51 protein-coding genes and 2 tRNA genes (2 of these 53 running past the window's edge) are annotated in these 57,671 nt (G+C 46.4%); 32 read left to right on the top strand and 21 right to left on the bottom strand.

Annotated features, from left to right (window positions below; all coding sequences use genetic code 11):
- Positions 1–143 carry the start of a protein kinase domain-containing protein gene (locus tag UM402_RS10755; protein WP_058577035.1) on the bottom strand. The gene continues 1,174 nt to the left of window position 1, outside the view, so only the first 143 of its 1,317 coding nucleotides appear in the window; the start codon lies at positions 141–143; the stop codon falls past the left edge of the window.
- 202 nt (positions 144–345) lie between these two features.
- On the opposite strand from UM402_RS10755, the gene UM402_RS10750 reads away from it, so the two are divergent.
- The 7 genes from UM402_RS10750 to UM402_RS10720 all read left to right on the top strand — a co-directional run bounded on the left by UM402_RS10750 (position 346) and on the right by UM402_RS10720 (position 7,558).
- Positions 346–1,080: a PilZ domain-containing protein gene (locus tag UM402_RS10750; RefSeq protein WP_058577034.1), complete on the top strand. Its 735-nt coding sequence runs from the start codon at positions 346–348 to the stop codon at positions 1,078–1,080.
- Positions 1,081–1,160: 80 nt separating this feature from the next.
- Positions 1,161–1,376: a 30S ribosomal protein S21 gene (gene rpsU / locus UM402_RS10745; RefSeq protein WP_006954239.1), complete on the top strand. Its 216-nt coding sequence runs from the start codon at positions 1,161–1,163 to the stop codon at positions 1,374–1,376.
- A 114-nt stretch (positions 1,377–1,490) separates the two neighbouring features.
- Positions 1,491–3,254 (top strand): DNA primase, encoded by a 1,764-nt coding sequence (gene dnaG / locus UM402_RS10740; RefSeq protein WP_058577033.1) that lies wholly within the window; start codon positions 1,491–1,493, stop codon positions 3,252–3,254.
- Between the two features lie 100 nt (positions 3,255–3,354).
- A complete protein-coding gene (gene rpoD, locus UM402_RS10735; RefSeq protein ID WP_053953921.1) occupies positions 3,355–5,187 on the top strand; it encodes an RNA polymerase sigma factor RpoD in 1,833 nt (610 codons plus the stop codon).
- A 25-nt stretch (positions 5,188–5,212) separates the two neighbouring features.
- Positions 5,213–6,001, top strand: a complete 789-nt coding sequence (locus tag UM402_RS10730) for an amidohydrolase family protein (RefSeq protein ID WP_058577032.1) — start codon at positions 5,213–5,215, stop codon at positions 5,999–6,001.
- Between the two features lie 19 nt (positions 6,002–6,020).
- Positions 6,021–7,436 carry a HAMP domain-containing histidine kinase gene (locus UM402_RS10725; RefSeq protein ID WP_053953923.1) on the top strand — a complete coding sequence of 472 codons (1,416 nt, stop codon included), beginning with the start codon at positions 6,021–6,023 and terminating at the stop codon, positions 7,434–7,436.
- Positions 7,437–7,482: 46 nt separating this feature from the next.
- A tRNA-Ile gene (locus UM402_RS10720) sits at positions 7,483–7,558 on the top strand.
- A gap of 544 nt (positions 7,559–8,102) precedes the next feature.
- On the opposite strand, the gene UM402_RS10715 is transcribed toward UM402_RS10720, so the two are convergent.
- Positions 8,103–8,639 carry a hypothetical protein gene (locus tag UM402_RS10715; protein ID WP_322295312.1) on the bottom strand — a complete coding sequence of 179 codons (537 nt, stop codon included), beginning with the start codon at positions 8,637–8,639 and terminating at the stop codon, positions 8,103–8,105.
- Positions 8,640–8,910: 271 nt separating this feature from the next.
- Between UM402_RS10715 and istA the strand changes: the two genes are divergently transcribed.
- Together istA and istB are read left to right on the top strand one after the other, a co-directional pair.
- Positions 8,911–10,404, top strand: coding sequence for an IS21 family transposase (gene istA, locus UM402_RS10710; RefSeq protein ID WP_322295311.1), 1,494 nt, complete (start codon positions 8,911–8,913; stop codon positions 10,402–10,404).
- 22 nt (positions 10,405–10,426) lie between these two features.
- Positions 10,427–11,149: an IS21-like element helper ATPase IstB gene (gene istB / locus UM402_RS10705; RefSeq protein ID WP_416182886.1), complete on the top strand. Its 723-nt coding sequence runs from the start codon at positions 10,427–10,429 to the stop codon at positions 11,147–11,149.
- A 56-nt stretch (positions 11,150–11,205) separates the two neighbouring features.
- Here istB and UM402_RS10700 read toward each other — a convergent pair whose 3' ends face one another.
- Together UM402_RS10700 and UM402_RS10695 are read right to left on the bottom strand one after the other, a co-directional pair.
- Positions 11,206–11,820, bottom strand: coding sequence for a hypothetical protein (locus UM402_RS10700; RefSeq protein WP_322295309.1), 615 nt, complete (start codon positions 11,818–11,820; stop codon positions 11,206–11,208).
- 238 nt (positions 11,821–12,058) lie between these two features.
- A complete protein-coding gene (locus UM402_RS10695) occupies positions 12,059–13,531 on the bottom strand; it encodes a replication endonuclease (protein ID WP_058577028.1) in 1,473 nt (490 codons plus the stop codon).
- Positions 13,532–13,917: 386 nt separating this feature from the next.
- On the opposite strand from UM402_RS10695, the gene UM402_RS10690 reads away from it, so the two are divergent.
- Positions 13,918–14,993 (top strand): IS3-like element ISIba1 family transposase gene (locus UM402_RS10690; protein WP_322295294.1). Its coding sequence is split into 2 segments (ribosomal slippage): positions 13,918–14,167 and positions 14,167–14,993, totalling 1,077 coding nucleotides; the frame shifts between segments, so codons are not numbered across the junction.
- Between the two features lie 10 nt (positions 14,994–15,003).
- Here UM402_RS10690 and UM402_RS10685 read toward each other — a convergent pair.
- Positions 15,004–15,939, bottom strand: a complete 936-nt coding sequence (locus UM402_RS10685) for a tyrosine-type recombinase/integrase (RefSeq protein ID WP_058576163.1) — start codon at positions 15,937–15,939, stop codon at positions 15,004–15,006.
- A gap of 132 nt (positions 15,940–16,071) precedes the next feature.
- Here UM402_RS10685 and UM402_RS10680 point away from each other — a divergent pair.
- From UM402_RS10680 to UM402_RS10665, 4 genes are all read left to right on the top strand, one after another.
- A tRNA-OTHER gene (locus tag UM402_RS10680) sits at positions 16,072–16,145 on the top strand.
- Between the two features lie 82 nt (positions 16,146–16,227).
- Positions 16,228–17,403, top strand: a complete 1,176-nt coding sequence (locus tag UM402_RS10675; protein ID WP_058576164.1) for an APC family permease — start codon at positions 16,228–16,230, stop codon at positions 17,401–17,403.
- 117 nt (positions 17,404–17,520) lie between these two features.
- Positions 17,521–18,906 carry a serine hydrolase domain-containing protein gene (locus tag UM402_RS10670; RefSeq protein WP_058576165.1) on the top strand — a complete coding sequence of 462 codons (1,386 nt, stop codon included), beginning with the start codon at positions 17,521–17,523 and terminating at the stop codon, positions 18,904–18,906.
- 58 nt (positions 18,907–18,964) lie between these two features.
- Positions 18,965–21,013: a methyl-accepting chemotaxis protein gene (locus UM402_RS10665; protein WP_058576166.1), complete on the top strand. Its 2,049-nt coding sequence runs from the start codon at positions 18,965–18,967 to the stop codon at positions 21,011–21,013.
- Here UM402_RS10665 and UM402_RS10660 read toward each other — a convergent pair.
- The 7 genes from UM402_RS10660 to UM402_RS10630 form a co-directional block, all read right to left on the bottom strand.
- Entirely contained in the window at positions 21,006–23,192 is a 2,187-nt protein-coding gene (locus UM402_RS10660) for an OsmC domain/YcaO domain-containing protein (RefSeq protein ID WP_058576167.1), read from the bottom strand. The two genes, UM402_RS10665 and UM402_RS10660, sit on opposite strands and share 8 nt — an antisense overlap.
- A 64-nt stretch (positions 23,193–23,256) precedes the next feature.
- On the bottom strand, positions 23,257–23,802 hold the full coding sequence (locus UM402_RS10655) for a DUF3750 domain-containing protein (protein WP_058576168.1): 546 nt from the start codon (positions 23,800–23,802) through the stop codon (positions 23,257–23,259).
- A 14-nt stretch (positions 23,803–23,816) separates the two neighbouring features.
- Entirely contained in the window at positions 23,817–24,668 is an 852-nt protein-coding gene (gene yghU, locus UM402_RS10650) for a glutathione-dependent disulfide-bond oxidoreductase (RefSeq protein WP_053953673.1), read from the bottom strand.
- Between the two features lie 19 nt (positions 24,669–24,687).
- Positions 24,688–25,929, bottom strand: a complete 1,242-nt coding sequence (gene kynU / locus UM402_RS10645) for a kynureninase (protein WP_058576169.1) — start codon at positions 25,927–25,929, stop codon at positions 24,688–24,690.
- The gene (locus UM402_RS10640) at positions 25,926–26,759 is read right to left on the bottom strand and encodes an alpha/beta hydrolase (RefSeq protein WP_058576170.1); all 834 of its coding nucleotides are present in this window, start codon (positions 26,757–26,759) and stop codon (positions 25,926–25,928) included. Before UM402_RS10640 ends, kynU begins: the two co-directional genes overlap by 4 nt.
- A 284-nt stretch (positions 26,760–27,043) precedes the next feature.
- A complete protein-coding gene (locus UM402_RS10635; RefSeq protein WP_058576171.1) occupies positions 27,044–27,538 on the bottom strand; it encodes a DUF962 domain-containing protein in 495 nt (164 codons plus the stop codon).
- Positions 27,539–27,611: 73 nt separating this feature from the next.
- A complete protein-coding gene (locus UM402_RS10630; RefSeq protein ID WP_058576172.1) occupies positions 27,612–28,574 on the bottom strand; it encodes an HDOD domain-containing protein in 963 nt (320 codons plus the stop codon).
- Positions 28,575–28,718: 144 nt separating this feature from the next.
- Here UM402_RS10630 and UM402_RS10625 point away from each other — a divergent pair, with 144 nt between their 5' ends.
- From UM402_RS10625 to UM402_RS10605, 5 genes are all read left to right on the top strand, one after another.
- On the top strand, positions 28,719–29,270 hold the full coding sequence (locus tag UM402_RS10625) for a Tll0287-like domain-containing protein (RefSeq protein ID WP_058576173.1): 552 nt from the start codon (positions 28,719–28,721) through the stop codon (positions 29,268–29,270).
- 61 nt (positions 29,271–29,331) lie between these two features.
- Positions 29,332–30,714 (top strand): cytochrome ubiquinol oxidase subunit I, encoded by a 1,383-nt coding sequence (locus UM402_RS10620; protein WP_058576174.1) that lies wholly within the window; start codon positions 29,332–29,334, stop codon positions 30,712–30,714.
- An 11-nt stretch (positions 30,715–30,725) separates the two neighbouring features.
- Positions 30,726–31,733, top strand: coding sequence for a cytochrome d ubiquinol oxidase subunit II (gene cydB, locus UM402_RS10615; protein WP_058576175.1), 1,008 nt, complete (start codon positions 30,726–30,728; stop codon positions 31,731–31,733).
- Positions 31,734–31,742: 9 nt separating this feature from the next.
- Positions 31,743–33,389 (top strand): ABC transporter ATP-binding protein/permease, encoded by a 1,647-nt coding sequence (locus tag UM402_RS10610; RefSeq protein WP_058576176.1) that lies wholly within the window; start codon positions 31,743–31,745, stop codon positions 33,387–33,389.
- On the top strand, positions 33,386–35,023 hold the full coding sequence (locus tag UM402_RS10605; protein ID WP_058576177.1) for an amino acid ABC transporter ATP-binding/permease protein: 1,638 nt from the start codon (positions 33,386–33,388) through the stop codon (positions 35,021–35,023). Before UM402_RS10610 ends, UM402_RS10605 begins: the two co-directional genes overlap by 4 nt.
- A 56-nt stretch (positions 35,024–35,079) precedes the next feature.
- Here the strand turns inward: UM402_RS10605 and UM402_RS10600 are convergent, their stop codons facing one another.
- Both UM402_RS10600 and UM402_RS10595 read right to left on the bottom strand, forming a co-directional pair.
- Positions 35,080–36,822, bottom strand: coding sequence for a bifunctional protein tyrosine phosphatase family protein/NAD(P)/FAD-dependent oxidoreductase (locus UM402_RS10600; RefSeq protein WP_058576178.1), 1,743 nt, complete (start codon positions 36,820–36,822; stop codon positions 35,080–35,082).
- A gap of 13 nt (positions 36,823–36,835) precedes the next feature.
- On the bottom strand, positions 36,836–37,708 hold the full coding sequence (locus tag UM402_RS10595) for an MBL fold metallo-hydrolase (RefSeq protein WP_053953683.1): 873 nt from the start codon (positions 37,706–37,708) through the stop codon (positions 36,836–36,838).
- A 230-nt stretch (positions 37,709–37,938) separates the two neighbouring features.
- Here UM402_RS10595 and UM402_RS10590 point away from each other — a divergent pair, with 230 nt between their 5' ends.
- The 6 genes from UM402_RS10590 to UM402_RS10565 all read left to right on the top strand — a co-directional run bounded on the left by UM402_RS10590 (position 37,939) and on the right by UM402_RS10565 (position 44,015).
- A complete protein-coding gene (locus UM402_RS10590) occupies positions 37,939–38,835 on the top strand; it encodes an MBL fold metallo-hydrolase (RefSeq protein ID WP_053953684.1) in 897 nt (298 codons plus the stop codon).
- Between the two features lie 47 nt (positions 38,836–38,882).
- The gene (locus UM402_RS10585) at positions 38,883–39,512 is read left to right on the top strand and encodes a peroxiredoxin (RefSeq protein ID WP_058576179.1); all 630 of its coding nucleotides are present in this window, start codon (positions 38,883–38,885) and stop codon (positions 39,510–39,512) included.
- Positions 39,513–39,628: 116 nt separating this feature from the next.
- The gene (locus UM402_RS10580; protein ID WP_322295308.1) at positions 39,629–40,381 is read left to right on the top strand and encodes a sulfite exporter TauE/SafE family protein; all 753 of its coding nucleotides are present in this window, start codon (positions 39,629–39,631) and stop codon (positions 40,379–40,381) included.
- Between the two features lie 91 nt (positions 40,382–40,472).
- Positions 40,473–42,359 (top strand): hypothetical protein, encoded by a 1,887-nt coding sequence (locus UM402_RS10575; protein WP_058576180.1) that lies wholly within the window; start codon positions 40,473–40,475, stop codon positions 42,357–42,359.
- A 10-nt stretch (positions 42,360–42,369) separates the two neighbouring features.
- Positions 42,370–42,930 (top strand): gamma-glutamylcyclotransferase, encoded by a 561-nt coding sequence (locus UM402_RS10570; protein ID WP_053953687.1) that lies wholly within the window; start codon positions 42,370–42,372, stop codon positions 42,928–42,930.
- 11 nt (positions 42,931–42,941) lie between these two features.
- Complete coding sequence (locus UM402_RS10565; RefSeq protein ID WP_058576181.1) at positions 42,942–44,015, top strand: AI-2E family transporter; 1,074 nt, start codon at positions 42,942–42,944, stop codon at positions 44,013–44,015.
- Here UM402_RS10565 and cfa read toward each other — a convergent pair.
- The 3 genes from cfa to UM402_RS10550 form a co-directional block, all read right to left on the bottom strand.
- Positions 44,012–45,127 carry a cyclopropane fatty acyl phospholipid synthase gene (gene cfa / locus UM402_RS10560; RefSeq protein WP_058576182.1) on the bottom strand — a complete coding sequence of 372 codons (1,116 nt, stop codon included), beginning with the start codon at positions 45,125–45,127 and terminating at the stop codon, positions 44,012–44,014. The two genes, UM402_RS10565 and cfa, sit on opposite strands and share 4 nt — an antisense overlap.
- Before the next feature lie 71 nt (positions 45,128–45,198).
- A complete protein-coding gene (locus UM402_RS10555) occupies positions 45,199–46,386 on the bottom strand; it encodes an ammonium transporter (RefSeq protein ID WP_058576183.1) in 1,188 nt (395 codons plus the stop codon).
- An 11-nt stretch (positions 46,387–46,397) separates the two neighbouring features.
- Positions 46,398–46,736, bottom strand: coding sequence for a P-II family nitrogen regulator (locus UM402_RS10550; RefSeq protein ID WP_058576184.1), 339 nt, complete (start codon positions 46,734–46,736; stop codon positions 46,398–46,400).
- 216 nt (positions 46,737–46,952) lie between these two features.
- On the opposite strand from UM402_RS10550, the gene UM402_RS10545 reads away from it, so the two are divergent.
- Positions 46,953–48,005 carry a cysteine synthase A gene (locus UM402_RS10545; RefSeq protein ID WP_058576185.1) on the top strand — a complete coding sequence of 351 codons (1,053 nt, stop codon included), beginning with the start codon at positions 46,953–46,955 and terminating at the stop codon, positions 48,003–48,005.
- A complete protein-coding gene (gene glpQ / locus UM402_RS10540) occupies positions 47,998–49,017 on the top strand; it encodes a glycerophosphodiester phosphodiesterase (protein WP_058576186.1) in 1,020 nt (339 codons plus the stop codon). The genes UM402_RS10545 and glpQ overlap by 8 nt, the downstream gene beginning before the upstream one ends.
- On the opposite strand, the gene rimI is transcribed toward glpQ, so the two are convergent.
- Positions 48,992–49,453, bottom strand: a complete 462-nt coding sequence (rimI, locus tag UM402_RS10535; protein WP_058576187.1) for a ribosomal protein S18-alanine N-acetyltransferase — start codon at positions 49,451–49,453, stop codon at positions 48,992–48,994. The genes glpQ and rimI overlap by 26 nt on opposite strands.
- Before the next feature lie 16 nt (positions 49,454–49,469).
- On the bottom strand, positions 49,470–50,933 hold the full coding sequence (locus UM402_RS10530; protein WP_058576188.1) for a RimK family protein: 1,464 nt from the start codon (positions 50,931–50,933) through the stop codon (positions 49,470–49,472).
- A 131-nt stretch (positions 50,934–51,064) separates the two neighbouring features.
- Between UM402_RS10530 and UM402_RS10525 the strand changes: the two genes are divergently transcribed.
- Both UM402_RS10525 and UM402_RS10520 read left to right on the top strand, forming a co-directional pair.
- Positions 51,065–51,571, top strand: a complete 507-nt coding sequence (locus UM402_RS10525; protein ID WP_058576189.1) for a DUF2062 domain-containing protein — start codon at positions 51,065–51,067, stop codon at positions 51,569–51,571.
- Positions 51,572–51,573: 2 nt separating this feature from the next.
- Positions 51,574–53,325 (top strand): TIGR03545 family protein, encoded by a 1,752-nt coding sequence (locus tag UM402_RS10520; RefSeq protein WP_058576190.1) that lies wholly within the window; start codon positions 51,574–51,576, stop codon positions 53,323–53,325.
- Positions 53,326–53,337: 12 nt separating this feature from the next.
- Here UM402_RS10520 and UM402_RS10515 read toward each other — a convergent pair whose 3' ends face one another.
- Positions 53,338–54,630 carry a GntP family permease gene (locus tag UM402_RS10515; RefSeq protein ID WP_058576191.1) on the bottom strand — a complete coding sequence of 431 codons (1,293 nt, stop codon included), beginning with the start codon at positions 54,628–54,630 and terminating at the stop codon, positions 53,338–53,340.
- Between the two features lie 22 nt (positions 54,631–54,652).
- Positions 54,653–55,270, bottom strand: coding sequence for a trimeric intracellular cation channel family protein (locus UM402_RS10510; RefSeq protein ID WP_058576192.1), 618 nt, complete (start codon positions 55,268–55,270; stop codon positions 54,653–54,655).
- Between the two features lie 109 nt (positions 55,271–55,379).
- On the opposite strand from UM402_RS10510, the gene UM402_RS10505 reads away from it, so the two are divergent.
- The 3 genes from UM402_RS10505 to secD form a co-directional block, all read left to right on the top strand.
- Positions 55,380–56,894, top strand: coding sequence for a sigma-54-dependent transcriptional regulator (locus tag UM402_RS10505; protein ID WP_058576193.1), 1,515 nt, complete (start codon positions 55,380–55,382; stop codon positions 56,892–56,894).
- A 138-nt stretch (positions 56,895–57,032) separates the two neighbouring features.
- Positions 57,033–57,368: a preprotein translocase subunit YajC gene (gene yajC, locus UM402_RS10500; protein ID WP_053953701.1), complete on the top strand. Its 336-nt coding sequence runs from the start codon at positions 57,033–57,035 to the stop codon at positions 57,366–57,368.
- 29 nt (positions 57,369–57,397) lie between these two features.
- Positions 57,398–57,671, top strand: partial view of a protein translocase subunit SecD gene (secD, locus tag UM402_RS10495; RefSeq protein ID WP_053953702.1) — the start only. Its footprint extends 1,571 nt past the window's final position; 274 of the gene's 1,845 nt are visible here — the first part of the coding sequence; its start codon is at positions 57,398–57,400; its stop codon lies beyond the right edge, outside the window.

Raw genomic sequence — 57,671 nt, 5'->3', positions numbered from 1 at the left:
AACTTCACGGCAACGGTACGCTGAAGTCTCTCGTCGTAAGCTTTATAAACCAAGCCGCTACCGCCGTAACCGAGCAGGCCTTCGCATTGGTAACGTTCGGGTATCGGGTATGGGAATGTGTCTCTGGAATAACTAATAGCCAAGTTCGCATCCTTACTGTCTAGCTAATTCAGAGTCTAGCGAGCATAGTCGGTAAACAACAGGATCCAAGCTAACGAAAGCCTTCCTTATAAAAACTGACGTCAATTGACATCGACTGATAAATATCGAGTATTTACTTAAAAAGTAGCAGATATTCGCTATTATGAATGGTTAATAAAATAATAATAAAAAAGGACAGCACTAATGCAGAATGGCAAAGGTGTTTTGGCGAACAATCGGTTTCGGCAGCCTGCTCAAATTTCATTACAGTCAAACGGTGGCTACCAGACATTGAACATCACGCTGGTTGGCCAACAATACCCCGACTACTTGATTCTTGAATTGTCCCGCCAGTATCGTTGGCAGGATGTATTGCCCCAGTTAAAAGCGAATAAAACATTTGCGTTTACCACAGTGGCTGCATCGGGTGAGCAAGTAACAGGAACGGTCGATTTACTCAGCATGACACAGTTTCCGCAAAAGTTATTGTTTGTGAGTTATCCTCGAGAAGCGAACATTCAGCCTTTACGCACATCTCCTCGCATTCCGGTTAACTGTGGCGCAGAGCTTCAACTGCATCACGCACAGGGTAACGGTAATCCATTAAGCGGTACCGTTGTCGATGTATCGGGAAAAGGTATTGGTTTCCAATATCGAGGGACTCAACCGGTTTCTCTGGAGGGCGAAGACGGGTTACAAGCCAGCGTAACAGTGACTGAACCGGGTAACGATTTGTCACTTGGGCTTTTCCATGTAAAAAGTTTGGATATTGTTGGACCTGGGGCATGGCAGTTTGGATTAGCGTTTAAAAATAGGCCTGACGAGTTCCAGAATTTGCTGGGAAAACTGCTGATGGCATCGTCGGAAGTTAAGGCATTATTGAGCGACAACGATATTGGTTTTGAAACATCGGATAACACTTTACAAGCCGAATCTTAGTCGGTACAATTCAGCACCAATTTAAGCCAGTAGCGGCTAATTTTTAATCAAATAGATAATTTATCCGAGGTGATGTTTTAATGCCAGTCGTAAAAGTGAAAGAAAACGAGCCGTTTGACGTAGCTTTGCGTCGTTTCAAGCGCTCTTGTGAAAAAGCAGGTGTTCTGTCAGAAGTTCGTCGTCGTGAACACTACGAAAAGCCTACTGCAGAGCGCAAGCGCAAGAAAGCCGCGGCCGTAAAACGTCACGCTAAAAAGCTGGCTCGTGAAAACGCTCGTCGTACTCGTTTATACTAAGAGCGTTTAACGACAATTTGAGTGTTCACTTTTTCGTAAAGTGCTGGAAGCCGTGACTTATTGTCGCGGCTTTCGTGTTTCTGTTGATTCTTTAACCTTGAAACTGAGACGGCAATGGCAGGCTTGATCCCTAAAAGCTTTATTCATGATTTACTCGAAAGAGCAGACATTGTTGAAGTCGTTGACAGTCGCGTGCCGCTAAAAAAAGCCGGCAAGAACCATCAGGCATGTTGTCCTTTCCATAACGAAAAATCGCCTTCCTTTACAGTCAGCCAAGACAAGCAGTTTTATCACTGCTTTGGGTGCGGCGCCCATGGTAACGCTATCGACTTTCTAATGGAGTTCGATGGTCTGCAGTTTCCGGACGCGGTCGAAGAATTGGCAGGTTTGTTTGGGGTGCAGGTACCCAGAGAAGAACCGGAAAACCCGCAAGCGGCGCAGAAGAAGCAACAGCAAACTCAGGATGATGTCGCGATAATGAATCAAGCGGCACGGTTTTATCAGCATCAGCTGAAACATCATGCGAGTTCGGAGCAAGTTATTGGCTACCTGAAAAAGCGTGGTCTGAGTGGCGAAACGGTTAAGCGCTTTCAAATAGGCTATGCTCCGGACGACTGGGACAGCTTGCTAAAAACCTTCGGGCAAGGTGCTAAACAGCGTCAACAGTTGCTCGAACTGAAGCTCATTAACCGTAACGATAAAGGTCGTCATTATGACTTTTTCCGTGACCGGGTTATGTTTCCCATCCACGATCGGCGCGGGCGGGTTGTCGGCTTTGGTGGACGAATCATTGAAGGTGACGGACCAAAGTATTTGAACTCACCGGAAACGCGTTTGTTTCATAAAGGTAGTGAGCTCTACGGTTACTGGCATATGCAACAAGCTGTGCGCCGACCAGATCAAGTGGTGGTTGTTGAAGGTTATATGGATGTCGTTGCGTTGTCTCAGGCTGGTATTGACTATGCTGTTGCATCGCTGGGTACGGCAACGACAACTGAACAGCTACAGCGTCTATTCAGAACGTCACCGCGTGTTGTCTGTTGTTATGACGGAGACCGCGCGGGTCGAGATGCCGCCTGGCGAGCGCTGGAAAATGCGCTACCTTTATTAAAAGATGGTCTTGATATGGCCTTTTTATTTCTGCCAGAAGGTGAAGACCCGGACTCCGTTGTCAGGGATAAAGGCAAAGAAGCGTTTGAACAGGCATTAACTCAAGCGAAGCCTTTCACTGAATATTTTTTTGAACACTTGCAGGAAGGTATCGACGTTAGTACTGATGCCGGCCGCTCACAGCTACTCAGTACAGCGAAGCCACTGATTGAGAAAATAGCCAGTGGGTACTATCAAAGTGCTCTTTTAGAAAAGCTTACTCGCCAATTTGGGTTTCTTCCTGAGCAAGTAGAAAAAAGCTACTTTTCTAGATCGAGTGGAAATGGAAACAAATATCAGTCTCAGGAAAAAAGTCGCCTTGGTGTTGTAGAGAGAGCAACGGCTATTTTAATCCAAAAACCAAGCCTAGCCTTAGATTATTACGTTAGCTCTGAAATTAACAACTTGAAGTTAAAGGATATAAAAATATTTACTGCTGTATATCGACAATGCTCTAAAAGAGAATTAAATACAGCACAAGTTTTAGAAGGGTGGAGAGAAAGCTCTCGATTTGAACTGATAAAAGAGCTATCTACGAGGGAGCTTCATTTAGAGGATGAGCATTTTTCGAAAGAGTTTGAAGGCATTTTGCTATATTTAACGGACATGTGTATTGAGCAAAAGGCGAACTCAATTTTAGAAGAAATTAATAAAGGGAATGCATCTAAAGAACTACTTGAAGAGTATCAGTCTTTACTTGCACTTAAGAAAAAACAGCAGCCGAAGTGACTTGATAGGACAGCCTTTTCTAGCTTAAAAGGCTGAATTCTGTTATACTGTCTGGTCATTTTGGGTATTCTACATTCACAGTCATGGGTGGAACGTCTGTATGCAGCAGAGTCGGCAATCGCAACTGAAAGTACTTATTGCGAAAGGCAAAGAGCAAGGTTTTTTAACTTTTGCTGAGGTTAATGACCATTTACCTCAAGAAATTGTAGATTCCGATCAGGTTGAAGATATTATTCGCATGATCAACGACATGGGCATCCGTGTCTTTGAGAGTGCGCCGGACGCCGATGACTTGATGATGGCCGAGAGCGCAGCAGACGAAGACGCTGCGGAAGAAGCTGCTCAAGCCCTAGCGTCGGTCGACAGCGAAATAGGCCGAACAACTGACCCAGTGCGTATGTATATGCGTGAAATGGGTACTGTTGAACTGCTGACTCGTGAAGGCGAAATTGATATTGCTAAGCGCATTGAAGAAGGTATTAACCAAGTTCAGTGCTCTGTGGCGGAATACCCTGAAGCCATTAATTTCCTATTGGATCAGTGGGACTCATACGAAGCGGAAGAGTTACGCTTAACCGATATTATCTCTGGTTTTATCGACCCGGAAGAGGTCGATGAAGCACCTGTTGCTGCTACTCACGTTGGTTCTGAACTACCAGAAGAAGAGCTGGAAGACGAAGACGACGATGCAGACGATGACGAAGAAGAAGAGTCAGATACTGGTATCGACCCTGAATTCGCTCGTGCTAAATTCACCGAGCTGCGTGAACAATACGAAGCGACTCGCCAGGCAATTGCCAAGCATGGTCGAGATGGAGCCGATGCCCGCGTTGAAATTGATAAACTAAGCGATCTGTTTAAACAGTTCCGTCTGGTACCAAAGCAGTTTGACCGTCTAGTTAAAGACATGCGTTCAATGATGCAGCGTGTGCGCGTGCAAGAACGTATTATTATGAAATTAAGCGTTGAACAAGGCGGTATGTCTAAGCGCGATTTCATGAAGGCTTTCGCAAGTAATGAAAACAGCATGGCGTGGGTTGATGCGCAAATTAACTCAGGCGAGAGCTACGCAAGTACAATGAAAGAAACACGCGACGAAATTGAGCGTTGCGTGAATAAGTTGGTCGACGTTGAGAAAGAGACCGGCTTAACCATCGGTAAAGTTAAAGAAATTAACCGCCGTATGTCTATTGGTGAGGCGAAAGCCCGCCGTGCGAAAAAAGAGATGGTGGAAGCCAACCTGCGTTTGGTTATTTCAATTGCGAAGAAATACACCAACCGAGGCCTGCAATTCCTGGACTTAATTCAGGAAGGTAACATCGGCTTGATGAAAGCGGTGGATAAGTTCGAATATCGCCGTGGTTACAAGTTCTCTACCTATGCTACGTGGTGGATCCGCCAGGCAATTACTCGTTCAATTGCGGACCAGGCTCGTACGATTCGTATCCCGGTTCACATGATTGAAACCATCAATAAATTGAACCGTATTTCGCGTCAAATGTTGCAGGAAATGGGCCGAGAGCCGCAGCCGGAAGAACTGGCTGAGCGCATGATGATGCCGGAAGACAAAATTCGCAAAGTTCTCAAAATTGCGAAAGAGCCGATTTCAATGGAAACCCCTATTGGCGATGACGAAGATTCGCACTTGGGTGACTTCATAGAAGACAATACGCTGGATCTGCCTATCGACTCGGCGACCTCTGAAAGCTTGCGTAACTCAGTGCGCGAAGTGCTCGGCGGCCTTACCGCTCGAGAAGCGAAAGTCTTGCGTATGCGTTTTGGTATTGATATGAATACTGACCATACTTTGGAAGAAGTTGGTAAACAGTTTGATGTAACTCGTGAACGAATTCGTCAAATTGAAGCCAAAGCATTAAGAAAGCTTCGTCATCCAAGCCGCTCTGAGCAGCTGAAATCGTTCTTGGATGAGTAAGATATTCTCTGACACAGGAGGCAGCATGGGTAATAACCGTGACAATTGGCCGAAACGTATTATTGACTCGCATTTGCATATTTACGATGACGAGTTTCCGCTAATTGAAAACCAAGGTCATATCCCTGAGCCTTTTTATATTGATGATTATCGGAATTTAACACGTGGCCTGCCTATTGAAGGCGGTGTTATTGTGTCGGGTTCATTCCAGGGCTTTGAGCAGCGTTATTTGAAAGCCGCACTGGAAAATTTGGGTGACAACTTTGTAGGCGTGACCCAACTACCAGGCTCTGTGAGTGATGAAAAGATTCAGCAACTGAACGAACACCGCATTCGTGGCGTTCGTGTGAACCTGAAGCGCGGTGTTCACCGCGACATTGAAGGTATTGTTGAATTTGGTAAGCGTATTTGGGATTTAGCGGGTTGGCATTTGGAAATTTACGTCGACAGCCGCGAGCTTGACGACATGGTGCCTACGCTGCTGAAGTTACCAAAACTTAGCGTTGACCACTTAGGTATGGCTAAGTCGGGCTTGTCGCAAGTGCGTCGTTTAGCCGAAGGTGGCGTAAAAATTAAAGCCAGTGGTTTTGGTCGCACAGAAGTCAATGTGGCTGATGCTGTTAAAGCGCTATATAAAACTAACCCAGATGCTTTAATGTTTGGCACCGACTTACCAGGTACCCGCAGTAACCGTTCGTTTGAGCCTTCGGACATTACAACCATTGTGAATGCGTTGGAAAGTGCCGACGGTGGTGCAGATGCTGTTGATAAAGTGTTTTATCAAAATGCACGCGACTTCTACCAACTTCCTTAATAAGAGCGAGTGACGCAACGTGCAGTCACTCGCAAGCCACACCCGTACTAATCGCTGGTTCGCTATCGCTATTATTGCGATAGCGATAGGTGGTCTGCTGCTGACTTATTGGCAGTCATCCGGTCAATTAATCAGTCGAACGACAAGTAGCCTTGAGCAAACCTGCGCGGCTGTTCAGCGAACTGTTAGTAACCTCTATCCCTCTTCTGAAAGTAAGCAGCAAGCGGTTAGTAACCCCGAGCTTTTGTATCAGGCTATTAGCGAGTCTATTCGCAATAAGGAACACACGCTTGGCGGCTTTTGGCACATTGAAAATGGATTCATGGGCTACGCGGTAGCCTCTTCACGTGGTAACTCGCAAGACAGCCAGTTAGCCGGAGCTGTCCAACTGGCTATAAGCTCCGCAGCCCGAAAGGCAATTGCTGATAATAAAGCTGCTGCAAATGTCACTGAGCAGCTGCCTATACGTGTCGTGGTGGCATGTCCGGAAAAACAGCACGCTGGGCTTGCCATATGGCTTAGTCATCCCATACAGCCGGTACAGAATTATTTTAGTGTCACTGCAAGCGTGCTATTTGTGTTGCTGGCATTAATTGGTGTTGCCATTATTGTGCGAGAGTCAGCGTTTAATCGGCGTTGGCACAAAGAGCGTGATCGCATTGTGAATGACGCTGAAGATACTAGTAAAGCCGTTTCTGTGACCTCTGAAATAGGTGAAATACAGCCTTTCCTTCTTTTGTTGTATCAAGCACGCCAGCAAGTACAGGCTGCTGAGCGAGAACTCGAGAAAGAAGCTGACAAGCTTCGCCTTGCCTCTGAAAAAACCTTAGCCGGTCGCATGGCACGTTCAATGGCGGCATTAGCTTTGAGTAATTTGGAAAATATCGAGAAACGGTTAAGGGACAGTGATAGCGCTGAATTGAAATCTAAAGTACAAGAGCTTGTGAGCTTGTTTGAAGCCTTCTCACAGCTGTCGCCAGATATGCAGGGGCTTGATAAAAGCGACCTCGAGTTAGAGGCCTGGCTGCAGGATATTGCGGATTATCATGAAAGCTTTTCAGGTGAGAAGAACATTACCGTAACTTCTATTGTCGACGATAATATTCGTGTCACGATAAGCCCATTAGTGTTTCGTTTTGTTTTTGACTTCCTGCTTCGGCATGTCGTGAGGTTTATACCGGTTAACTCCGAAGTGCTGATACAGGCAAATATCGAAGGCAACTTTGTGAATGTGTCCGTGTGCGACGAAAGTAACGGCGTAGCCAAGAAAAACTTAGGTGCTATGTTCGAAACCGATGACGTAAACCCGGACGCTTACGGCGTTGGCTTAAAAGTGATCAAAGACGCAATAAAAAGTCAGGGCGGCGACATAAATTACGAAAAACTTGAAAAAACATCGCGATTTAACGTGCTGATACCCATGACAAAAGGGTAAAAAGTTCGTATAATCTGCGCCGCTTTCAAGCATTCCAACCAGAAATGGCCCCTTAGCTCAGTGGTTAGAGCACCCGACTCATAATCGGTTGGTCCGCAGTTCAAATCTGCGAGGGGCCACCACTTTTAAAGGCTTATAGCCGAAGTTTTCACTAACTTGAATCCTTTCTTCTTTTTCATGTAGCAAATATGTAGCAACTTACTTAGTGTTATCACGTTCATGCTAGTTAAGCGTGATTGGTCGTCCGTCGGTGCACCAAAGGTAAAATCGGCGGTAAACTAAAATAGTCTTTGAGAAGTTATCAGGCAGGTCCTGAATAGTGATGCTTTGGCTCTGTTAAGATTCAGCTAGGTCTTTGAGGCCAAGGTAAGAGAGGAAGAGCTTAGAAGGTAAACTTTCAATAAAAACTGTAGATGGCTCTTTGAGCGAGCCACCTTAAGAAATTTCATAAAAACTCATATATTAAGAAAAATCGTTACTTAAGCTTTAACTCATACCCGCAATTTTGGAAGGCGGTGTCTATAATTTTGCTTGAGGTTCTACGATGTGACCCTCTGTCTTCCGAAACTGCCGGTCTTTCCTCTTTGCGTTGAAAGCCAAAATGACTAGGCAAATGGTTTTTTTTCCAAGCCTGACTTAGCATTTGTGTTTGAAAAGATGTCTTTCTCATACTTTCTCCTTACGCAAGAAGTTGTCAAAATAATGATTATTCAGCTCCTTGTCAAAGTAATGTTTCCTCTTTATCCATACGAATCCATCACCTTTAGAGATTATAGCAACATCTATCGGCCCTCCCACGGACTCACTTTGGCTAGTGACCTTTCGTTTAAAAGCTGTCATATTTACTAGAGACTCTGCCATATAAGCTAGCTCGTCCTTTGGAAGGAATTCAACCATATTGACAACCTGTTGGGTAAAGTTCATTTCTATAAACTGCCTGAACTCCCCAACTTCTGTAGCAAGTGTATTTGTTACTAAGCCTTCGATGTTTTTCTCTAATTCCTGTCGGTCAGCTTCAGACAGGCCAGTCATTTCTAGTCCGGACTTAACATGCTCAAGCGTTTGACCAACAATCCTTACAACAGTTTCGTCTACTTTTTCTTTTAACCGAGGACTGATTCCTTGTACAAAAGTATTTACTTCCTCATCTTGAGCATAGGCCATTAAATCACTTTTTCCAGCCGGAGCACTTTTATGTTTCAAAGGACAGTATCTTAACTTGTTTTTCCAAAACCCTTTCAAGTTAAAAGCCAAAACAGAAGGAAAACATTCTTTATCACCATACCCCGCAAATACAACGCCTGAATTAGGACCTAGGTCATTATTCTTTACAGTAGCTAATGCAACAATCTCTCTAAAGTTGTCTTTGAGCTCTTCGACTATTGAGCGACAATTACGGTGGCCGGTCTAGCGGCAATTATCTTGGCCGGTTGATCTGATAAGGTTCGGCACAGCAGAACGGAGGGAGTTCACTGTGCCGGGAACACGAATCACGGATCAACAGGTCATGATCTATATGAAACACAGAACACGAAATAGCCAAGTTGTCGCTGCTGCTAAGGCAGGCATTTCAGAGCGATCAGCCCGGCGCCTTGATAAAGCCAATCAACAAACGAACGACGGTAAGCGCCAGTGGCGCACCCGCAAAGATCCGCTTGAAGCGGTATGGGATAGCGTTGTTGTTCCCATACTCAAGCAGGATAATGACATTACGCCGGTGGGCGTTTTTGATCACCTTTGCGAATATCACACTGATAAATTCAGTCCCGGCTCGCGTCGTACACTTGAGCGCCGCATCCGTAAATGGCGGTCGTTACACGGGCCTGCTAAAGACGTTGTGTTTATACAAACGCATGAATATGGTGCGCTCGGTATTACCGACTTTACTCATGTGAAATCGCCGGTCACCATTGCCGGTGAGCCATTAAAGCACATGCTGTTTCATTACCGGATGCCGGCCAGCGGCTGGGCGTTCGTGCAGGTCATCTACGGTGGTGAAAGCTTTGCGGCTTTCTCTGATGGATTACAAAATGCGCTACATGCTGCCGGTGGTGTGCCTCGGGAAGTCCGTACCGACAGCCTGAGTGCCGCTTATAAGAATCACTCATCGGCTGATGACTTAACCGAGCGCTTCAACGACCTTGTGAAGCATTACGGTTTTAAAGCAACACGCAATAATCCGGGTGTTGCGCATGAGAACGGTGCTATCGAAAGTCCGCACGGACACACCAAGTCCCAAGTCGAGCAAGCACTAAAAATCCGCGGCAGTTATGACTTCGACAGCCGTGATGCGTATGAAGCCTTTGTCGCCAGTGTGGTAGCACGGCGTAATCGCCGCGTCAGCGACAAATACCAACTCGAGCAGCGGCAATTACAGCCGCTGCCCACGGCAATGAGCGTCAATTACACCGAGCATTATGTCACGGTGTCGCGGACAAGCACGATTTGCCTCAAGCGCGTCACCTACACGGTGCCATCACGGCTTATTGACAGCCGATTGCTGGTACGGCTTTATGATGACCGGTTAGCGCTATTTTACGGCACCGACTTCGTGATGGAGCTTGAGCGAGTCTATGCCGACAAAGGTGGTCGCGCCCGCAGCGTCAATTACCGGCATGTTATTGATGCACTGGCTAAGAAACCGCGTGCGTTCCGCCACTCACAGTTGCGCGATGACCTATTACCGGACGACAATTACAAGACCATCTGGGAGTATGTCGACGACACGCTAACGGCCGATAAAGCCAGCTATTACATGGTAAAACTGCTTCATTTAGCCAAACAAAGCGGCTGTGAGCGTCAATTAGGCCGATTTATTGCTGCGTCAATTACCCAGCGACAATTACCGGCCATCCGGGAATGCGAAGAGCGCTTTTTAGTTATCGAGCCGAAAGCACCATCACTTACCATCAAGCAACACAGTCTAAGCTCGTATGCCAGTATGATACCGGGAGGTCTGCATGGATAACACAACGGCCTCATTATCACTCATGCTCAAGCGGCTTAAGCTGGCCACCATGGTTAAGGAGTGGGATGCGCTGGGCAATAAAGCCGTTAAAGAGCAGTGGAGCCCCCAGCAATACTTATCGGAGCTCTGCCATATCGAGCTGGCAAACCGTGAAGACAAACGCTTACAGCGGCTGCTAAAAGACGCAAAGTTACCGGCTGGAAAAAACCTTGGCAACTTCGACTTTAATCTGGTCGACGGTATCTCGAAACACCAGATCATCGATCTGGTTAACCAACCCGGGTGGTTGAAACTGGGCTCTAACGTCTTACTGTTCGGAGCCAGCGGACTGGGTAAAACCCATATCGCCAGTGGCATCGGTTACGGGCTTATCGAGCAGGGCTATAAGGTTAAGTTCATCGCGGCGTCAGCCATCGTGCAACAGCTACAACAAGCGAAACAGCACCTTCGGTTGCAGGATGAGTTACTGAAACTGGATAAGTACAACCTGCTTATCGTGGACGACGTAGGTTACGTTCGCAAAACCGAGCAGGAAACCAGTGTGCTGTTCGAGCTAATCGCACATCGATACGAAAGACACAGCATGATCATCACATCAAATAAGTCGTTCGAGCAATGGGATGAACTGTTCGATGACTCAACGATGACCATCGCCGCCATCGATCGGCTGGTGCATCATGCGACAATCCTTCATTGTGAAGGTGAAAGTTACCGTCGCAAAATGGCAATGAGCAACGGTAGTTAAAAATCGGTATCAACCGGCCAGGATAATTGCCGGAAAACCGGCCAAGGTAATTGACGCTACATATCTTCGACCTTTTCTTCAGGGACGGCTTTGTGCAAATCCTCTGAGTTACTATCTACAAAGTCTTTGCATTCTTCTTGAACTTCGCGAAAGTCGTCTTGGGTAAAACCCTCTAGATATTGCTCCTCTTCCAATTTTGACCTGATTTTTGAGCAAATATCTACTATTATTTCGTAAGTCTCGTCTTTAGTCGGTTGTATTCCAGTTTCGTCGATTTTTGTATTACCTACGCTTATTGTTAAGCGCCATAAAGTTTCGATTACAGCGTGCCAATGTTCTCTTATAAATGAATCTCTCAAATCTTGAGTAACAAGATGTTCATCATCTTGGACGAAAGATAGAAAATCCTCGGTATAAAGTTCTAAATTTTCAAAACATTCTGAACCAAGCTTTTTTCTATATTGCTTTATAACTACTTCCCACGGCATACGACATAAAGTGCCAGCGCCATATACCATGATGCCAACTGGGTGATATTTAGTTAAAGCAAATAGCTTTTCTGCTCCATTATATACTTTACTTTGACTACCATTACCGTCAGAGATAGTGACTGCTGAGTCAGCTGCTAGAGCAACTGCCGATTTGTTAATTACTGCTATCTCTGCTGTCATATCAAACCCTTAAATTTATGTTTAAATTTATCCTATCGCATTCGTACAGTTATTCCCAGTACTCCAAGTGGAGCCGATTAATCGGCTCCTAAAGACACAGGCCTCCATGTGTGAAAGCGGGTTTTCAAGCGTTCGTTACCCGCTTTTAAGCCAGTTAACTTTCTACTGATGTTGCAGTCGTACTTTGTAGATTTAATCTCTCCCGTTTCTTCGTCCACCTGAATTTCATAATCTAGTTTCAGTTTCTGGTCTTTGCGCTTTGCGAATAGCCCGCCCATGGCCCAATATAGCCGCACCAATCGCCTTTGTCTGCGGCTAGTCTTGGAGCCTCAAAAGGTGAGTCTTCAGGTTGCTCGTGCCTTACTCGGCGTAATTCCCTATAAGGTGAGACAGGAGGACCGCCTTGTTGTTGAAATTGACGAATTGACCAACAAGAAGCCCATGCTTCTACGTGCATTACGGTAACGTCTACTGACTCGCCATAAGTACCTGTTTCAAGATGTGCGCCATCTATGTTTTTAGCAACGTATTTGGCGATATAACCCGATGCACTGCCCTTAGACTTGTCGATGCGCGTAATATCGCAACGGTTTTCTTGTGCCCCGGACTCGTTTCCGTCTTCAAGTAAGGCGTAATGCCGGAATATACGTGAGAAGTCTTCAACCTGGCTACGCGGTAAAAAGACCAGTAAATGCCAATGTGGAGTTCCATCGTGCTGAGGCTCTACAACTCTCATTCCGTATATCATAATGCCGTTACGGTTCAGTTTAGCGCGAATGCGAGCCCACACGTTTGTTAAATAGTTCTGAGCTTGCTTTGGAGTTGAACCCATCCATTTAGGGTTAGCCATACCCGATTTCGCGTAGTTGTTGTGATACTTCGAGGGACAGGTGAGTGTTAGAAATAAAGCCTCGTGATTCTGCTTATCAGCATGATTCTCAAAACCGCGAATACGAGTCATCATTTCATGTCGTCTATTTACGGGGTTAGCAACGGTTGGTTGCGAAAGATCGAACAGAGATACTCGCTCTCCGTTTTCGTTCTCACGGAAATTGTTCTTTAAAAACTCTTTTTCCATGGCTTTTTCAGTCTGTCGTGCTCTAGCTGTTAAAGTGCTGCAATAAATGTCACGGTTTTTCGACACTATATTCAAATTTATAGCCGTAAACTCTCGGGCTTGTTTCAAGCTTGTCTTTATACGGCGCATCCACCAACTTGCGTCAGTCATCCTCTTTATACAGCCTTCAATGGTAACGTTTGAATTAGGTTTTGGTGGCTCGAGGTTAAGGCTTCTCGTATAAGAAGCCATTCCTGTATACAGCTTTTCGATATTTTGTCGTTTCTCCGTATATGAGATTTTCTTGTTAGATTTTCCCGTATAGGTATAAGGGGGCTTTCTCATCATTCGTAAACAGTTTTCAGACTGTTGATTTGCCCATAAACGTATATCGGACTGATCAGCGTTCAGGTTCTTCACGAAAGTCGGTACATCTGAGAAGATTTTGTCGCTCAAGTCTCGTATAAATATATTACTTTCGCGAATGGTAGGGTGTTTGAAGTAGGCTTTACGCAATCTCGAACTAAACTCTTGAGGAAGTTTGTATAAGTAATAAGCAAAATATTCGAGACTACCAATATCAAACTTTTCAATGTCGTCTGCCAATTCAGGGTACAGCAATGAGTAATGTTTCTTCTGAGCGTCATTTAGCATGGTGAAACTCCCTCGGTAGCGGATACGAGTAAAAAATTGATTCCGTGTATCTTTCTAGCCTCGGTTTCAATTAGCCCTCTTCCCTTGAGAAAAACTAACGCTTCTTGATCACAGCTTGGCAAGTCATCTAACACTATGACTGAACCCATATGAGGAACTAAGTCAATGCAGATATGGAGCGGCTTTCCGTTCCGTAAATAGGTCAGCAGTGACTTTTGGTCATCGGATAACTTAGTCATGACGAACCTCTAATTCGGTTAAATGGGAAGCACGACAAAAGCTGTTAAGCCAAGCGTCTAGGTCTTCTCTGAGTGACCTCTCCCCCAAAAATAGGACCATGACATCGATGAGATTTCCATTAAAATGGGTCAAGTGGAGATCTCGATATGAAAAAACGTTACAGCGAAGAACAAATTATAAAGGCCATCAAAGAGCATGAGGCCGGTGCCAAAGTCGACGAAATTTGTCGTCGAATGGGAATTTCCAGCGGCACGTTTTATAACTGGCGTAGTAAATATGCCGGAATGGAAGTGAATGAGGCCAAGCGTCTAAAAGAGCTTGAGTCTGAGAATAACAAGCTTAAAAAGCTGTTGGCGGAGAAGATGCTTGAGACAGAAGCCTTAAAGGATGTCGTCTCAAAAAAGTGGTGAAGCCCGCCAGCAAGAAGCGTGTCGTAGAGCATTTAATCTCTGCGTATAAGCTAAGCGAGCGCCTTGCGTGCAAACTGGTCGGGCTGAGTCGAACAGCTTACCGATATAAGCCAAAGCAGCGAGATGACGAACGGGTAACGACTCGCCTAAAGGAGCTTGCCGTGGAATATCCACGGTATGGCTATTTACTGCTGCATGGGTTGCTTAAGCGCGAGGGGCTTGTAAAGAATAAGAAGCGAACCTATCGCCTTTATACCGAACAAGGGCTTCAGGTTCGGACCAAGAAACGTAAAAAGCTGACACGACCGCGTGTCGTCATGGACGCACCGCAGCGTGTTAATGAGCGATGGTCGATGGATTTTGTGTCTGATCAGCTGGCAAGTGGCCGACGTTTCAGAGTCTTGAATGTTGTCGATGACTTTAGCCGGGAAATGGTTGGGCAACTGGTCTCAGTATCGATTTCGGGACAGCAAGTATCGCGCTTTTTGTCTCAGCTTATCGACGAGCGCAGCAAGCCAGAGCATATTGTCTGCGATAATGGCACCGAATTTACCAGTAAAGCCATGTTTTTCTGGAGCAAAAGCAACGATGTAAGGTTGAGCTTTATTCAGCCAGGAAAACCAACACAGAACGCTTTTGTTGAGAGTTTGAATGGCAAGTTTAGGAATGAATGTCTTGACCAGAACTGGTTTAGAACGCTCGACGAAGCGAGATATGAAATAGAACAGTGGCAGCGTCATTACAATTACGAACGCCCGCATAGCTCGTTAAATTATTTACCGCCTGTGGAGTTTGCAAAACAGGTAGCTTAAAACTGAAATTTCATCGATAAGATGGTGTTAGTTCAGGGGAAAGGTCAGATTTAGCGTTACCGGCTTTTACTGCGAGCGTTTTACTCTGAAAGTCTATATCGGACCATTTTAGTTGAAAGATTTCACCGCGCCGCATACCGGTGTTCATAGCAAGTAAAACTATCGGTTCTAAGTGGTCAGCAAACATTTGGCCTCGTAAACACTCGGTTTCCTCATAGCCGCGAATTCTTTTATGCTCGTTTGCGCTGTCTCTGGCGGCTTTGATTTGCTCATCACGTTCACGAAGTTTTTCTAACAGGCTAGCTTCTTCATCTTTGGTCAGGTAACGCAATCGCGTGTTGTCGGTCTTTAGCGTTTTAACTTTATTAAGGTCGTGGGAGCTAATCAGATTCCATTCGACTGCGCGGCTCATAGCTCCTTTTAACGAGTTTACGTAGTGATTAACGGTAGCTTTGGTCACGTTGGACTTAATCTTTTTGTTTCGCCATTGCTCTACTTTATGAGCTTTGATTTCTGACAGGGGAAGCTTCAGAAAGTCAGGGAAGCCAGATTTTATGGTTTTTATGATGCGCTTCGCTGTTTTGGCATTCTTTGCATTAAGCCAAGGTTCATAGTGTTCGTTTAGGTATTTTTCGAGTTGGTTCGCCCGTTCGCGTTCGGCTTCAACTTTCTGCTTTTTTTTCTCTTCCTGAATGTCTGTACCCTTGGTCACTTCACCCGCTTTTATTCGAGCCAGTTCTCTGGCTTCAGCAGGTGTGATTTTTCCATGAGTACCAAGCCGATAATTTACCTGCTTTCCGTCCTTGCGATAGTAAAGGTAGTAAGAGACACTTCCTTTGTTTGTTATACGAACGTGAAAGCCACTTATCTCTGTATCGTTAAGACGCTGATCAGCAGGTGTCAGTTTTTTGATTGAGGCGTTCGTGATCTTAGCTCGTATAGCCATTGAAATTTCCCATGTAGCAAATATGTAGCAAAACGATTGTGCTACATGGGATCGCGGTGAACAAGAGCAAACAATGAGGCTCTATTTAAGATATTGAAATTAAAAAGCATTTTGTTTTTATTTGTTCTTCGTTGTTCACTGGGATATAACGCTAAAACTCTCTCATAATCGGTTGGTCCGCAGTTCAAATCTGCGAGGGGCCACCACTTCCAAAATGCCATTAAACTGCAACAAAAACCTGTCTAAAATGTAACAATCCTCAATCAAGCAACCCTTAAAGGTGTGAACATGGCGAACCAATTAGTCAGGGAAACCGGCTTAGGTGGCGCGTTAATCATTGGCCTGGGCTCTATTCTGGGTACCGGCGCCTACGTCAGCGTAGGACTCAGTGCGACCATAGCCGGCGATATGCTGGTTTGGGCAATTGTACTAGCGGCGCTAACCGCGTTGTTTAATGGGTTGTCTTCTGCACAGCTAGCGGCTGCACACCCTGTCAGTGGCGGCACTTACGAGTATGGTTATCAGTTTTTGAATCCAGCCAGCGGTATCATAGCCGGCGGACTCTTCATCGTGGCAAAAAGCGCTTCGGCGGCAACGGCGGCATTGGCGGTGGCATGGTACATCAGTGCCAGTTTTGAGGTGTCCGAAACCACGGTAAAAGCGGTTGCCATAGGCCTCTTATTGCTGTTTACCGTATTTGTGTTATCTGGGGTGCGCAGAACCAACTGGCTGAATATGCTGTTAGTCACAGTCAGTATTATTGGCTTAATTGTATTTATTGGCGTCGCTTTAGGAATTGAGTCAGCAGCACCGGCAGTTGGTAATGAGTCGGTTTCAACTAGCCATTTGTCGCTTTTCCATGCGGCGGCTTTAATGTTCGTTGCATTTACCGGCTACGGACGCATAGCCACAATGGGGGAAGAAATAACCGAACCCAGACGCAATATTCCCAGGGCGGTGGTATTGACGTTAGCGGTGGTCAGCGCATTATACATTGCTGTTGGTTTGGCTATTCTGCATGTAGGGGGCCTTAATACATTTGAAGAGAGCCACTTCAATATCGCTAACCTAATCAGTGACTCTCCGTGGCAGTGGGTGGTGATTGTCGGCGGAATACTAGCTATGGGCGGCGTGGTTTTAAACTTATTACTCGGTGTCTCGCGTGTCATTTTAGCTATGGGACGCCGTGGTGACTTGCCTCGCGTTTTGGGCGGCCTCGATAAAGCCCAGAAATCGGCACCTGCTGCAACCTGGCTAACCTTCCTGATCATGGCCGTTATCGCTGGGTTTGGGGGGATAGAATCTGCCTGGACGTTAAGCGCATTTACCGTGCTTATTTACTATGGCATCACTAACGTTGCTGCCCTTAACGTCAGTAAAGAGCAGCGTTTTGTTCCTAAATTTGTGTCTGTGCTCGGACTAATAAGCTGTTTTGGGCTGGTCGGGTTAGCGGCTATTGCTTAGTTTGCGTATAAAGCGTTGAACGGACACTTTAATACGTTTGTGAGTGAGTCACTGACTCGCTATCGTCCTGAAGTTGTTATAGCGTTTATAGAATAAACATTTTATTGAGGATCTTTTATGAAGCGCTATTTAACAGTCATAATAGCCGGAGCTCTTTCTCTATGTGTGAGCGCTGAAGAAACCGACACAACGCTCAATGCCTACGCTGCCGGATACAAAGCAAACTTTACCTGCAGCGCAACCTTTAATGGCGGAAAGTCACCATCGCAAATTAAAGAAGACGAGCTAACGGGGATTTATTCTTTAATTGCCGATAAAGTGAATGGGCTGACCGCTGAAATAAATAGCAACGATAAATGGGTCCGTGTTGCCTATGATGATGGCAAAAGAATCCGTTATTCAGTCTGGCGACCTCGCTTAGGCTGTGTTGATTTGCCGGTAGGGGCTACTGAACAAGACATTAAACAGGTTTACCAGCCGTTTCAAAACAACCCCGCTGAACAAGCGGACACCGGAGACCCATGGCAAAGCCGTAACGCGGTTAATGAACCCACCGGAAACGACAAGCTAGATGCAGTCATTGAGCAGGCCTTTACGAAACATTATGGCGAAGGTGCACGAACGTCTGCCGTGTTAATCGCGACGCCGAATAAAATTATTGCTGAGCGTTATAAAGAAGACTTCACGCCGGAAACAGCCCAACGAACCTGGTCTGTGGCGAAAAGCATCGGTGCCAGCGTTATTGGCGCAGCGGTTCAGCAGGAGATTTTATCGGTTGACCAAAAAGCAGGCCTGCAGAACTGGTCGCATCCGTTGGATCCGCGTCAGCGCATTACACTGGAAAATCTATTACATATGGCGTCAGGCCTTGATAGTAACCAGGCGGGTAATCGAACCGATCGTGTCTACATGGGCGGCGGTTTAGTCAGTGACACCGCAACAGAAACGGCACTTGAAGTTGAGCCGGGCTCTCGTTGGAAGTACGCGAACAATGACACCATGTTGGCGCTTCGCGTACTGCGTGAAACAATGTCCAGTGAAGAGGCTTACGTAACCTTCCCTTATGAAGCGTTGCTCGACAAAATCGGTATGCAGCATACGTTTTTAGAAACAGACTGGCAGAGTGACTTCATTTTGTCGTCACAAGTATGGACAACATCACGCGATTTGGCTCGCTTAGGTGTATTGCATTTACAAAACGGGAAGTGGCAGGGGGAGCAGATCTTACCGCCGAATTGGTTGGAATATATCAGCACCCCGACACCCGCCCAACCGCCTGAAAGCGCTCCAGGTTATGGCGCACAGTGGTGGCTCTACAATGAACGTTTTCCAGATCTTCCTGACGACACTATTGCGGCACGTGGTAATCGCGGGCAGTTCCTGGTCATTATTCCAAGCGAGAACCTTATTGTCGTACGTCGCGGTTACGACTTAGCGGGAAAAGCAGGCTTTAACGAGCATGATTTTACCCGAGATATAATCCGTGCATTGAGTCATCGTTAAGAAAACCATGAATTAGCCGATAATATCAACGTGTATAAAAATAAAAAACGGTGGGACCATGCAAATAAAAGGCTCTTTGCAGCGTAAGCTTATTCTGTCTATTTCAGGCGTTTTGATTGTTTTACTGGCTGCGTTTGGTGTATTTGTTACTCAAACAATCGCTGAGCTAACTCGAGAGAAAACAGAAGCCCAGGTTGCCGAGCTTATTGAGCTAAGAGCTGCTGAAATTAATAGCTTTTTCAGTGAGAGAGCCCGAATTCCCACTACCCTTTTAACGGAACCGCGAATTACTCGATGGTTAACTCAGTATACTGAAAGAGGGAAGGATCTCTCGACGGACTCAGATTTTCAATCAATAAAGGAGTCCTTTGAAACTATTGTTCAGAATGACCCCACCGTTAAATCTGTTTTTATGGGGTCTGCGAACACCTATGAATACCTTTATGAGGAAGGTCGTATTGGTGTTGATACTTCGGGGCCCGATGCGGGCGACCCAACCAAGGGCTACTTTACTAATAAGCGTCCATGGTGGCATAACGCGATAGAAGAGGGGCGTTTATATTTGACGTCTCCTCAGGTTGACGCGACGGACAAAACAATTTCTTCAGTATTGCAGATGCCCATAGAAAACCAACAGGGTGAACTTGTAGGTGTTGGTGGGGTTGATATATTAATTACAACCATTGCTGAGCTTATTGACAGTATAAATTACCAAGGGCAAGGTAAGGCGTTTTTGGTGAATGAAAAAAATGAGTTAGTTTACTTTCCGACTCAGGATATTGAACTGGATCTGAATACGCCTATTGGAAAATTAGATAGTGTTTATTCGTCAGCTTTGGAGTCTGAAACTCAAGGTTTTGATAAGTTATCTGAAACCATGTCAAAAAGCCCGCGAGAAAGCGGCATCTCCTTAACGTGGAAGGGAGAAGACTATCAAGTATTTTATGTCCCTGTGAAATCTGAAGTGCCTTATATCGATTGGCAACTAGGGTTATTGGTTCCAAGCGAAATGATAGAGGTGCCAATAGCCAACGCTCGCTGGATGTCTTTCAGTAGCCTGTTAGCTATTATTATCGTTCTGACGTTAGTGACCTACTACGTGTCAATGAAAGTGTTTAAGCCAGTCAAAACGATTGCCGCAGCGATGAAAGATGTTGCTCAAGGTGACGGCGACTTAACTCAACGCTTGGAAATAGATTCTGATGATGAAGTCGGAACTATGGCGCGCGAATTTAACCGATTCTCAGACAGGATACAGCAGCTCGTTGCACATGCGAATCAGTCCTCAGAACAGGTGAATGGGGCAGCTGATCGAGTATCCGGCACTGTGAATGAACTGAACGGTGAAGTGCATAACGAACAACAGCAAATAGCGCGAATTGTTGAGGCGGTTCAGAGAATGAATGCCACCAGCGAGACAATAGCTGATTATGCGCGTGATGCGTCCCAGTCAGTTGATGATGCGGCGGAATCGGTCAAAGTCGTGTCGAATAATTCGCATAAAACGCAACAAGTTATTAGTGAAGTATCGCGTTCTATATCCAGCGCAACGGAAGCTGTTCAAAGTCTTAACGATGATGTTGCGGATATTACCACCGTTTTAGACGTAATAACCGGAATTGCGGAACAAACTAACTTATTAGCGTTAAATGCGGCGATTGAAGCAGCTCGAGCTGGTGAGCAGGGACGAGGTTTTGCGGTAGTGGCGGACGAAGTTAGAACACTGGCAACCCGAACTCAGGACTCCATTGACCATATTCAGAAAACGGTTGAAAAGTTGCAAGCCGGAGCGACTAAAGTCAAAGCTGCTATGGAGCAAACAGACGCCATGAGTAATGACGGTGAAGAGCAAGTTGAGTTGGTACTGAATGCGATTACCCAAATTGAGCGAGCGATGCAAAAAGTGACGCAAATGAACCACAGTATATCCACGTCGACAGAAGACCAACGGGCACTTGCTGCTGAAGTCAATGGTGAGTTAGAAAGCGTTCATAGCTTAACGGAACAAATGGTAGCGCACTCTAACTCTATGCAGTCTGACTTCAGTAGTTTAAGAGATATTTCATCAGAGCTGAAAGCGACCGTGGGCCGCTTTAAAATTAACTAGCGCTCTTAGCTCGCGCACGATGTAGCTTTTTGTAGCTGTCCAGCAGCTTCAGATGACGGTCGATGCCTTCCAGTTGCATGTTGGTTTGCGTCAGGCCGTAAAAGCGTGTGGTGCCTTGTACAGAACCTATAACTGCCTCAATGACGTCTTCACCGTACATACGCCCTAAATTATAGCGGTAATCGCTCAGCTCTAATTCGTCGTCGAGGGTGATTTCCAGCACGGCTTCCACCGCCCGATAAAACAGCACCCGCTCTGGTGTGTTGTCATTATACTGCAGGAACATTTCAACGTACTCTTGAGCGTCTTCACGACGTTGCAGTGCTAGATAAATAAGCAACTTAAGCTCTAAAATAGTGAGCTGCCCCCACTCGGTATTTTCATCAAACTCAATACCGATAAGGGTAATAATGTCCATGTAATTGTCGAGTTGGCTGTCCTCTAATCGCTCGACGAGATCTTCCAGGTGCTCGTCTGACAGGCGATGTAGGTTCAGAATGTCCTCGCGGTACTGCAACGCGATGTTGGTGTTGTCCCAGGCTAAGTCCTCAACCGGATACACTTCGGAGTAACCCGGCACTAAGATGCGGCAAACCGGAGCCCCTAAGTCTTCGTGCACCATAATGTAGGCTTCTTTGTCCAGTTCCTTCAGAATACCGAACAAGGTGTCGGCTTCTTCTTCATTGGTTGGGGATGCAAAATCCCACTCCACAAACTCAATGTCTGACTTGGCACTGAAAAAGCGCCAGGACACGACACCAGAGGAGTCAATAAAGTGCTCTACATAGTTGTTTGGCTCGGACACCGCCATAGAATTAAAGGTTGGCGGTGGTAAGTCGTTCAGTCCTTCAAAGCTGCGACCTTGTAATAGCTCCGTTAAGCTGCGCTCTAATGCGACTTCAAAGCTCGGATGCGCACCAAAAGAAGCAAACACACCGCCTGTACGTGGGTTCATCAGTGTCACACACATAACCGGGAATTGTCCGCCAAGTGAAGCGTCTTTTACCAATACCGGGTAGCCTTGCTCCTCAAGGGCATTTATACCGGCAACAATATCAGGGTATTTATTCAGAACGTTTTGCGGCACGTCGGGTAGGGTAATTTCGTCTTCAATAATTTGCTTCTTAACCGCGCGCTCAAAAATTTCTGACAAGCACTGCACTTTCGCTTCCGCCAATGTATTGCCGGCGCTCATACCGTTACTTAAGTATAAGTTCTCAATGAGGTTTGACGGGAAATAGATGGTTTCTCCGTCGGAATGACGCACAAACGGCAGTGACACAATACCTCGATCGACACGTCCTGAATTGGTGTCAATTAAGTGAGAGCCGCGTAGTTCGCCTTCAGGATCATAAAACTCGCGCGTTCGCTCATCGAGTATTTCTTCCGGTAGTTCATCATTTGGCCCGGGCTGAAACCACTTTTCTCGCGGGTAATGAACAAAGTCGGCATTGGCAATTTCTTCACCAAAATACTGGTCATTGTAGAAAAAGTTGCAGCTTAAGCGCTCTATAAATTCACCCAACGCCGAGCATAATGCACTTTCTTTGCTGGCGCCTTTGCCGTTGGTAAAGCACATGTGCGACGCGGCGTCACGAATATGCAGTGACCAAACGTTTGGCACAATGTTGCGCCAGGACGCCACCTCTATTTTCATACCCAAGTCAGCTAACAGCTTGGTCATGTTGTTAATGGTGTCTTCTAAGGGCAGGTCTTTGCCTTCAATGTAGGTTTTCTCGTCACCGCTTGGGTCAATAGTGAGTAATGCCTGAGCGTCCTGCGTGATGCTTTCCACAGCTTCAACGTCAAACGCCAATTCGTTCTCAATAACCCGCTTAACGGCGCAGCGTTCAGCTGCACGAATAATGCCTTTGCGATCTTTCTCATCGATGTCTGCCGGTAGTTCCACCTGAATTTTAAACAGCTGTTGATAGCGGTTTTCCGGGTCGACAACATTGTTCTGGGAAATGCGAATGTTCTCGGTTGGAATGTCGCGCGCATCACAATACAGACGAATAAAGTGAGCCGCGCACATGACCGATGACGCTAAGAAATAGTCAAACGGCCCGGGTGCTGAACCATCGCCTTTATAACGAATGGGTTGGTCAGAAATGACGGTGAAGTCATCAAACTTCGCCTCAAGGCGCATGTTTTCGAGAAAACGAACATTGATTTCCATAGAGAGGGACTTTCGCTTGTAAATAGAAGAGCTGAGAAAGTGCGGGATTATCCCACACTTTCAGTCATTGATCATTATCGGCGTAGCCACTGCCATAAGCACTAAAGGGAAGCTTCAGCCCTAATTCTGGTATCTGCAAGCCTATCCAAGCCGGAAAGGTGTTGCTGTTGGGACCAGGCAAAACTTTGTATTGGTTCGCCCAGGGATAAGCACTCGATAGCTTTTTAATGCGTGGGATTATTTCGGCGGCTTGCGGACCCTTAACCGATAGTAGCTTTTCAGGTTTAGCGCCGTACCAGTAACGGTCAGGGGTTTTGGTTTGATAAACCCGCAGAGCAGGGCGACCATGTTCGACACCCCAGCCGACCACTTCATACACGGTATATTCAGCAGCGCTGGCAGGTTTTACCGCTAACCAGGTGTGTACCGCAAACCAACCTCGCCAACCGAAGGCATCGGCGGCATACGCCTCAATAACGGCCTCTTGCTCTACCGCTGGGTTGGGTGCAATGCCTGCTGGCTCACGCGACGCATCCCGCCAGTCGCCCGACGAGCAGCCAGCGACCAGCACAACCGAAACGACCAATAGAAACTGTGTTAGAAAACGCATCCTGAATGTAACCTCTACTCAAAGTCGCTGGCGCTGTGGCGCTCGCGTAATTGTTCGCTTTCTTCGCCCCAAACTTTGTTCACACGACGACCGCGTTTTACGGCCGGACGCTCGTTGATGCGCTTCGCCCAGGCCACCACGTTTTTATACTCGTGTGCTTGTAAAAACTCAGCGGCTTCATAAACTTCGTTTAATACTAAGGCGCCGTACCAAGGGAAAATGGCCATGTCGGCAATAGTGTAATCGTTGCCGGCAATATAGTCGTTGTCAGCCAGTTGCTTGTCGAGCACATCAAGCTGACGTTTTACTTCCATGGTGTAGCGATTGATGGGGTACTCCAGTTTTTCCGGTGCATAGGCATAAAAATGGCCAAAACCACCACCTAACATAGGTGCACTGCCCATCTGCCAGAAGAGCCAGTTTAGGCACTCGGTACGTTTGGCAGGCTCATTGGGTAAAAACTCTCCAAACTTTTCCGCTAAATAGAGCAGTATTGAACCTGACTCGAATACGCGGGTTGCTGGCGTTGTGGAGTTGTCGAGCAGTGCCGGAATTTTTGAATTCGGGTTTATCTCTACAAAACCACTGCTGAACTGTTCACCCTCAGTAATATCGATAATATAGGCGTCGTATTCGGCAGCATCTATGCCTTTCTCCAACAGCTCTTCAAATAAAATTGTGACCTTCTGTCCGTTCGGGGTTGCCAGCGAATACAACTGATGCGGGTGCTTACCCACAGGTAATTCTTTGTCATACGTAGCGCCAGCCACAGGGCGATTAATACTGGCAAACTTGCCGCCACTTTCTTGCTCCCACTTCCACACTTTAGGTGGTTGGTAGTCATTTCCTGATACTGTATTTCCCATAAAACCTCCAAAATAGCGTTTAAGTGACTGCCTGGCGCTCTGCGTAACGTGACTCTTTATACGCATCTGTTTGCATGACGTTTCGTATTTGCTCAACAGCGTTCCATACATCTTTATAGCTGTTATAAAGTGGCGCAAAGCCAAAACGAATAAAGTTCGGAGCTCGATAGTCCGCAATGACGCCCCGGTCTATCAGCGCCTGACACAGCTCGTAAGCATACACGAACGAGTAACTCAGTTGGCTGCCACGGTCGTCAGCTGACGCCGAGGAAAGACGTTGTAGCTGGTCACTTAAACCGTATTGATTGATTAAGTCGTCAAACAATGTCGTTAATGTTACTGACTTTTTACGCACGGTTTGCAAATCTAGATCGTCAAACAGCTCCAATGCAGCATCGATTGCTGACATTGAAATAATAGATGGTGTGCCAGCGAGAAACTGTTTAATGCCGCTGTCAGGTTGATACTGGGGGTCAAATTCAAATGGGTTTTGATGACCAAACCAACCGGCAATGGGTTGTTGTAATTTATTTTGCAAGGCGTTGTTTACGTAAACAAAGGCCGGAGCACCTGGCCCACCATTGAGGTATTTATAGGTACAACCGACGGCCATATCGACGTTCCAGTTATCCAGGTGAACAGGCATAGCACCGGCACTGTGCGCTAAGTCAACAATAATAAGCGCACCATGCTGATGAGCCCTTTCGGTTAACGATTTAATGTCCAGCCGTTTACCGCTGCGGAAGTTCACTTCGGTGACCATAACGACAGCGGTTGAGTCGTCGATACTGCGAAGCAAATTATCTTCCTGAACGTCAACGAATTGGCAGCGCTGTTCACCCAGAAGCCCCTGCAACCCCTGAGCTATGTAAAGATCCGTAGGGAAATTGTCGTGGCTTGAAATGACTTTGTTGCGGCTGTTTGTGCCGTTAAAACTAAGCGCAGCGCTTAGCAGTTTGAATAAATTGACAGAAATAGAGTCGCAGCATATTACCTGACCTTCCGACGCGCCTATAATTGGCGCAATTTTTTCGCCAACTTGTTGAGGTAAACTGACCCAGTTATGTTGGTTCCAGCTGCTTATTAAGTCGTTACCCCATTGTTGCTCGGTAACCTCTTTGACCCTTTTTTTGACTCGTTTGGGCAGCGCACCGAGTGAATTGCCGTCCAGATAAATGGTGTTTTCAGGAAGGTGAAACTCATCACGATATTTGGCCAACGGGTCATTGCTATCTAAGACTTCTACATCAGTTACATTCATGGTTTCAATTCTTTGTTCAGCTGCTGAATAATGATTGTCCAGGTATCGGTTTTAGGGTGAATCATGTCGAAGTGGCCTGCGTCATCTATTATCAAGGTGTTTACGTTACCTACGCCGAATACTTCCGTTTGGCTCATTGGTACTATGTTATCGGCAGAGCCCTGCAGTAACCAGGTATTATGATGCAGCGGCTGTTGTTTTGGGTCGGCCTCTGCCAAGTTAAAGTCACTTTGTGCGGTATTGATAAGCGTTTTCGCTGCTTGGTTACAACTGCCATCTTCAGCTACATAGACCTGCATATCGGTTATTGCGGCTAACCCGATAACGGCATCGATATGCTCAGCGTATTTGTAATTTTTCGATGTTGCCAGCAGAGCCAAATGCCCACCTGCCGAATGACCCATCACTGCCGTTGGCTTGCCGTTGGTCTGTTGAAGTATGTTTTCAATGGCTTTTGACACATCATTGAGGCTGGCTGGCCATGCCGCATTGTTCTCTCCTAAACGGCGGTATTCAACTGACCAAAGGTTAAAGCCTGCTTTCGCCAACGCGGTGCTTAATGGGTAACTGTGGCGGATATCGTAGTCTTTAAGCCAACAACCGCCATGAATGAAAATGACATTTGCTGCTTCAGCTGCATTGTTTTTCGCTGGCCAATACTCAAAGAACTGAGAGGGGTGGGTGCCATAACTGTGTTTTTTAACGGAACTACCTGAGGAAAGTTCAAGCACCTCTGAAAAGGAGACTTGTTTAAGTTTCTCTGCTTGAGCGCTGAGAGCAAAAGAGCAAGTTAAAAAAATGGCCAGAACGATAAATATTAAGCGCTTCATTAAGTCATACCAATATTTTCTATTAATCAGTTTTAGGTGTTGTTGGAACCATACAAGTTTAAAATTTTAAGGGCAATAAAATACTTGATTGATTACTAAAGAGATTTAGTTGAGGCGAAAAATTGAGCAGATTCTATACTCAGTAATGAGCGGTTTAGACTGTTCAGGAGGTAATTATGTGTATTGGGTGAACCCACCGAGAAAAGAGAAAAGCTTAAACACCGAAGACAACTAAGTCATTAGTGAATATTCAAGGCTGACTTTAACCAAGCCAGCCTTGGGACTTATTGTTCTAATTGACGCTCAACGTCGGCTTTTAACTCTTTTCGCAAGCCCAGCATAAATACAACTTCGGTCACGACAAATAACGGACCGACGGCTAAGCCCATAATGTCATCAACAAAAGCCGGTTTGCGACCTTCGAAGTAATGGCCAATAAACTGGAATACCCAACCTACAACAAACAAGCCAATGGCCCAACTGAGCCATAGCTCAGTTGGCATAGCCGCAAAGTATCGGCCGGCAGCCAACGCAAACCATAGCAAAATCGTCATAAGCAGGCCTAATGGGATATCCAGCCGAACATAAAAAATAATCGACAGGAAAACGGCAATGCTGGCAGGCGTAATAATCATAAACTCCATGGGCAAAACTGGCCGCGAAAGCAGCGTTAAAATACCCACAACAATCATCGGAATACCAATTAAGTGTGTTGCAACGTTCTTACGGTTGCGGTGGTAAGCGGCGTATTGAGCTAAATGTTCTACAATTGTTTTCATAGCTTTTCGTTTAGGAAGAGATTCGTTTTAGATTGATACGCATCGTTACCATTGTCAATTAGCTGTCTACATACTAATGTGGGTTGACTTTATGGGTTGAGTCACCTATTCCCAACGAATCCAATGTTCGCTCAACCTGATGTTGGGCTTTACCAAACTCATAGCAGAACTTGTTGAAGGGCACTATCTCGGTGTCGATATGTTCGCTTAAAACCGACTCCTTTAGCGTTTTTTTTATTTCAGCAGGAGGAAGGTGTGCATTTTTTTTGTTATTTGCTAAAAAGAAGCTCATTTCATCTGCAATCATAATAGCAGTTAATAACTGTCTGTTTTCTTTCGACAAGGCTTTACTATTAAATACTTCGGGTGTGTGATGGTACTGAACGGCTATACCGATAACCCTTGGTAAATGAAGTTTTTTACAAGCGCTCAACCCGACTTCAGCATGAGTGTGTCCTGTTATTTCTTTTTCGACATCAATAAGCTCATTTGCTGTGTGCCAACCTTTTTCTTCTGTTTTGTCTATGGCGTGAGGTGCTAACTGCAATATGACAAAACGGCCAATGTCGTGAAGTAGACCCGCCATATATACTTGTTGAGGGTCGACATATTGGTGCTCTGATCTCTCGACTAAATAACTGGCGAACTGAGCTACTTGCAGTGAATGCTTCCAAAGTTCTCGGTGTTCTGCTTTGCGTGGCAGGAAAACCCGGGTCACTGACTGTGCAAAGAGAAGCTCAAATAAACGTTTGGCGCCGACGCGAGAGAGAGCGGCTTTAACACTGGAGACTTTTGTCGCTTCATGTTGCGCGAAAGCGGCAGAGTTGGCGTACCCTAGCAATGCGGTGGCAAGCGGCGGATCGGCTTGAGCGAGTTTTAAAACAATATCGTAAAAGTCTTTGCTATCAGGGTTGTACTTCATGAGTTCATAGACAACCACTGGCAGCATTGGCAGCTTTTCTATATTTTTGCGTATACTTTCAATATCGACATTATTAATGCTACTAAGACTCCGGTTTGAAGGTGATGTTGTCATAAACTCATTATTGACTATTTTGAGTGGTTGTAAACTGCGAAATTAATGTTGATTACCCCTGCGACAATATGTCTCAAAAATTCCAATAGAACTAAACAGTATAAACATATAACCTAAACGTAAAATTCAACTGAGAGGTTAACTATGTTCACTGTATCGCGTCTTATATCTGCAATAGTGTTTCTTAGTATATCAACATCCGCGTTTGCTAGTGAAGAAAATTACGAAGAGGCGGCGAAGCAGTTGCAACAGCGTTTAGGTAAGGTGCTTATGTCGACCATTCAGAAAGACGGTCATGTTGCTGCAATTTCTGTTTGTAACGAGCAGGCACCAGAAATTGCCAGTGCGGTGAGTGATGAACTAAACCTAAGCGTTGGACGTACGTCTTTGAAAGTGAGAAACCTGCAGAATGAACCGACTAAAAAGCAAGAGCAGGTTCTAAAAGAGTTCGAGCGGTTATGGAGCAAAACGAAAGAAAACGTACCGACTCAGCGCTACACGAATGAAGAAGGGCATACGGTGTGGATGAAAGCCCTCGTTATGCAGCCGCAGTGTGCGGCGTGCCATGGTTCGAATATTGAACCTGAACTAAGAAAGGCTATTACCGAAAAGTACCCAAACGATAAAGCAACAGGTTTTGACGTTGGCGATATTCGTGGGGCTTTTGTTGTTAGATCAAAAAATCAAAATCAATAACCCTTGATATTGTAAGGTTATTGTTTAGAATGACTTAAATCCTTAGTTAGGAGATGATGTGATGGAACTTGACCCGCTGTTCCTCTCGCGAATTCAATTCGCATTTGTTGTGTCTTTCCATGCCATTTTCCCGGTATTTACTATCGGACTGGCGTCTTATATTGCACTCATTTACGGCCTTGCATTCAAAACCAATAACCCGAAATGGGAACGTTTAGGTGCGTTCTGGACGCAGGTTTTCGCTGTTGTTTTTGGCATGGGAGTTGTGTCAGGCATTGTCATGTCGTTTCAGTTTGGTACGAACTGGAGTAATTTCTCTCTGGCAACCGCAAACTTCCTGGGGCCTGTGCTTAGTTACGAGGTTGTGACAGCATTCTTCCTTGAAGCTGCGTTTCTAGGGGTATTGCTATTTGGTCGAGGCAAAGTGCCTAACGGTGTGCATTTCTTTGCGGCGTTGATGGTCTCTATTGGTACCTTTATTTCGTCATTCTGGATCCTCTCGGCTAACAGCTGGATGCAAACGCCTGCAGGGGTAGAGATTCGTGACGGTATCTACCATGTAGTCGATTGGTCGGCGGCCATCTTTAACGAGTCTTTCTGGTATCGATTTGCTCACATGGGCTTGGCTTCATTCTTGACCGGTGGTTTTGTGGTTGCAGGTGTTAGTGCCTGGTTCCTGATTCAAAAGCGGGACACGGAGTTACATCGTAAAGCATTATCGATGACGCTTTGGCTGCTATTATTCCTGACGCCACTACAAGTCTTTATTGGCGACCTGCACGGCTTAAATACGCTTGAGCATCAGCCAACTAAAGTGGCGGCGATGGAAGGTAACTGGGAAACGCAAAAAGGCGCGCCTTTGTTATTGTTTGCAATTCCAGATCAAGAGCAGCAAACCAACCACTTTGAAGTGGGCATTCCGAAAATGGCTAGCTTCATATTAACTCACGACTGGGACGGTGAAATTCCTGGTGTGAAAGAGCAGCCACCGGAGTTACAGCCAAATGTACCTATCGTATTCTGGTCCTTCCGGATTATGGTGGCTATGGGTTTGTTAATGGTGTTGGTTGCTGTTATTGGACTGTTCCTGCGACGTAACAAAGCCTATATGCATAAGCGTTGGTACTTACAAACACTGCGTTTAATGACGCTAAGTCCGTTTATTGCTGTATTGGCCGGCTGGTTCGTCACCGAGGTGGGTCGCGCGCCTTATTTGATTTATGGGCAAATGACGCACGCAGAGGGAGTTACTCCATCGTTAACGGGTGGGATGGCACTGTTTACTTTGATTGGGTACTTCTTAGTTTATGCGTTTGTTTTCGCTGCTGGCGCTTACTATCTGACGCGAGTTATTCGTACAGGTACAGAAGGTACCAAACAACACGATGATGAGAAACATCGTCCGAAACGCCCACTGTCTGCTGCTGAAGCAAGCTTTGATTAAGGATGTCAGTTATGAGTGAACCCGTTTTTGACTTAACCTATATTTGGGCTGCAATCATTGCCTTTGGTGTCATCATGTATGTACTGATGGACGGCTTTGACTTGGGGCAGGGTATCCTGTTTATGTTCGCACCGAGCGAACAAGATAGAGATATTATGATGAATTCGGTTGCCCCTGTTTGGGACGGCAACGAAACCTGGTTAGTGCTTGGTGGAGCCGGGTTGTTGGCTGCTTTTCCTTTAGTCTATTCAATCTTCTTACCTGCACTTTATATTGGTGTGTTTTTACTTCTGGCAGGGCTCATTTTCCGTGGTGTAGCCTTTGAATTCAGGTTTAAAGCGCATTCGTCCAGGTACTTATGGAACTGGTCATTCGCTATTGGCTCCACCGTTGCAGCGTTTGCACAGGGCGCGGTAGTGGGCGCTTACATTCAAGGTTTTGAAACAGAGAATATGCGGTACGTTGGCGGTGCATTAGATTGGCTAACACCCTTCACTGTTTTGACCGGTGTAGGTTTGGTTGCGGGTTATGCACTGCTTGGTGCAACCTGGTTAGTGATGAAGTCAGAAGGAGCGACTCAAGATTGGGCTTACAAGCTTGTTAAACCACTATTGGCAGCTGTGTTAATCATTTTCCTTGTCATTAGCGTTTGGACTCCGTTTGTCGATGCATTTGTGGCTGAGCGCTGGTTTAGTGGCTTCTCTGCAATTTGGCTACTGCCTATACTCGGTTTACTCAGTGCATTCTGGATTTATCGGTCTGTTAGTCAGCGTCGCGAAGGCACGCCATTTATTGCGACCATGGCGCTATTTATCTTTACGTATTTAGGCTTGTTGGCAAGTAAATGGCCTTACGTAGTACCGCCGAATTATACTCTTGCGGATGCGGCGTCAGCACACGAGTCTCAGCTGTTTCTGTTAATAGGGCTGCTATTCGTTATTCCAATTGTACTGGTCTATACCGCTTGGACCTATTGGGTATTCCGAGGTAAGGTCAAAGCTGACCAGGGTTATCATTAGGAATGGTGAATGAACGCTGATTTTGCGTCTGCTTCAGCCTATTTAAAGCAGCTTGCTGCTTACGTAAAACGCCCCATTCAGTGGGCGTTTTTGTTAGGTTTATTAAAAACAGTGGCTGTCATCGGGCAGTTATCATTCCTGGCACTATTGGCCGAAAGATTATTTGTGAGTGGACACTCACTTTGGTCTCAGCCAATGCTATTGAGCGGGTTATCGCTCACCAGTTTGTTAAGAGCAACGCTGCCGCAAATACAGCAACAGTTTCTGCGCAGAGCGACATTATTGGCAAGCCAACAAGCTCGTCAGAAGCTTGCTGACGACTGGCAGCGAAAAGTGTTAGCGGGAAAGCCGTTAGCGGCAGCAGACGGTTCGTTGCAATTAGAGCCTATTGAATCTTTGAAGGGCTACTTCAGCCGCTATTTGGTGCAACAGTATTTGGTCGTCACCTCTCCGTTACTTATTTTACTGGTGTGCTTTTACTTAAACCCAGTTGTTGGTGCTTTACTCCTAATTTCAGGACCGATTATTCCGGTTTTTATGGCGCTTGTTGGTATAGGGGCTGAAAGGTTAAGCCAAAAACATGCACAACAAACGTTTGCGTTGAGCCGTGTATTTACTGACAAATTACGCAACCTAACGACGTTAAAGCTATTTGGTGCCGGTACTGCTGCTGTTAATGATGTCGCAGTAGCGGGCGAAGATTACCGCAAAGCCACTATGTCGACTCTTCGTATTGCGTTTTTATCGTCAGCTGTGCTGGAGTTTTTTTCCAGTGTGGCGATTGCCGGTGTTGCTTTGTATGTGGGTTTTGGTCTATTGGGTTATATCGACTGGTTAGGCGCTGACCAATTAACCTTATTTACAGGGCTCTTCGTTTTGCTGCTGGCGCCGGAATACTTTGCGCCACTTCGACAATTTGCGCAAAGTTACCACGATCGCGCGGCGGCTGTTGGTGCCGCGACCTTATTGTGCGAGTTAAATAAAGATAGCCTTACCGCTGAAGAAAGCTCTGGTACTAGTGATGATTTGCGCAAAGACACTCATCTTTATGCTTGGAATAACCTAAGCGTGACATTTGGCAGTAGCGGAGCTAATAAGCAATTAAAGTTTCCTGATAGCGAGATAGCGCGGGGGGAGCTTTGTGTAATAACAGGTGACTCAGGCAGCGGTAAAACGACGCTAGTCAAAGTTCTGTTGGGGCAGCTGCCGTTTCAGGGACAGTTATCTCAACAAGTCGAAAGTACTCACCAAATTGCCTATTTTGCTCAGCAACCATTCCTAACCGCAGGCAGCTTGCGTGCTAACCTCAACATATTCGAGCATCACAGTGACGCACAAATTTTCGAAGCATTAGCACAGGTGCGTCTTGGTAAGCTTCTGGCAACGCTCCCTGAGGGACTTGGCACTAAGCTTTCAGAGCACGGGGTCGGACTATCTGGAGGTGAGCAGCGTCGGCTTGCGTTAGCACGTTGCCTATTATCTCAACGAGCTGTCATTATCGCCGATGAGCCGACGGAGAATCTTGACGAAGTGTCTGCGGAAGCTATTAGAAAGTGCTTACAGAGTTATGCCCATGATGGCAATACCGTCATTGTCGCAAGTCATGATCCATTACTTATTAAACGGGCTACGCAATTAATAAAGGTGTCGGCATGAATCACCGTGACTGGCAATATTTAAAGCCCTGGCTTAAGCAGCTTAGAAGTGTCCGGCTTCAGATTTTTATTGGCTTGGGGCTTGCGACAGCGACTGCGTTATTTGGTATTGGTCTATTGTCATTGTCTGGTTGGTTTATAACAGCCGCCGCTTTATATACTGCATTTGATATTTACACACCGGGGGCCGGAATTCGCTTTTTTGCTGTGACGCGTACTCTGAGCCGCTATGTAGAGCGTTTGATCAATCACGATGCTGTTTTAAAGCTACAAGCGCGCTGGCGTGTCGCGCTGTTCAAAAGACTACAAGGCCGTTCGCTGGCAAGCTTAGCCCCTTTGCGAGTTGCCGACGGCGTGCAATATTTAACGCGTAATTTGGATGCCATGGATAACCTGCTGTTAAGGCTTATGGCGCCGGTGTTGGTTTTCGTATTATCGTCGTGTCTGTTGATTCTCTTTTGGGGAATCTGTATTCCTTCGGCAGCGATAGCACTGGCAATAGCGGCATTGCTTGTGCTCTTTGTCAGTGTTCGAATGGCAAAGCAAACACGTGCTTTGGCAATGCAACAACTGCAATCAACACAGCGTTTGCGGCGGCAGTCGATGGCGTTTACTGAGTCAGCTACTGAGCTACTCGCATGGGGGGCGTATAAAACCCACCGGCAGGCGTTACTAAAGCAAGCCCAACGACAAGAGCAGCTCGACGACAAGCAGCTGGCAATTCAGCATAAAACACTATGGCTTGTCGAAATATTCTCTCACAGCGTCTTTTTGCTAGCGGTGATACTTTCAGGCTTTGCTTTTGAGACGGGTATGATAAGCAGCGCTGAAATGATTATGTTGGTGCTCTCAGCGCTAGCATGGCAAGAGATTGCAGCGGAGTTACCGTCTCAATGGGGAGGCTATGGAAAAACGGTAGCGGCAGCGAAACACTTGTTAGCTAATGAAACCTCAGTGCGGAAGCCAGTAAAGAGTCACAGCAGCAAGCCTCTGAAAAAAGCTATTTCCTTGACGCTGGATAACATCAGTGTCAAACGAGGCAAGCGAGTCCTGATAAGGCCGGTATCGGCACAGTTTAAACCCGGTTATGTACATTGGCTGAATGGTCCGTCAGGCCTTGGTAAAAGCTCGTTAGCCGAAGCCATTATGGGGTGGCTGCCCTGTTTCACCGGAAAAATCACCTTATCGCAAGGGGCGGATGTAGATAACCATATCAGCTTTTTAACGCAAAGAACGGAAGTATTGGATGGGTCGATAAGAGAAAACCTGAACCTATCGCATCAACCTATCGGCGATGAAGAACTCTGGGCGGTATTGCAGTTAGTGGAACTGGATAATGTAGTAAGGGCCTTACCGGAATCACTGAATACCCTGGTTGGTGCCAGAGGCGTGATGCTATCAGGCGGTCAATTACGGAGACTTGTGTTAGCAAGAGTTTTATTACAAGGGCGTCCCATTATTTTGTTAGATGAGCCTTTTGCGGGGCTCGAGCGTCAACTGGCGAAAAGAATGCTGGAAAATATCGTTGCTGCCTACAAGGACAAAACGTGGATTATTATTAGCCACCTTGGGCCAAACGAACTTGATAACCCGAAAATTCCACAGGGGGAAACGGTAGTACTTAAACCGTTTTAACTAAAAAGCAGCGACTACCGGAGAGAATGAGTAGCCGCCACTAGGTTGGGAAAGGTTTATTTCTTTTCTTCGAAATTGCAGGCGTCAGGTGCGCTATGCGGTTCAGGTCGGTGACTGAGGTGTTTAGGCTTGGCTAGCCATTCCTTGCCTTTAAGCATGATATCCCAATATAGCCACGGCAACATTTTCTCTTTTAGGAACCAAGCCAAGCGAGTCGGTTTTGTGCCGTCAACTAACCAGGCTGGGAAGGTAGGTTGTAATTTGCCGCCATAACCAAATTCAGCCAATACGATTTTTCCGCGCTCTACCGTCAATGGACAAGAGCCATAGCCTTCGTAAACCGCCATTGCGGGTTTACCTGCAAGCGTCGACAGTACATTTTCGGCAACGACCGGGGCCTGTTTACGAACTGCTGCAGCGGTTTTCGCATTAGGTGCGTTAGCCACATCTCCAACGGCATAAATGTTGCCATACTGTTTGTGCTGAAGTGTTTCTGCACTGACATCTACCCATCCTGCTTTATCGGCTAATGGGCTCTTGGCAATAACGTCAGGCGCTTTTTGCGGCGGACAAACATGTAACATATCGAATGACTTCTCTACTTCAGAGGTATGGCCGTTGCTGTCAGTTACTGCAAACGTTGCTTTTTGATTGGGACCGTCTACAGCAATTAAATTATGCTGAAACTGTAAATTGATGCCATAGCTATCAACGTATTTTTGCAACGCCGGTACGTAGTCTTTGACGCCGAAAAGAGCTGCGCCTGCCGTGCAAAACTCAACATCAATGTCTTTTAGAAAGTTACTACGCTTCCATTCGTCGCAAGATAAATACATTGCTTTTTGTGGAGCTCCAGCACACTTTATCGGCATTGGCGGTTGCGTGAAAATGGCTTTACCCTTGCGGGTGGCCTGTACTAATTTCCAAGTGTACGGTGCAAGATCAAACCGATAGTTTGAAGTGACACCATGCAGCCCCAGACTTTCTTTTAATCCCGGAATTGCTTCCCAGTCTAGTTTGAGTCCGGTTGCTACAACCAGACTTTGATACGCAATTTGGTCACCATTTTCGAGGACGATGCGTTGCTGCTCAGGCAGGAACTGACTGACTGCGGTTTGGTACCACTTGGCGGCCTTCGGCATGATGTCGCGCATCTGTCGTTTGGTTTGCTCACGCTCAAAAACGCCACCGCCGACTAGGGTCCATCCAGGCTGGTAATAATGTGCTTCAGCCGGCTCAACAATAGCAATATCGGTTTGCGGTTGGCGCTTTAGAATACTAGCGGCAACTGACTGGCCACCGGCTCCGCCGCCAACGATGACCACTGTATGTTTGTTGACCGAAGGGGCGTTTGCTTGAGAAGTGTCAGCAGTGCTTTGCTCAAAGCGTTGCTGCATACGGGATTGCTGACCTGAGAGGTCGTAGCCTGCTTCTTGAGCTGTATCGAGTAACGTTTGTGGAGCTAGATGAGCAGCCTCTGTCAACGCCCACAAGGTACATGAACGAGTGCCGGTGCGGCAATAAGCGAGTACGGGGCCTTTGATATCGGCCATCAGCTTCGCAAACGCACTTACATCATCGTCGGTGATATTCCCGGAAACTACGGGTAAGTGTTTAAATGTTAGTCCATTTCTCTCAGCTGCCTGCTTAATTTTGTCGGCATTGATTTGATCGTCGCTTTCGTTATCAGGGCGATTGCAGACGATGGTTTTGAAACCCAGAGATGCAGCAACACCGACATCCTCGACAGAGATCTGTGGTGAAACACTGATAAACGGGCTGAGTTTACGACGTTCCATAACAAGACCTCATTTAGAATAGGTTAAGCGGAATTTTCAGGTAACGTTGGTCGTTATCTTCTGCTGGCGGCATTTGCCCTGCGCGCATGTTGACTTGTACTGAGGGGAGGATTAACCGGGGCATACCCAGTGTCGCGTCGCGCTCGGTACGCATTTTCACAAACTCTTCTTCGGTTTTTCCGCCACCGACATGAATGTTGTTTTGCTTCTCTTCTGCAACGGTTGTTTCAAAGGCATACTCATCGCGATCGGGGGCTTTGTAGTCGTGGCACATAAATAAGCGAGTGTTGCCCGGCAAAGCAAATACTTTCTGTATAGAGCGGTACAACGTGCGAGCGTCACCGCCAGGAAAGTCACAGCGCGCGGTGCCATAGTCGGGCATAAATAGGGTATCGCCAACGAACGCGGCGTCGCCGATGACATAGGTAAGGCAGGCCGGCGTATGACCCGGTGTATGTAGTACTCTTGCCTCAATATTACCGATATTAAAGGTATCTCCATCGGCAAACAGCCGGTCAAACTGACTACCGTCACGAGCAAACTCGGTACCCGCATTAAATGCTTTACCGAAAGTCTCCTGAACGGTCTTAATATGTTCTCCAATACCCAGTTTTGCACTGGTTTTCTCTTGCAAATAAGGAGCCGCAGATAAGTGGTCAGCGTGAACGTGGGTTTCTAAAATCCAGTCCACGGTAAGCTGCTTTTCTTTTACAAAAGCCAATATAGCCTCAGCTGACTCTGTGTTAGTGCGGCCTGCGGCGTAGTCAAAATCGAGTACGGAGTCAATGATAGCGCAGTGTTTAGATTCTGGATCCTGCACAACATAGCTGTATGTGTTTGTCGGTTCATCGAAAAAGTGAGTAACGACAGGATTCTTTGATGACATATATAAAGCCTCTTCAGTAATATATGACCAAAAGTAATATCTATATAACCAACACTAACTCCAAAGAGAGCAATGGGCAAATAACAATAAGTTATAGTTATCAATTCTATTAGAACAAAATTTTAAATCTAAAATAACGATTAAAGTAATCGTTTTTCAAATGGGCTGATCGCTTGAAGTAATTACTTTTTGTTATATGCTTATAACCAAACTCAAGCGAGGAGGTCATTATGACAAGCATCATTCGCAAAAGCCCATCGACAGGTGGAAGTTCTCCTGATGTATGGGGAATCTACGAAAAAGACACTGGATCTGTTCAGTATATCGTTGCAGATCCTAATACCAAAAAAGCGGCGCTTATTGACGTTGTTCAGAACTTCGATCCGCGCAGCGCAAAAACGTCATTTGAGAGCGCTGACGAAGTATTGGAGCTGGCGAAAGACAACGGTCTAACCATCGAATGGGTTTTAGATACGCACCCGCACGCTGACCACTTGATGGCATCAGCTTATTTAAAAGAGAAAACCGGTGCACCTAATGCTATTGGAGAGAAGACCTGTGAAATAGCAGAGCTATGGAGCGATTACTACAACGTATCAGGGCTCTTCGATCCGAAAAAGGATTTCGATCGGTTATTTAAAGAGGGGGATACCTTCAGCATTGGTGATCTTGAAGTCAAAGTCTGGTTATCACCGGGTCATACATTGGGTTCAATTACTTATATTGTGGGTGACGCCGCATTTGTGCATGACACATTTATGTATCCAGACAGTGGTACGTCACGCGCTGACTTTCCCGGTGGTTCTTCAAAAGATTTATGGGAATCATTGCAGCGTATCTTGAGCCTTCCCGAAGAGACACGCTTGTTTGTTGGGCATGACTACGGAAAAGGCGGACGCGAGGCTCAGTGGGAAGCCACTGTGGCGCAGCACAAACAAAGCAATGTGCATTTATCGGGTGATGTCAGCGAGCAGGAGTACCGAAAGGTACGAGACGAACGCGATGAAACCTTGGCGCTGCCAGACAGAATGTTACACGCTCTGCAAGTTAACTTGCGTGCAGGGCAATTACCACCTGCCGAGAAAGATGGACAGCATTACTTCAAAATTCCGGCGAATAAATTTTAATTAATTGAATTAACTAAATGACGACAATCGAAAGAGAGGAAATACTAATGAGTTTACGTATTGGCACTATCGCACCTAACTTTAAAATTGAAACAACCACAGGCCCCATCGACTTTCATGAATGGGCTAAAGGGTCTTGGACGTTTTTCTTCAGTCATCCGGCCGACTACACGCCAGTATGTACGACTGAAATGGGTCGCACTGCGCAGTTAGCTCCAGAGTTTGCTAAACGCAATGTTAAGCCACTAGGCCTTTCAACTGATACGGTTGAAGAGCACCTAGGTTGGATTAAAGATGTTAACGAAACACAAAATACTGTGCTTGAGTTTCCTATTGTTGCTGACAAAGACAAAGCAGTGGCTGAACTGTATGACATGATTCATCCGGATGAAGATGACAATGCGGCTATCCGCTCGGTTTACATTATTGACCCGGATATGAAAATTCGCCTGACGATGACTTACCCAATGACTGTAGGTCGTAATTTCGCCGAAATCTTGCGTGTAATCGATGCACTGCAAACAACGGATAGTCAAGAAGTGGCTTGCCCTGCAGATTGGGAGCCCGGTAAACCGGTTATTATTCGTCCAAGTGTTTCTGACGAAGATGCAAAAGCGAAATTCCCGCAAGGCTGGGAGACACTGCGTCCTTATCTACGCTTGACGAACCTTAAGTAATTTCTGCGGGTTAGCAAGTAATTTACAGGTTAAAGGTCGCGTACTAAGCGCGGCCTTTTTTGTTTTAATTCTTTTTTGTTATAATCATATTTCAAATAAGAATATGAGGTAAAAAAATGCTGCTAGCGATTTTAGGTGCTGTGATTATTGGTTTGAGTTTAGGCTTATTTGGCTCCGGGGGCTCAATACTAACTGTTCCTGTGCTGATGTACTTAGTGGGTATGCCCGCAGGTGAATCAATTGCCTCGTCATTATTAATTGTTGCCGGCATCAGTTTGTTTGGCTCAATTTCCTACATAAGACGGAAAAACGTAAGCTGGCGCCACTTCTGGGTATTTGGTATTCCCGGGATGATAGGTACATACGGTGGTGCGTGGATAGGCACATTAGTTGATAGCCGCTGGCAGTTACTTGTCTTTTCTCTATTAATGATAGTTGCAGCATTACTTATGTGGCGCAGTAAGCCTAAGCCTCCTGGCCATGTTACTGAAATGAACTATGCCAAAGTAACGCTTGAGGGCTTAGTGGTGGGTGTGATAACCGGTTTTGTTGGGGTCGGCGGAGGCTTTCTCATTGTACCAGCACTGGTTCTTTTAGCCGGACTATCAATGCCTGTGGCAATTGGTACAAGTTTGTTAATTATCGTCATTAAGTCTATTGCCGGCTTCTTTAAATATTATGCAGTCATGTCAGCTAACGACGTCGAGTTTAACTGGTTTATTATTTCTATAATGATAGCCGGCGGAATTCTCGGGAGTATTTTTGGCTCTAAAATCGGCCGTAGCTTACCCAAAGAAAAGCTCCAGAAAGGATTTGCTGTGTTTCTTGTGCTAATGGGCATTTTTGTGATTACCAAGTCGGTGATTTAAAAAGAAAACTGAGATATTTTCGTTGCTCAAAAGTTTACGAGCCGTTAACCTTTAACCTTTAGTTTTGTCTAAAGCGAATAGGGGATTGTCAGTGGCTTTTGATTACGGCTCCATAGATCTAGGGCTTAAAAACCCATTTAAAACAGAGGGACTTGTCACCGCCTTGCGTGGCGGTATACAGCTAGTCGCGGCTGTCTTTTTGCTGGTATCGGCGGCCGGCTCAGTCAAAGAAGACGCGCTTACCGGTTGGGTTCTGGCTATATTCGGTGTACTGCTGCTGATTGCTGGCATAAAAGTCATCAGTGGCGGTATTATGGCCATGCTTCGCTATTTTGTAGGCCGTAACCACCCAACGTCTCTGGCTCGAAACTTTAGTAAGTCGGAGCGCAGTACCTCACAAGAAGAAATGCCTTATGTTGGCTATACCGATCGGGGCTTGGAAGAAATGCTTATGGGTCGTAAAAATGCGACCTTTGTAGAGCCTAAAGGACTGTTGGCGCGCATTGCCCATACGGTTTTTCCTAAGCTGCTATTTATGCCATACCCCGTGCGTAATATGGCGCAGCGTTTGCTTGGCGCCTGGGTTCGTACTATTACCGCCATGATAGCATTCGGTTTTGCTGCGTTTGTGTCTTTGGCAGGTTTCGCCGGAGAGGCTGGGGAACTCGCCTTTCCGGTTTATACCGTATTGCTGACGCTTTATTTAATTCAAGTATGGCGCAAGGCGGGAACATCAATTTCACGAAATGCAGAGCAGTCCATTGACTCAATGGGCGCAGGAGCTTTGGCAAAAACGGTTGTTTTCTCACTGCTACTGCCGGTTGTCGTGGGGCTCGTATTTTCCTGGTGGATGTCTTCTGAAAGCGTGACAGCCTCAGAAGTAGAAGTTTGGTTTTCCGCGTTGCCTTCGTTTCATGCGGGGCTTTATCTAACAGGCATCGCATTGGGTGCATTAATATCTACTGCCATTTCAGTTTTGCTACTTAAAAAGCGCCTTGCAAAAGCCAACCCGGTATCAGAAGTATCAGAGCTGCGGGAAAACTGGCAGGAGTCAGTGCACCCGAAGGAAATATTTATAAACCTCGACAACCTGGTCATGGCGAATCGCCGTTACAAAGAAGTGCCGAATCGTGTCTATCGTGAACTGAACCCTAGCTTGCAAGAGCAAGTAGATGGTAAGGGCGCATTTAATGGTGAGATGATCCAGGAAATACAGCCAAAAGTGAAAGATATGGAATTGGGTGCATCGTTTGGTCAGTTCCGTTTTATAAGTCTGCTGCTGGGCAATTTGCTGTTTGTTGGCGGTATTATTGCAACCTTTCTCTTGGCTTATGAAGTGACAGAAGTTGCTGCCTTCTTGCGAGGCATTGACTATCAAGTGAATACATCTGCTGAGCTTTTAGCATTCGCGACTGTGGCGGTTGGAGCCATTCATGTTTTTTTAATTGGTTATTTGTTGAAGGCCTTTGCCCACTTGCTGGCGAATGTAGCACACCTATTCTTCGCGGAGATCCAGTTTGAGTCGTTACTTATTTATTTTAAGTGTGAAGGTACATTCACCGAGTCTAAAATATCAACCGGAACCGGTATTCACGACAGCACACGCTCTGAAAATACGCTGGTTAGAAGCAGTATTACCCCTTGGGTTATTGTTTCCCGATTAGTAACTACGACCTTTGCTGCTACCGGTATGAGAAACCTCGAGCACCCGCGGCATATTCTGGAAATGCACAGAGCCGATGCGGAGCTCGAGAGTATACGAAACGATGTGATAGACTTTTTGAAAGACAGAGAGTCAATAGCGTCGCTGACCAGCAAGCGTGACTTGGGTAATGCCTCGCAAATTCATCAGCTTAATGAGCAGACTCGCGCGATTCCAGGCTCTCAAGAACGTTTAGATGAGAAGCAGCAAACGTCTGATGAGGAAGCCGCCGGTTACCTCCGACAGGAAGAAGACTTAAATAACGACAAGCCGTAACGGGAGAAGTATGTCGCAAAACACCATAGCCGAAAACAAGAAACGTCACGACTTAAGTGGTCATAGCGAGGTTTGGCTGTTCGGCTATGGGTCGTTGATTTACAAGGTCGACTTTCCTTACTTAGAGCGCGCACCAGCTTACATTGAAGGTTGGTCGCGACGTTTTTGGCAGGGGTCACACGACCACCGTGGTACGCCGGAAGCACCGGGGCGCGTTTTGACATTAATCGAAACGCCGGGAGAAAAGTGTACGGGTATGGCCTACAAAGTAACGCCCGATGTGTTTGAGCACTTAGATCATCGTGAGAAAAACGGTTATTTACGCTTTACCACACCCATGACGTTTCGAGACGGCAGCCAGCATGAAGGGCTTGTCTATATTGCAACCGAGGACAACGAAGCCTTCTTAGGGCCTGCCAGCAGTAAAGAGTTGGCTGAGCATATCGGGCAGGCGTCAGGCCCAAGCGGTCCAAACAGTGAGTATTTGGTGAAGCTACAGCTCGCGCTTGAACAGTTAGATGTTCACGACCCGCATGTTTACGACATTTACCAAGATTTAATAAATAGTTAGGGAATATCACCATGCGTGAGTCTATTGAAAGGCGTTCGTTCATACTGGCTTTGGCGCTTGTCAGTGTTGTATTTGCATTGGTACTGAAACCGTTCTGGGGAGCTATATTTTGGGCTTGCGCAGTGGCGGTTATATTCTTTCCTCTTCAGGAAAAACTGAAAAGTATTTTTGGCGAGAAGCCAAACCGAGCGGCCTTAAGTACGCTGATGGTGGCCTTGTTCATTGTTGTATTACCGGTGTTAGGCATTGCTTATTCGTTTGTTCAGGAAGGTCTGAGCTTTTATCAAAAGCTTGACTCAGGCAAGGTCAACCCGGGTGAGTTTTTCGAAGAAATTAGAACCGCATTTCCTTTTATTAATGACTTACTGGCTCAGTTCGATATTACGCCAGCCGACGTTAGAGAGCGCCTGTCATCATTCGCTGTGACGGCAAGCCGAATGTTCGCGGAGCAAGCTTTAAGTATTGGTCAAAATACGTTTGCTTTTATTATGAGTGTCGCACTTATGCTGTATTTGACCTTCTTTTTGCTTCGCGACGGTAAGCAGTTGCTGTATGTCTTGATGAAGGCATTGCCACTGGGTGACGAACGTGAACGCCAATTGTTTCAAAAGTTCGCCGAAGTGACTCGTGCGACAGTAAAAGGAAACATTGTCGTTGCTATGGTGCAAGGTGCGTTAGGTGGCCTTATATTTTGGTTGTTAGATATTCCCGGCCCGATTTTATGGGGTGTGGTTATGGCGTTCTTGTCGCTAATACCTGCAGTGGGAGCAAGCTTGGTGTGGTTGCCGGTATCGATTTACCTCTTTGCGACGGGAAGTTGGGTTGCTGGCTCTATACTAGTAGCCTACGGCGCAGTGGTCATTGGTCTGGCCGACAATGTACTGCGTCCTCTTTTAGTGGGACGTGATACCAAACTGCCGGATTATTTAGTGTTGTTTTCAACGCTGGGCGGTATTGCATTATTTGGTATTACCGGCTTCGTTTTAGGGCCTCTCATTGCCGCGCTATTCTTGGTGTTTTGGCAGCTGTTTATGTCCGAGTTTAATACCACCGATGTCTATGAAGACGATAAACCGCAGCGTTAAAGCTGCGGTCTTAAATAACCGTCGAGCTGACCTTTAGGCGACAATACCCACTGCCAAAGCTGAATGTCGCGAGCGCGGAAAGCACCGGCGCAAGACAGCAGATAATATTTCCACATGCGATAAAACTCATCATCAAACTGGCTTTTAAGCTGCGGCCAGGCCGCATCAAAGTTCTCAAACCAAGCCATGAGCGTTTTATCGTAATACGCCCCAAAGTTATGAAGATCTTCGCAGACAAACTTCTGTTCCAGTGCTTGTCCAATTTGAGAAATAGAGGGAACTTCCCCGTTGGGGAAAATGTATTTGCTTATCCATGGGTCGGCCGCCGTATCACTGACGTTTTTACCAATAGTGTGAAGCAGAAAAAGTCCGTCAGGCTTGGTGCAGCGTAATGCCACATCCATATAGTCGTCGTAGTTTTTCTGCCCAACGTGCTCAAACATGCCCAAGCTAATGACTCGGTCAAACTGCTCGTTTAAGTCTCGGTAGTCCTGTAAACGGAACTCGACAGGTAGCCCCTCACAGCGTTTCTCGCCCAGCGCCACCTGCTCTTTGGAAATGGTGACGCCCACACATTTCACACCATAGTTTTCAGCAGCGTACTTCATGAAGCTACCCCAGCCGCAACCAATATCCAGCACCGTCATGCCTGGTTTCAGCCCCAGCTTTTGGCAGCATAGCTCTAGTTTGTCACGTTGTGCGTCGTCTATGTTATCTGCTTTTTCCCAATAACCGCAGGTATAGACCATGTTGTCATCAAGCATGGCTTGATACAGGTCGTTGCCCATGTCGTAGTGGTGTTGTCCGACTTTCCAGGCACGCGACTTGTCCTGTAAGTTAAATAAGCGGCTTTTCAGAGAGTGAAAAATGAGCCGGGCAGGGTTTACTTCGTCCTGAATGCCAGAGCGCAGCAGCTTAAAAAAGAACTGATCCAGTGACTCGGCGTCCCACAGCCGAGCCATATAAGACTCACCAAGTCCCAGGTTGCCACGCGAAAGAGCCTCATCAAAAACAGACTCGTCATGAACTTGCATATCCCAGGCGCGGTTTCCGTTAATGCGAATATCGGCCTGGGCTAATAATTCCTCAACATATGCCTTAGAGGTTGCCATAACATTTGGTCCATTCTTTCCAGAAATGTCGCATTAACTTAACAGGAAGCTATAACCCTGACAATGAGTAGTCACTGTCCTTCCGGAGAGCGAATAAATTCAGGGTAAGCCTCCACGCCGCAGTCCACTTTATCTAAGCCCGCATACTCTTGTTCTTTGGTGACCCTTATTCCGATTGTGAATTTCAGTAACCCCCAAAGGACAAAGCTCGTTAAAAAGCCCCAGGCCAGAATGACGGATGCTCCTATCAACTGGTTAAGCAGAGTTGCCCCCGAGTCACTGATTGGAACGACCAGGGTACCGAATATTCCCACCACCCCGTGAACTGAAATAGCCCCAACAGGGTCATCGATATGCAGTTTGTCCAGAAAAATAATGGATAGCACAACCAGTATTCCTGCCGTAAAGCCAACAATGGCCGCCAGCCAACTTGGTGGAGTAACGGGTTGTGCTGTTATAGCAACTAAGCCTGCGAGGGCGCCATTTAGAATCATCGTGAGGTCAGCCTTTTTAAAAAAGACTTTGGTAAACAAATAGGCCGCGACCGTTCCTCCCGCTGCTGATATGTTGGTATTCACAAAGGCGGAAGCAATAGCATTGGCATCTGCGGTAGAGCTTAATGCAAGCTGAGAGCCGCCATTAAAGCCGAACCATCCGAACCATAAAACCAGAGTTCCCAAAGTGGCCAGTGGCATATTAGCGCCTGGAATGGCCATTACGGCATCTGATTTAGAATATTTGCCCAAGCGTGGACCTAGTAATAGAACAGCGGCAAAAGCGGCGGATGCTCCGGTTAGGTGAACAATACTTGAACCGGCAAAATCAACGAAGCCAAGTTCTGACAGGAAACCGCCACCCCAGCTCCATGCGCCCTGGATTGGGTAAATAAAGGCGCTTAATGCAACACAAAAAAGTAAAAAGCTATTGAGTTTCATGCGCTCTGCAACAACGCCCGAAACAATAGACATTGCGGTGGCGACAAACACCATTTGGAAAAAGAAGCCGGCGTCAGCTGCGTGGGCTGTTGGCGCCGCATTTGGGTACATGATGGCATAACCAATAAACAAATAGCTGAGGCAGGCTAACGCATATAGGGTGATATTCTTAGTCAGTATCTCTGTCGTGTTTTTAGCTCTGACCAAACCGGCTTCAAGCATAGAGAAACCCGCGGCCATCCACATAACAAAGGCGCCGGAGATTAATAAAAAGAAAGTGTCTAAAACATAAGGCAGTTGCGCTAAGTGCTGTTGAGATTCCATGAGTGCTTCCTCTATAAAGCTTGTTCGTTCGTTTCTCCAGTGCGAATGCGTATGCAATGCTCTAAAGGGGTGACAAAAATTTTCCCATCGCCAATGCCGCCGGTCTGCGCCGCTGACTGAATGACTTCTAACGCTCGCTCTAGCTGCGCGTCACTAACCGCAATTTCGATACGAATTTTAGGGAGAAAATCAACGGTGTATTCGGCGCCTCGGTAAAGTTCGGTGTGTCCTTTTTGACGACCAACACCTCTGACTTCCGATACGGTTAGTCCTTGGCAGCCTATCTCGAATAAAGACTCTTTCACGTCGTCCAATTTAAACGGCTTAATTAATGCGATAATCATTTTCATGGGCTTTACCTTGTTAATGCAGTGTTAACCTTTGCCTTTCACGAACCATGCCAAAAAACAAAGTGTTGATTTTTAAGGTTAAATTTATTTTTAAGAGCTTATTAAAGCGGAAACTTGCACTAAGCGGGTGCATTGCACCAAAAAGACCTATTGAACCAAATTGGCTTGCGGGAGATACTATTTACCAACACTATTGAATGATTAAAGGGTTTAGCCATGCTGGTAGGTGAACGTCAGAGTGACTTAATTGGGCAGACCGATCTCTTACGTATTCCGTCATTATCGGATTTGACGGGGTGCGACATATTCCTGAAATGTGAGTTTCAAAACCCGGGCGGCTCGATTAAAGATCGTGCCGCTAAGCAACTTATTGAAGATGCCATGGAACGTGGCGAACTGAAGCCGGGCATGACCGTCGTTGAAGGCACTGCGGGGAATACCGGCATTGGCTTGGCTGTGGTTGCTAAGGCTTACGGGCTAAATATGCTGGCGGTGATGCCTAATGACCAAACACCGGAAAAAGAACGAATGATACGCTTGCACGGCGGTGAGCTGATGGCGGTGGATCCGGTACCTTTTAAAAATGAAAACCACTTTTACCATACGGCACGTCGTTTAGCCGAAGAGCGCGATGACTGCTGGTGGGCGAATCAGTTTGAAAATACCAGTAACGCACGGGCGCATTACCTGCACACTGCGCCCGAAATTTGGGAACAAATGAACGGCAATATCGACGTTTTTGTGTCGGTGGCAGGCACAGGCGGTACTATTGGCGGTAATTCTAAGTTTTTCAAAGAGCAGGACTCGACCATTGATGTGTGGCTGGCAGACCCTGACGGCTCTGGCATTTATGAGTTTCTGAAAACCGGAGAATATGTGTCACACGGCGGTTCGATGACTGAGGGCATCGGTATTATGCGCTTAGTGGAAAACTTTAAGCAGGCAAAAATAGACCATGCGGTTAACTTGCCGGATCAGGATTTAGTGACTATTTCCCGTTACGTACGCGACCATGACGGCATTGTACTCGGCAGCAGCTCTGCCCTGAATGTTGCTGCTGCTTTAGCGGCAGCGCTGAAAAAAGGGGCTGGACAACGTATTGTGACTTTCGCCTGTGACTTAGGTGAACGTTCAGCCAGTAAATTGTATAACCCGGAATACCTTCGAGGCCGGGAGTTGAGCACTGAGCCGGAGCCGATAGACGCATTGTTTGAGCGCTATCGTTCATTGGGCGATAAGGTGTTAAATGTGAGCTGGAATAATGACTAAAATACTTGTCTATGCGGTAAGTTTTCTGGGCGTTATTGTTTCTTCAGCAACCGCGGAAGTTCTGCCGCAGCAAGGGTCACTGTCCGACCTGAAAATACCGCAGTTTATAGACATTGCACACCGGGGAGCATCGGGTTATGTACCCGAGCACTCGCAAGCCAGCACCGTTATGGCGCATGCAATGGGCGCAGACTATATTGAGCAAGACATACAGTTAACCCGTGACAGTGTGCCTGTTGTGCTGCATGACGAAGTGCTGGATTACATTACCGATGTTTCCCAGGTATTTCCGGAAAAGCACCGTCCCGATGGCCATTATTATGTGGTGGATTTTTCCCTTGCTGAGTTAAAACAGCTGTCAATAACGCCACGGCATAAGGACTATGAGCTGGTATATCCTAAGCGCTTCGCAAATACTGAGGTTCGCTTTCCCATTCAAACCCTGGACGAGCAACTCAAATTAATTCATGAACTGAACCGGAGTCGCGAAGAAAACACAGGTATATACGTTGAGATAAAGTCGCCGCGTTGGTACCAGCAACAAGGATATGATGCAACGGCTGCGGTTATGTCGGTACTCGCTCAAAATGGTTATCACGACACTATGGCGACCCCAATTTATTTGCAGTCGTTCGACCCGGAAGTGCTACGCCGATTGAAACGTGAGTTTAACTGGGAGCAACCGCTTATACAGCTTATTGGTGATAACGACTGGGGCATGAGCGATGTGGATTACAGCTCCATGCGTACCAGTGCCGGACTGGAAGCGGTGAAGTCTTATGCCGAGGGCATTGGTCTTTGGTTGAGTCACGCACTGGAAGGCGTAAAAGAGGGGCAGCCCCAATGGTCAACAGTGTTAGACACGGCCGACAAAAAAGGTCTGGATGTTCACGTGTATACCTTGCGCGCGGATGACTTACCTGAAGGTGTAGAGTCTCACTCACAATTGCGAAAGTGGCTGAAAACTACCGGTGTTGAAGGCGCGTTTACGGACTTTCCGGATCAAAAGTAAAGCGCATTTTTAAGCCATCAGAGCCGTCATCGTAATAGTTAGCGAGAACATCAATAGTTTCAAAGCCGCAGTCCTGGTACCAGGCTATTGCGGCTTTATTGTCTGATTTAACCTCTAGAGAAAGAGCTTTCGCCTGGCTTTTTCGAGCGCATGAAATAAGCTCATCCATAAGCTTCTGGCCAATACCTTTGCCGCGCGCTTCTGGCGCTACGGCAATGGAGTAGAGCCGCCACACCAAGCTATTGCTGCGCGTCAGCACAAGCGCATAGCCCAGCAGCTTCGTACCATCTTTAGCCACCCAGCAGCGTGCGCTTGTCGAGCGTATTAAATGCATAAAGCTGCGGCGGCTAATGCAACTGTAATTAAAGGTCGCGCGTTCGAGCCGGACTAAGTTATCCAGGTCTGAAAGTTGAGCCCGTTCGACATTGACATTCACTGTGGGTTACCTGATCTTACTTGCGCTCGTCTAGCCTGCGGTTAAAGTCCGCCATAATGAGACGATAAAGCTCATACCCCAGGTGCAGATCTTCCACGCCGTATTCAATGGACGGGTTATCGTTAATCTCTATTACCACGGGGCCGCGCTCGGTTTGTTTAATATCGACACCGTATAGACCGTCGCCAATAAGCCGGGTTGCCTGTAATGCCAGGCGAACCACATCTTTAGGTGCCTGATGCACCCCCAACGTTGTAAACGAGCCGCTTTTAGCGCGAGAAGATGACTCTTTGTGGTTATAAATTTGCCAATGGTTACGCGCCATAAAATACTGGCAGGCATAAATAGGCCGGTTATTCAGTACGCCGATACGCCAGTCGTAGTCCGTTTTAATAAACTCTTGTGCCAGCAAAATAGTCGACTGCTTAAACAGCGACTCCGCAGTTGTTTGTAATTGCTCGAGGTTTTCTGCTTTCTCGACACCGATAGAAAATGAACCGTCAGGAATTTTTAAAACCACCGGGTAGCCTAAAGAGTCGCCAATAGCTTTATAGTCAATGTCGGATTGACTCAGTAATAATTTAGTTTTTGGTGTGGCTACTTTGTGTTTGTCTAACAGCTCTTTTAAAAACACCTTATTAGCGCACTGAACAATAGCGTCAGGGTGGTCTATCACCACCATACCGTTGGCTTCTGCCTTTTTAGCAAAGTGGTAGGTGTAATGGTTAATTCGTGTGGTTTCTCTTATAAATAACGCGTCAAACTCCAGCAAACGGTTGAAGTCGTCTGCGGTTATTAACTCGGCGTCGATATCCGCTTCTTTTGCCGCCTTAATAAATTGGCTTAGAGCGCGTTTGTCAGAGGTAGGAATAGCCTCGTCCGGGTTGTGTAATATGGCCAGATCAAAGCGCAGCTCCTTACGAGAGCGAGCTTTACGCCAAACTCGTTTACTGAACTGATCCAAAGCATTACCGAAAAAGCTTTGCTTGTTGTCGTCTAACTGGTTTAGGGCACCTGCCTGCAAAGCTGAAATATGCCAGCGACCATTAAACTCAAGCTGTACTCGTAATATTGGGCATGGATAGCGCTCGAAAATCTGCCGGGCAAAGTTTGTCAGCGCTTTTTCTTCGCACATACCTAAACAAATAAGTAAGGACAACGATTTCTTGTCGGACTGTTGCAGGTAACGCAGAAGTGATCGGTCGGTCGCATTAATGAGTAACTGATAGTGTGAAAAGTTGTTCACATCGTTAATAGTGGCAACTGACGGAATGACTTTTTGGCCGCGGGCTTCCGCTAATAGGCTGACATAGTAGCCGGTCGACAAGTAAGACAGGTCGTTACAGAGATTTAAAATACTTTGACGCGAATTTGAGTGAGTGGTTTGCAAGTACTCACTTGCGCTAAGTAAGCTTTGGCTAGGGTAATATGGCTGCCAATCGACCATGTCGTCAATAATGACGTGAGCCTGAGTTTGCATGATGTCCTGATATAAAAAGTGTAAAACCCACGAGTTTATTTGCTTATTAAAAGCAACTGACACTATATTAGAAAGATAACGGATAACAAGCAGATTTTATTGTTTTTTTTGCTTTGAAAGGAGTCAGATAAATGCTGACAATTTTGGCTAAGCTGCTAAAGGCGTTGAACTCGGAAACGAGCCCATGGGCGCTGGCGTTAGCAGTCGTTTTAGGAATGTTCATTGGTTTGACGCCGCTGTGGCGGATCCATAACCTCATTATTATTCTCGCGGCCCTTATTTTTCGGGTCAATTTAAGCTTATTCCTGGTTTCTTTTGGTGTGTTCTCGGGTATTGCCTACCTGTTGGATCCGGTGTTCCACGACATTGGCCTGAGTATTCTAAATGCTTCAAGCTGGCAGGGTATCTACGAAGCCGCTTATGCCAGTGCGGTAGGGCGGTTGTCTATGTTTAACCACACCATAACCATGGGTAGTGTCATTTTCAGCTTGTTGGCGGCGCCTTTTGTTGCCGCTATTAGCTATTTTGTCGTGGCAAATTATCGTAAGCGTATTCAAAAAGCCTTTATGAAACTGAGAGTTGTGCAAGTCATTAAAGGCAGTCGGTTCTGGCAAATTTATACGAGTCTAAGGGGGTAACCATGAAACGAGGTATTATTCGTTGGCCTGGGCTGGCCGTATTTGCTGGATTTGTGCTGCTGTTGGTGGCTATTTCCTGGTTATTTCTGGACTCTATTATAAAAGTCACTTTGGAGCACACACTCGGGCGCTTAAATGGCGCTGAAGTTAATATTGAGCAGGTTGAGCACAGCTGGTCGCCACTGGCGTTACGCATAAAAGGTGTGCAAGTGACAAATCCTCAGCAACCAACGCATAACCGGGTGCAAGTGGGGGAAGCGTCTGCCGATATCAGTCCGACAGAACTCATTTTGGGGCGCACTCTTATTGAACAGCTGACCATGACTGGCATAAGAGTCAATCAAGAGCGTGATAGTGAAGGCGAGGTGTACGTTCTGCCGTCAGAAGATGACATGAAGCAGTGGGCCGGCCAGTCCTGGGAAGACTTAAAAATGTCACTGCCGTCGACCGATGAGATTATGGCTCAGGTAAACCTTCGTACTGACAAAGTTATTGAAGAGTCAAAAGCGGCGTATGAGAAGCAGAAGCAGCAAGTTATCGCGGCGAAAGACGCTTTGCCGAGTGAAGATAAAATTAAAGAGTACGAGCAAAAGATAAAAGAAATAACCGAAGGCGATGTTAAAGACTTAGGAGCTATTGCAGCGCGCAAAGAGGCCTTAGACGAACTTAAAGAGTCTATTCGTAAAGACAAGGAGGCTATAGCAAACTTCCGGGACAGAGTGTCAGAAGCGAAAGAAGTACTGCAAACACAAGTCACAGAGCTGAAAAACGCGCCGGGCAATGACATTGATAGAATTAAGTCGTTTTTTAGTATGGACGGGCAGGGCTTACAGAACGTGACCGGACTGCTATTGGGTGAACAGGCGAAGCAATGGAGTCAATACTTGTTGCTGGCCTACGAGCAACTGGGACCCATGCTGGCGCGTTCAGACAATTCAGAAACCGTTAAGCCAGTCCGTGGCGAAGGCCAGAGCATTTCTTTTGCTGAGGAAGACGCACCACCGGAATTTCTGATTAAAAAGGCGCGTACTGAGTTTATGGTGGCGGGCACCGTCATTGATGTTGACTGGCAGAATATTACTCATCAGCACAATTTACTGGGGCAGCCAACGACCTACCAGGCGCGTGCTGATAACAGTGAACTCTGGAAGGCGTTTAACTTAAACGGCGAACTCTCGCTCTCAGACTTGGGTATTGATGCTAAGCAACAATGGCAGTTAAAAGGTGCGCAGTTACAGAATCTTGGGTTGAGTGAAAGTGCGGAGTTGAGCGCCCAAATTGTCTCCTCATTGCTAGACAGTGATGGCACTATTTTAGTCAGAGAAAACAAGCTTGATGGTAACGCCATGGTCAGAATGCTGAACTTGGACATGGATGCCAACGGCTCCAGCAAACTGACCAATGCTATTGCCAGTGCGCTTAGCCAGTTACAGCGTTTGGACATTGCGACCAACATTACGGGCGATATTCAGAGTCCTTCGCTGAGTTTTGACTCGGACCTAGATGATCAACTGGGCAGTTTACTGGCCGATACCGCCATGTCAGAGGCTGACGGCAAACTGGCAGACATTAAAGCAGACTTGACCGCGAAAGTATCTGATCAGTTAGGTGGTCAGGAAGAGCTGTTGCAAAGCCTGTCGCAATGGAACAGCGAATCAGGTGAGAAAGATCAGAAACTGGAAGAGTTGCTGAAGTCTAAAATTGAAGACAGTCTGAAAGATAAGCTTAAGGGCCGCCTGTTTGGCGACTCTTAAGCTTTATAAGTTTTAAATCATAAACAGGCCAATAGCGATAGCTAACCCAATCAAAGGAACAACCACGGTGACTGCAGCTATTGGCCAATATGCGGCGCCGTGAGTTTCCTTACAGATAGCGCGAATGGTTGTAACGATATAGCCATTATGAGGCAGTGAATCTAAGGCCCCGGAAGAAATTGAGACAATTCGATGAAGCTGTTCAGGGTTAACGCCGGCCTCTAAATAGTGAGGCCCCACTTCTGGAAGCGCTATGGCCTGTCCTCCGGAAGCTGAACCCGTCAGTCCCGCAATCACACTGACCGCTACTGCTGCCCCCACCAGCTCATTGCCGGGTAATGCTGTCATTGCTGTAACAGCCTGTTCAAACGCTGGCGTTATTTTAGCGACGCTACCAAAGCCAACAACAGCGGCGGTATTACCAATAGCGAGAAGAGCTCCTACGGTTGCCTCATTAATGGCATTCTGTGGTCGGTGAAAATGCTTGATGTTAATAATGACCAATGACAAAACGCCACCCAGCAACGCCAGTATTAAAGCGTTTTGCTGAAACTCTTCGTGGAAGAAGAATGAGATACTGAGTACCACCAAAAGCGGAATAAGAGATTTCAACGGGGAAGGTAAGTCACGGACAATTGTTTCGGGGTCATCGGGGCGACTTTCAAAGCACTCTCCATTAGCAACAGCCTTGTTTATCATTTTCTTGAGCCACCAGTAGCCCATAACAGCCATTAAACACGCAACCACCAAGCTAACTTCCCAGGCCGCATACGGGGAAGTCCCTAAATACTTGATAGGTATCCAGTTCTGTATCTCCGGGGAACCAGCCGAGGTCATTGTGAAAGTAACAGAACCGAAGGTAAGTGCAGCCGGGATAAATCGGCGTGGAAGATTTGCGTCTTTAAAAAGGCTTAAAGCCATTGGATAAACTGAAAAAGCAACAATAAACACACTCACTCCGCCGTAAGTTAGCACTGCGCAGGCGAGAACAACCGCTAGTACCGCTTGCTTACGACCGAGTTTATCGATAATAGACTTGGCCAAGCTGTCTGCAGCACCAGTGTCCTCCATAAACTTACCGAACATTGAGCCTAGTAAGAACATAAAAAACCAAGATGCTATGAATCCAGAAAAGCCATCCATATAAGTCGTTACAAAATCAGCATCTCCGGCAAGCACGCTGACGTTACTGGTCACTGCAACGCCCAGCGCACATAATGGGGCACTAATGAATAAGTTCACCCCACGCAGGGTAAGCACGATAAGTAAGGTTAACCCTCCAATTAAACCAATCATACTTAGCATAGTTTTTCCTTATTATTTTTTGCTAGTAATGATCCTGATGGTCACGAAACACTGTCAATGACCATTGATATTTAATAGCGCCTAAGCGCATGACTAATGTTGCTGACATACCGGCGGCGAGCGCAATAAGTGGTTGGAATGGCACCAGTAACACATATACCGTAGCGCCAACCAGACAGGTCGTAGCGTAAAGTTCGCCTTTTAGCACCATAGGTATGTCGCGTGCTAAAACGTCGCGAAGCATGCCGCCGAAACACGCTGATATTGTACCCATAATAACGGCAATAAATGGGGAGAAGCCTGCAGCTAGTGTCTTTTCGGTGCCCATGGCTGCGAAAAAGGCTAACCCGAAAGCATCCGCTATTTGTAGCGTTGTCATGGGTATGTAGGCTTTAAATCTTAACCACACAATGGTGAGTAATGCAGCGGTTAAAATGGTGTACAGATAAACTTCATCGTGCGTCCAGAACACCGGCAAGCCAAGTATTAAGTCCCGAATCGTTCCACCGCCAATAGCAGTCGCAGAAGCGAGAACAATGACACCAAAGCCGTCCATTTTCTTACGAAACGCTAATAATGTGCCAGCTATCGCAAAAACAGCGACACCAGCCTGATCTGTCCAGTAGAATATCTGTTCCATGTGCGGTATAAAAGGTCAAAATGTTAAGGCTTAGTTTGTCATTAACCTTTGCTGATTCCCAGCACAAATTATGCCGTCTTACACACAGTCAAGCTAAGGATTAGCGTCAATGAGTGTTACCCAGTGCACCACAAAACATGCGGTTGATGAACTGGTAGAGTCATACCAGCGCGTGCCTATGCTCATTATAGCCACGCACCCGAACCGGGAGCGTATTGGTGAGCGAGCGGCATTGCTCGACTTGCACCTATCAGGAACGGACTACTTAAGTCGTGTAAAACCTGAGTTTGCGAAAAATGGTAATGCCGGCCGCGCATTGCTCGATGAATATGTGAGCCGCTCGCCTATTATCTTTGAGGCCACTGACAGTGGTGGCATCAAGTTGCGTGCGCACAGCACTAAAACCGTTCTGACATTAGCCGGCCGCCGCCCTCAGGACGAGTATCTGGTGAGTGAGGACGAACTGGATAACGGTGTCGTACTCGGACTTAACCATCGTATTGTGCTGTTGTTTAAACGCCTTCCGTTAAAAGACACGACAGTTGACGACAGCCATACGCTAATGGGTATTAGCGCAGATATTCAGGCAATACGTCACCGAGTTGAGCATCTGGCGACGTTGTCCGTACCTGTTATTATTCGTGGTGCTATTGGTGTTGGTAAGCAACAAGCCGCGTATGCCATTCATAAAGAACAATTTGGCGATGATAAGCCTTTCATTTCAGTGAATTTAGCCGCCATTCACGATGCGGTCGCTGAAACAGAGTTATTTGGGGTGGTCAGAAATGCTAAGCATCAGCCGGGTTATTTCGAGCAGGCGGCTGGCGGCACTATTGTGTTGGAAGATATCGAAGACGCGTCAGACAACATACACCAACTACTGAGCCGCGCATTGCAGAGCCAAAGTGTCATGCCTAAAGGTAGCACTAAAGCCATACCTATTGAATGTCGCATTATAATAACCAGCCATCAGGAGAGTAGTGCCGTTGATGAGTCGTCGATGGTGTCGATGTTGTTTGAAAAGCTGGCGCCGTATCAGCTATTTATGCCGCCATTAGTGCAGCGTAAAGAAGATATTGGCCTGCTCTTTAACGCATTTGTTCGTGAGCAATGGCGCAAGTTGTATCCTGAAAAAGCGGATCAATTTGTCATACCGGGCGAGTTGATGAAACAGCTGATGACTTTTACCTGGCCGGGTAATGTTCGTCAGCTTCGAAATGTCGCGAGGCAGGTTGTTATCGACAGCCGAGATCAAGAGCAAATGTATTTAGACCCGCAATTGTTGTCTTTATTGAAGCCTCAGTCACCTCAGACGGGTTCGGCAGAGTCTGTGCCTAAACAACGCCGGCCGAACAGTGTGAGTCGGGGAGAACTTACAGGCGCTCTGGAAAGCTGCCAATTTGAACTCCAGACTGTTGCCAAAAAGCTGAATATCTCAAGGGCGTCGGTTTATCAGTTAATCCAGCGCTTTGACGGTCTTCAGACAGCGCAGGATCTCAGCGAATCGGAAATTAAAGACAGCTACGCAAAACACCGGGGTGATACCGAAAAAATGATGTGGGAACTACGTGTCTCACAGATAGGCTTGAGACGGCGTTTAAAAAGCTTAGGTTATGACATTTGATTCTACTGAGAGTTGAAAAACTTTCTGTTAAGATACGCTGTCTGTAAATTACGAATTGTATTTTGGTTGCTTTGTCCCCATATCTCTGGAGAAGCAATCATAACGAATAATAATTTAACGTTAATTTGAGGGAAACTTATGGACTTTTTTATTAGCTCAGCTTATGCCCAGGACGCTGGTGGACAAAGTGGTGGCGGTATGGAGCTTATCTTCATGCTGGTCATGTTCGCTTTGATTTTCTACTTCATGATTTACCGCCCACAAGCAAAGCGCGTGAAAAAACACAAAGAATTAATGGGCTCTTTGAGCAAAGGTGACGAAGTTCTGACTCAAGGTGGGTTAGTTGGGAAAATCACCAAAGTGAGCGACGAAAAAGACTTTGTTGTTATCGCGTTGACTGACGAGTTAGAAGTGACCATTCAAAAAGGTGCTGTTACTTCTGTTCTTCCTAAGGGAACCATGAAATCACTGTAATGTGATAAAGAAATAAGCAGGGGCACGACGTGTTAAACAAATACCCGTTGTGGAAAAACTTGCTGGTTATCTTTGTTGTATTAGTGGCAGCGCTTTATGCGCTGCCAAATATTTATGGCGAAGACCCAGCGGTGCAAATTTCCGCAGATAGAAACGCAACCATTGATGCAAGCACTATGGACCGCGTGCGCAACACGCTGGACAGTGTTGGCATTGAACCCAAAAGCGTGTCATTAGAGAATGAACAACTGTTGGTTCGTTTGAACTCAGACAACGAGCAGTTAAAGGCCAGAGAAACCATTC

Source organism: Idiomarina sp. OXR-189, assembly GCF_034373425.1.
In the GTDB taxonomy this organism is placed as follows: domain Bacteria; phylum Pseudomonadota; class Gammaproteobacteria; order Enterobacterales; family Alteromonadaceae; genus Idiomarina; species Idiomarina zobellii.
Note: the sequence above shows the minus strand (reverse complement) of the source record. Positions and strands in the feature narration are given on the sequence as shown.

Coding starts and splice junctions, on each gene's coding strand:
- UM402_RS10750 (WP_058577034.1), top strand. CDS start 346: ATGCAGAATGGCAAAGGTGTTTTGGCGAACAATCGGTTTCGGCAGCCT.
- rpsU (WP_006954239.1), top strand. CDS start 1,161: ATGCCAGTCGTAAAAGTGAAAGAAAACGAGCCGTTTGACGTAGCTTTG.
- dnaG (WP_058577033.1), top strand. CDS start 1,491: ATGGCAGGCTTGATCCCTAAAAGCTTTATTCATGATTTACTCGAAAGA.
- rpoD (WP_053953921.1), top strand. CDS start 3,355: ATGCAGCAGAGTCGGCAATCGCAACTGAAAGTACTTATTGCGAAAGGC.
- UM402_RS10730 (WP_058577032.1), top strand. CDS start 5,213: ATGGGTAATAACCGTGACAATTGGCCGAAACGTATTATTGACTCGCAT.
- istB (WP_416182886.1), top strand. CDS start 10,427: ATGCTCAAGCGGCTTAAGCTGGCCACCATGGTTAAGGAGTGGGATGCG.
- UM402_RS10700 (WP_322295309.1), bottom strand. CDS start 11,820: ATGACAGCAGAGATAGCAGTAATTAACAAATCGGCAGTTGCTCTAGCA.
- UM402_RS10695 (WP_058577028.1), bottom strand. CDS start 13,531: ATGCTAAATGACGCTCAGAAGAAACATTACTCATTGCTGTACCCTGAA.
- UM402_RS10685 (WP_058576163.1), bottom strand. CDS start 15,939: ATGGCTATACGAGCTAAGATCACGAACGCCTCAATCAAAAAACTGACA.
- UM402_RS10675 (WP_058576164.1), top strand. CDS start 16,228: ATGGCGAACCAATTAGTCAGGGAAACCGGCTTAGGTGGCGCGTTAATC.
- UM402_RS10670 (WP_058576165.1), top strand. CDS start 17,521: ATGAAGCGCTATTTAACAGTCATAATAGCCGGAGCTCTTTCTCTATGT.
- UM402_RS10665 (WP_058576166.1), top strand. CDS start 18,965: ATGCAAATAAAAGGCTCTTTGCAGCGTAAGCTTATTCTGTCTATTTCA.
- UM402_RS10660 (WP_058576167.1), bottom strand. CDS start 23,192: ATGGAAATCAATGTTCGTTTTCTCGAAAACATGCGCCTTGAGGCGAAG.
- UM402_RS10655 (WP_058576168.1), bottom strand. CDS start 23,802: ATGCGTTTTCTAACACAGTTTCTATTGGTCGTTTCGGTTGTGCTGGTC.
- yghU (WP_053953673.1), bottom strand. CDS start 24,668: ATGGGAAATACAGTATCAGGAAATGACTACCAACCACCTAAAGTGTGG.
- kynU (WP_058576169.1), bottom strand. CDS start 25,929: ATGAATGTAACTGATGTAGAAGTCTTAGATAGCAATGACCCGTTGGCC.
- UM402_RS10640 (WP_058576170.1), bottom strand. CDS start 26,759: ATGAAGCGCTTAATATTTATCGTTCTGGCCATTTTTTTAACTTGCTCT.
- UM402_RS10635 (WP_058576171.1), bottom strand. CDS start 27,538: ATGAAAACAATTGTAGAACATTTAGCTCAATACGCCGCTTACCACCGC.
- UM402_RS10630 (WP_058576172.1), bottom strand. CDS start 28,574: ATGACAACATCACCTTCAAACCGGAGTCTTAGTAGCATTAATAATGTC.
- UM402_RS10625 (WP_058576173.1), top strand. CDS start 28,719: ATGTTCACTGTATCGCGTCTTATATCTGCAATAGTGTTTCTTAGTATA.
- UM402_RS10620 (WP_058576174.1), top strand. CDS start 29,332: ATGGAACTTGACCCGCTGTTCCTCTCGCGAATTCAATTCGCATTTGTT.
- cydB (WP_058576175.1), top strand. CDS start 30,726: ATGAGTGAACCCGTTTTTGACTTAACCTATATTTGGGCTGCAATCATT.
- UM402_RS10610 (WP_058576176.1), top strand. CDS start 31,743: ATGAACGCTGATTTTGCGTCTGCTTCAGCCTATTTAAAGCAGCTTGCT.
- UM402_RS10605 (WP_058576177.1), top strand. CDS start 33,386: ATGAATCACCGTGACTGGCAATATTTAAAGCCCTGGCTTAAGCAGCTT.
- UM402_RS10600 (WP_058576178.1), bottom strand. CDS start 36,822: ATGGAACGTCGTAAACTCAGCCCGTTTATCAGTGTTTCACCACAGATC.
- UM402_RS10595 (WP_053953683.1), bottom strand. CDS start 37,708: ATGTCATCAAAGAATCCTGTCGTTACTCACTTTTTCGATGAACCGACA.
- UM402_RS10590 (WP_053953684.1), top strand. CDS start 37,939: ATGACAAGCATCATTCGCAAAAGCCCATCGACAGGTGGAAGTTCTCCT.
- UM402_RS10585 (WP_058576179.1), top strand. CDS start 38,883: ATGAGTTTACGTATTGGCACTATCGCACCTAACTTTAAAATTGAAACA.
- UM402_RS10580 (WP_322295308.1), top strand. CDS start 39,629: ATGCTGCTAGCGATTTTAGGTGCTGTGATTATTGGTTTGAGTTTAGGC.
- UM402_RS10570 (WP_053953687.1), top strand. CDS start 42,370: ATGTCGCAAAACACCATAGCCGAAAACAAGAAACGTCACGACTTAAGT.
- UM402_RS10565 (WP_058576181.1), top strand. CDS start 42,942: ATGCGTGAGTCTATTGAAAGGCGTTCGTTCATACTGGCTTTGGCGCTT.
- cfa (WP_058576182.1), bottom strand. CDS start 45,127: ATGGCAACCTCTAAGGCATATGTTGAGGAATTATTAGCCCAGGCCGAT.
- UM402_RS10555 (WP_058576183.1), bottom strand. CDS start 46,386: ATGGAATCTCAACAGCACTTAGCGCAACTGCCTTATGTTTTAGACACT.
- UM402_RS10550 (WP_058576184.1), bottom strand. CDS start 46,736: ATGAAAATGATTATCGCATTAATTAAGCCGTTTAAATTGGACGACGTG.
- UM402_RS10545 (WP_058576185.1), top strand. CDS start 46,953: ATGCTGGTAGGTGAACGTCAGAGTGACTTAATTGGGCAGACCGATCTC.
- glpQ (WP_058576186.1), top strand. CDS start 47,998: ATGACTAAAATACTTGTCTATGCGGTAAGTTTTCTGGGCGTTATTGTT.
- UM402_RS10530 (WP_058576188.1), bottom strand. CDS start 50,933: ATGCAAACTCAGGCTCACGTCATTATTGACGACATGGTCGATTGGCAG.
- UM402_RS10525 (WP_058576189.1), top strand. CDS start 51,065: ATGCTGACAATTTTGGCTAAGCTGCTAAAGGCGTTGAACTCGGAAACG.
- UM402_RS10520 (WP_058576190.1), top strand. CDS start 51,574: ATGAAACGAGGTATTATTCGTTGGCCTGGGCTGGCCGTATTTGCTGGA.
- UM402_RS10515 (WP_058576191.1), bottom strand. CDS start 54,630: ATGCTAAGTATGATTGGTTTAATTGGAGGGTTAACCTTACTTATCGTG.
- UM402_RS10510 (WP_058576192.1), bottom strand. CDS start 55,270: ATGGAACAGATATTCTACTGGACAGATCAGGCTGGTGTCGCTGTTTTT.
- UM402_RS10505 (WP_058576193.1), top strand. CDS start 55,380: ATGAGTGTTACCCAGTGCACCACAAAACATGCGGTTGATGAACTGGTA.
- yajC (WP_053953701.1), top strand. CDS start 57,033: ATGGACTTTTTTATTAGCTCAGCTTATGCCCAGGACGCTGGTGGACAA.